At 74.0% G+C, this 56,199-nt stretch carries 39 protein-coding genes and 1 pseudogene; 20 read left to right on the top strand and 20 right to left on the bottom strand.

Features of this window, described 5'->3' with window-relative positions; all coding sequences use genetic code 11:
- Positions 1-48: 48 nt before the first annotated feature.
- Positions 49-1,830, bottom strand: coding sequence for a proteasome ATPase (gene arc / locus ACSNN9_RS10060; protein ID WP_436672764.1), 1,782 nt, complete (start codon positions 1,828-1,830; stop codon positions 49-51).
- Positions 1,831-2,007: 177 nt separating this feature from the next.
- Between arc and ACSNN9_RS10055 the strand changes: the two genes are divergently transcribed.
- On the top strand, positions 2,008-2,304 hold the full coding sequence (locus ACSNN9_RS10055; RefSeq protein ID WP_091106683.1) for a ferredoxin: 297 nt from the start codon (positions 2,008-2,010) through the stop codon (positions 2,302-2,304).
- Positions 2,305-2,410: 106 nt separating this feature from the next.
- On the opposite strand, the gene ACSNN9_RS10050 is transcribed toward ACSNN9_RS10055, so the two are convergent.
- The 3 genes from ACSNN9_RS10050 to ACSNN9_RS10040 form a co-directional block, all read right to left on the bottom strand.
- Entirely contained in the window at positions 2,411-2,983 is a 573-nt protein-coding gene (locus tag ACSNN9_RS10050) for a hypothetical protein (protein ID WP_357873627.1), read from the bottom strand.
- Between the two features lie 81 nt (positions 2,984-3,064).
- The gene (locus ACSNN9_RS10045) at positions 3,065-4,030 is read right to left on the bottom strand and encodes a tRNA (adenine-N1)-methyltransferase (RefSeq protein WP_436672771.1); all 966 of its coding nucleotides are present in this window, start codon (positions 4,028-4,030) and stop codon (positions 3,065-3,067) included.
- A 41-nt stretch (positions 4,031-4,071) separates the two neighbouring features.
- Positions 4,072-5,163, bottom strand: a complete 1,092-nt coding sequence (locus ACSNN9_RS10040) for a site-2 protease family protein (RefSeq protein WP_436672769.1) — start codon at positions 5,161-5,163, stop codon at positions 4,072-4,074.
- Positions 5,164-5,308: 145 nt separating this feature from the next.
- Here ACSNN9_RS10040 and ACSNN9_RS10035 point away from each other — a divergent pair, with 145 nt between their 5' ends.
- The 5 genes from ACSNN9_RS10035 to ACSNN9_RS10015 all read left to right on the top strand — a co-directional run bounded on the left by ACSNN9_RS10035 (position 5,309) and on the right by ACSNN9_RS10015 (position 12,053).
- A complete protein-coding gene (locus tag ACSNN9_RS10035; RefSeq protein ID WP_358084140.1) occupies positions 5,309-6,220 on the top strand; it encodes a RecB family exonuclease in 912 nt (303 codons plus the stop codon).
- Between the two features lie 267 nt (positions 6,221-6,487).
- Complete coding sequence (locus tag ACSNN9_RS10030) at positions 6,488-7,684, top strand: sensor histidine kinase (RefSeq protein ID WP_436672760.1); 1,197 nt, start codon at positions 6,488-6,490, stop codon at positions 7,682-7,684.
- Between the two features lie 25 nt (positions 7,685-7,709).
- Entirely contained in the window at positions 7,710-8,396 is a 687-nt protein-coding gene (locus tag ACSNN9_RS10025) for a response regulator (protein WP_436672757.1), read from the top strand.
- 340 nt (positions 8,397-8,736) lie between these two features.
- Entirely contained in the window at positions 8,737-9,504 is a 768-nt protein-coding gene (locus ACSNN9_RS10020; protein ID WP_436672755.1) for an ABC transporter ATP-binding protein, read from the top strand.
- On the top strand, positions 9,504-12,053 hold the full coding sequence (locus ACSNN9_RS10015) for an ABC transporter permease (protein WP_436672753.1): 2,550 nt from the start codon (positions 9,504-9,506) through the stop codon (positions 12,051-12,053). Before ACSNN9_RS10020 ends, ACSNN9_RS10015 begins: the two co-directional genes overlap by 1 nt.
- 48 nt (positions 12,054-12,101) lie before the next feature.
- On the opposite strand, the gene ACSNN9_RS10010 is transcribed toward ACSNN9_RS10015, so the two are convergent.
- Together ACSNN9_RS10010 and ACSNN9_RS10005 are read right to left on the bottom strand one after the other, a co-directional pair.
- A complete protein-coding gene (locus tag ACSNN9_RS10010) occupies positions 12,102-12,752 on the bottom strand; it encodes an HAD family hydrolase (RefSeq protein ID WP_436672751.1) in 651 nt (216 codons plus the stop codon).
- 285 nt (positions 12,753-13,037) lie between these two features.
- A pseudogene (locus ACSNN9_RS10005) lies at positions 13,038-13,805 on the bottom strand (neutral zinc metallopeptidase); the annotation flags it as partial.
- A 216-nt stretch (positions 13,806-14,021) separates the two neighbouring features.
- Between ACSNN9_RS10005 and ACSNN9_RS10000 the strand changes: the two are divergent.
- Both ACSNN9_RS10000 and ACSNN9_RS09995 read left to right on the top strand, forming a co-directional pair.
- Positions 14,022-14,414 carry a YciI family protein gene (locus tag ACSNN9_RS10000; RefSeq protein WP_436672768.1) on the top strand — a complete coding sequence of 131 codons (393 nt, stop codon included), beginning with the start codon at positions 14,022-14,024 and terminating at the stop codon, positions 14,412-14,414.
- A gap of 9 nt (positions 14,415-14,423) precedes the next feature.
- Entirely contained in the window at positions 14,424-15,665 is a 1,242-nt protein-coding gene (locus tag ACSNN9_RS09995) for an RNA polymerase sigma factor (RefSeq protein ID WP_436672748.1), read from the top strand.
- A gap of 168 nt (positions 15,666-15,833) precedes the next feature.
- Here ACSNN9_RS09995 and ACSNN9_RS09990 read toward each other — a convergent pair whose 3' ends face one another.
- Positions 15,834-16,934 (bottom strand): calcium:proton antiporter, encoded by a 1,101-nt coding sequence (locus tag ACSNN9_RS09990; protein WP_436672746.1) that lies wholly within the window; start codon positions 16,932-16,934, stop codon positions 15,834-15,836.
- A gap of 531 nt (positions 16,935-17,465) precedes the next feature.
- Here ACSNN9_RS09990 and ACSNN9_RS09985 point away from each other — a divergent pair.
- The 6 genes from ACSNN9_RS09985 (at position 17,466) to ACSNN9_RS09960 (ending at position 22,784) form a co-directional block, all read left to right on the top strand.
- Positions 17,466-17,588 carry a hypothetical protein gene (locus ACSNN9_RS09985; protein WP_436672745.1) on the top strand — a complete coding sequence of 41 codons (123 nt, stop codon included), beginning with the start codon at positions 17,466-17,468 and terminating at the stop codon, positions 17,586-17,588.
- 132 nt (positions 17,589-17,720) lie between these two features.
- Positions 17,721-18,158, top strand: a complete 438-nt coding sequence (locus ACSNN9_RS09980; protein WP_436672743.1) for a phage holin family protein — start codon at positions 17,721-17,723, stop codon at positions 18,156-18,158.
- Positions 18,155-18,679: a DUF3618 domain-containing protein gene (locus ACSNN9_RS09975; RefSeq protein ID WP_436672741.1), complete on the top strand. Its 525-nt coding sequence runs from the start codon at positions 18,155-18,157 to the stop codon at positions 18,677-18,679. The genes ACSNN9_RS09980 and ACSNN9_RS09975 overlap by 4 nt, the downstream gene beginning before the upstream one ends.
- Positions 18,680-18,771: 92 nt before the next feature.
- The gene (locus ACSNN9_RS09970) at positions 18,772-19,809 is read left to right on the top strand and encodes a fatty acid desaturase family protein (protein ID WP_436672739.1); all 1,038 of its coding nucleotides are present in this window, start codon (positions 18,772-18,774) and stop codon (positions 19,807-19,809) included.
- A gap of 147 nt (positions 19,810-19,956) precedes the next feature.
- A complete protein-coding gene (locus tag ACSNN9_RS09965) occupies positions 19,957-21,417 on the top strand; it encodes an SDR family NAD(P)-dependent oxidoreductase (RefSeq protein ID WP_436672738.1) in 1,461 nt (486 codons plus the stop codon).
- A 101-nt stretch (positions 21,418-21,518) separates the two neighbouring features.
- Positions 21,519-22,784 carry a glycoside hydrolase domain-containing protein gene (locus tag ACSNN9_RS09960; protein WP_436672736.1) on the top strand — a complete coding sequence of 422 codons (1,266 nt, stop codon included), beginning with the start codon at positions 21,519-21,521 and terminating at the stop codon, positions 22,782-22,784.
- Between the two features lie 92 nt (positions 22,785-22,876).
- Here ACSNN9_RS09960 and ACSNN9_RS09955 read toward each other — a convergent pair whose 3' ends face one another.
- From ACSNN9_RS09955 to ACSNN9_RS09945, 3 genes are all read right to left on the bottom strand, one after another.
- Positions 22,877-23,458 carry a hypothetical protein gene (locus ACSNN9_RS09955; protein WP_436672734.1) on the bottom strand — a complete coding sequence of 194 codons (582 nt, stop codon included), beginning with the start codon at positions 23,456-23,458 and terminating at the stop codon, positions 22,877-22,879.
- A 17-nt stretch (positions 23,459-23,475) separates the two neighbouring features.
- Positions 23,476-24,852, bottom strand: coding sequence for an FAD-dependent oxidoreductase (locus tag ACSNN9_RS09950; RefSeq protein ID WP_436672732.1), 1,377 nt, complete (start codon positions 24,850-24,852; stop codon positions 23,476-23,478).
- A 144-nt stretch (positions 24,853-24,996) separates the two neighbouring features.
- Positions 24,997-26,322: a flavin monoamine oxidase family protein gene (locus ACSNN9_RS09945; RefSeq protein ID WP_436672731.1), complete on the bottom strand. Its 1,326-nt coding sequence runs from the start codon at positions 26,320-26,322 to the stop codon at positions 24,997-24,999.
- Positions 26,323-26,640: 318 nt separating this feature from the next.
- Here ACSNN9_RS09945 and ACSNN9_RS09940 point away from each other — a divergent pair, with 318 nt between their 5' ends.
- Entirely contained in the window at positions 26,641-27,171 is a 531-nt protein-coding gene (locus ACSNN9_RS09940; RefSeq protein WP_436672730.1) for an SRPBCC family protein, read from the top strand.
- A 57-nt stretch (positions 27,172-27,228) separates the two neighbouring features.
- Here ACSNN9_RS09940 and ACSNN9_RS09935 read toward each other — a convergent pair whose 3' ends face one another.
- Positions 27,229-28,059, bottom strand: coding sequence for a TIGR02452 family protein (locus tag ACSNN9_RS09935; RefSeq protein WP_436672729.1), 831 nt, complete (start codon positions 28,057-28,059; stop codon positions 27,229-27,231).
- Positions 28,060-28,217: 158 nt separating this feature from the next.
- Positions 28,218-29,441, bottom strand: coding sequence for a multidrug effflux MFS transporter (locus ACSNN9_RS09930; protein ID WP_436672727.1), 1,224 nt, complete (start codon positions 29,439-29,441; stop codon positions 28,218-28,220).
- A gap of 314 nt (positions 29,442-29,755) precedes the next feature.
- On the opposite strand from ACSNN9_RS09930, the gene ACSNN9_RS09925 reads away from it, so the two are divergent.
- The 5 genes from ACSNN9_RS09925 to ACSNN9_RS09905 all read left to right on the top strand — a co-directional run bounded on the left by ACSNN9_RS09925 (position 29,756) and on the right by ACSNN9_RS09905 (position 39,529).
- Complete coding sequence (locus ACSNN9_RS09925; RefSeq protein WP_436672726.1) at positions 29,756-30,136, top strand: MmcQ/YjbR family DNA-binding protein; 381 nt, start codon at positions 29,756-29,758, stop codon at positions 30,134-30,136.
- Between the two features lie 402 nt (positions 30,137-30,538).
- Positions 30,539-36,001, top strand: coding sequence for a carboxyl transferase domain-containing protein (locus ACSNN9_RS09920; RefSeq protein WP_436672724.1), 5,463 nt, complete (start codon positions 30,539-30,541; stop codon positions 35,999-36,001).
- A 305-nt stretch (positions 36,002-36,306) separates the two neighbouring features.
- Positions 36,307-37,272 (top strand): carbohydrate ABC transporter permease, encoded by a 966-nt coding sequence (locus tag ACSNN9_RS09915; RefSeq protein ID WP_436672723.1) that lies wholly within the window; start codon positions 36,307-36,309, stop codon positions 37,270-37,272.
- A complete protein-coding gene (locus ACSNN9_RS09910) occupies positions 37,269-38,099 on the top strand; it encodes a carbohydrate ABC transporter permease (protein ID WP_436672721.1) in 831 nt (276 codons plus the stop codon). The genes ACSNN9_RS09915 and ACSNN9_RS09910 overlap by 4 nt, the downstream gene beginning before the upstream one ends.
- A gap of 20 nt (positions 38,100-38,119) precedes the next feature.
- Positions 38,120-39,529, top strand: coding sequence for an ABC transporter substrate-binding protein (locus ACSNN9_RS09905; RefSeq protein WP_436672719.1), 1,410 nt, complete (start codon positions 38,120-38,122; stop codon positions 39,527-39,529).
- A 51-nt stretch (positions 39,530-39,580) separates the two neighbouring features.
- Here the strand turns inward: ACSNN9_RS09905 and ACSNN9_RS09900 are convergent, their stop codons facing one another.
- The 8 genes from ACSNN9_RS09900 to ACSNN9_RS09865 all read right to left on the bottom strand — a co-directional run.
- Positions 39,581-42,556 (bottom strand): glycine--tRNA ligase, encoded by a 2,976-nt coding sequence (locus ACSNN9_RS09900; RefSeq protein WP_436672766.1) that lies wholly within the window; start codon positions 42,554-42,556, stop codon positions 39,581-39,583.
- 78 nt (positions 42,557-42,634) lie between these two features.
- Positions 42,635-44,599 carry an amino acid adenylation domain-containing protein gene (locus ACSNN9_RS09895; protein WP_436672718.1) on the bottom strand — a complete coding sequence of 655 codons (1,965 nt, stop codon included), beginning with the start codon at positions 44,597-44,599 and terminating at the stop codon, positions 42,635-42,637.
- Between the two features lie 106 nt (positions 44,600-44,705).
- A complete protein-coding gene (locus tag ACSNN9_RS09890) occupies positions 44,706-45,494 on the bottom strand; it encodes a thioesterase II family protein (protein ID WP_436672716.1) in 789 nt (262 codons plus the stop codon).
- Positions 45,491-45,739 carry an acyl carrier protein gene (locus ACSNN9_RS09885; RefSeq protein WP_436672714.1) on the bottom strand — a complete coding sequence of 83 codons (249 nt, stop codon included), beginning with the start codon at positions 45,737-45,739 and terminating at the stop codon, positions 45,491-45,493. Before ACSNN9_RS09885 ends, ACSNN9_RS09890 begins: the two co-directional genes overlap by 4 nt.
- 71 nt (positions 45,740-45,810) lie before the next feature.
- A complete protein-coding gene (locus ACSNN9_RS09880; protein WP_436672712.1) occupies positions 45,811-47,106 on the bottom strand; it encodes an MFS transporter in 1,296 nt (431 codons plus the stop codon).
- Entirely contained in the window at positions 47,093-48,352 is a 1,260-nt protein-coding gene (locus ACSNN9_RS09875; protein WP_436672711.1) for an ATP-grasp domain-containing protein, read from the bottom strand. Before ACSNN9_RS09875 ends, ACSNN9_RS09880 begins: the two co-directional genes overlap by 14 nt.
- A gap of 9 nt (positions 48,353-48,361) precedes the next feature.
- On the bottom strand, positions 48,362-55,588 hold the full coding sequence (locus ACSNN9_RS09870; RefSeq protein WP_436672710.1) for an amino acid adenylation domain-containing protein: 7,227 nt from the start codon (positions 55,586-55,588) through the stop codon (positions 48,362-48,364).
- Positions 55,585-56,199: condensation domain-containing protein (locus ACSNN9_RS09865; RefSeq protein WP_436672709.1), on the bottom strand; the 615-nt coding region annotated here is incomplete at its 5' end. The genes ACSNN9_RS09865 and ACSNN9_RS09870, both read right to left, overlap by 4 nt.

Below are 56,199 nucleotides of genomic sequence, written 5' to 3'. Positions count from 1 at the left end.
GCACGGGGCCCGTGACGCGTCGCGTCACGGGCCCCGTGCGGGTGCCCGTCAGAGGTACTGGCCGGTGTTGCTGGCGGTCTCGATGGACCGCCCGGCCTCGGTGCCCTTGCCGCCGGAGACGAGCGTGCGGATGTAGACGATCCGCTCGCCCTTCTTGCCGGAGATGCGGGCCCAGTCGTCGGGGTTGGTGGTGTTGGGCAGGTCCTCGTTCTCCCGGAACTCGTCGACGCAGGCGTCGAGGAGGTGCTGCAGGCGCAGGCCCTTGCGTCCGGAGGTGAGGAACTCCTTGATGGCCATCTTCTTGCCCCGGTCGACGATGTTCTGGATCATCGCGCCGGAGTTGAAGTCCTTGAAGTAGAGGACTTCCTTGTCGCCGTTGGCGTAGGTGACCTCGAGGAAGCGGTTCTCCTCGGTCTCCGAGTACATCCGCAGCACGACCGCGTCGATCATCGCCGCGACGGTGGCCTGGGGGTCGCCGCCGTGCTCGGCCAGGTCGTCCGGGTGCAGTGGCAGCCCGGAGAGGATGTACTTGGAGAAGATGTCCTTCGCCGCCTCAGCGTCCGGCCGCTCGATCTTGATCTTCACGTCGAGTCGGCCGGGGCGCAGGATCGCCGGGTCGATCATGTCTTCCCGGTTTGAGGCGCCGATGACGATGACGTTCTCCAGCCCCTCGACACCGTCGATCTCGCTGAGCAGCTGCGGGACGATGGTGTTCTCCACGTCCGAGGAGACGCCGGAGCCGCGGGTCCGGAAGATCGAGTCCATCTCGTCGAAGAACACGATGACCGGGGTGCCCTCGCCGGCTTTCTCGCGGGCCCGCTGGAAGATCAGCCGGATGTGCCGCTCGGTCTCGCCGACGTACTTGTTGAGCAGCTCCGGGCCCTTGATGTTGAGGAAGAAGCTGGTGTGCTTCTCCTTGCCCTCCCGCTCGGCGATCTTCTTCGCCAGCGAGTTGGCCACCGCCTTGGCGATCAGCGTCTTGCCGCAGCCGGGCGGACCGTAGAGCAGGATGCCCTTCGGCGGGCGGAGCTGGTGCTCGCGGAACAGGTCGGCGTGCAGGAAGGGCAGTTCCACCGCGTCGCGGATCTGCTCGATCTGCGAGTGGAGGCCACCGATGTCGGTGTAGTCGACGTCGGGCACCTCCTCCAGGACCAGTTCCTCGACCTCGCTCTTCGGGATCCGCTCGTACGCGTACGCCGAGCGGGGCTCGATCATGAGCGAGTCGCCGGCCCTGATCGGCGAGCCGATCAGGGTGTCGGCGAGGTGCACGATGCGCTCCTCGTCGGAGTGCGAGACCACCAGGGCCCGGTCGCCCGGGCTGCCGTCGGGACCCGCGAGGATCTCCTTGAGCATCGCCACCTCACCGACCCGCTCGAAACCGAACGCGTCGACGATGTTGAGCGCGTCGTTGAGCAGGACCTCCTGGCCGCGCCGCAGCTCGGCGACGTCCAGCGAGGGTGAGACGGCGACGCGGAGCTTGCGTCCGCCGGTGAAGACGTCCACCGTGCCGTCGTCGTGTCGCGCGAGGAAGACGCCGTAACCACTCGGCGGTTGCGCGAGGCGGTCGATCTCCTCCTTGAGCGTCACGATCTGCGCGCGAGCCTCCTTGAGGGTGCTCACGAGCCGGTCGTTGTTCTCGGTCAGCCGCGCCAACTGTGCCTGGGTGGCCGCCAGCCGCTCTTCGAGCTGCCGGACGTGTCGGGGGCTTTCGGTCAACTTGCGCCGCACCAGAGCGAGTTCCTCTTGAAGGAACGCGACCTGCGTGGAGAGATCGTGGGCCTCCTTCTCCCACCGTGCGGCGCGCGAGTCCGCGTCGTCGCTGCGTGCCACGTCCCACCTCCCCGGGGGGCTTGAACGTTCTGCCCTAACACTAGCCGCTATGAGGCCGATTCGGTCCCACGCAACGCGCTCGTCACCGAACCTTGATCGCGAAGGGTGGCCCGGGGGGCCGGTCCGGGCGTTCGGGTACCGTCGGGGCGTGGGACGGGAGAACATGGGGGGTGCGCCGTGGCGGAGGTCGTGACGGACCAGTTGCAGGTCTGGGTTGACCAGGATCTCTGCACGGGCGACGGGCTCTGCGTGCAGTACGCGCCCGAGGTCTTCGAGTTCGACGTCGACGGGCTCGCGTACGTCAAGGGCCCCGACGGCGAGCTGCGGCTGGCGCCGGGCAGCCGGGTCGACGTGCCGGAGCACCTGCGCCTCGAGGTGATCGACTCGGCGAAGGAGTGCCCGGGCGAGTGCATCCACGTGGTGCGCGGCAGCGACGGCGTCGAGGTGGCCGGCCCGGAGGCCGAGGAGGACTGACGGCCCGGTCCTCCCGCGCCGTCGGGCGCGGGAGGACGAACGACCGTGCGAGCCCGGGCGTACGGCCTGGCCGGCCCGGCGCACCGCCCGGTGCAGGGCGTACGGCTCAGAGCATCGGGCGGCCGACCACCGAGGCGACCAGGCGGGCGAACTCCTCCAGGCGGGCGATCTGACCGGCGCCGCCGTCGTCGAGGGTCTTGCCGAAGCGCAGCGCGTCGTGTCGGGGCGCGCCCACCGCCTCGTCGCTGGGCGGCGCCTCGTCCAGCGAGGTGAGCAGCAGGTAGACGTCGATGCTGTCGACCCGGATCCCCCCGTCGTCGTCGCGGGTCAGCCGGCGCCGGCAGCCGACCTCGGTCACCGTCGAGACCGGCACCACCCGCAACGACGAGGTCATCGACCCCGGGGGCCCCTCCCCCGGCGGCACGTCCTCGCCGTGCCAGAGGACGAGGCGGCTGCCGTCGCAGACCACGACCTCCTGCCACACCCCGTTGACCTCGTTGACGAAGCGCTCCAGGGTGAAGCCGAGCACCGACGCGCCGCGCAGCACCCCGCCGAGCGCCTCGAGCGCGACGTCGGGGTCCCGCAGGTACGCCCGGGCCGCCGACTCGAGGTCCTGGTAGGGCGACCAGTCCGGGAACACCGCCGGCAGGTCACCCCCGCCGAAACCGGGCCGGCTCATGCCACCTCCCCGTGCCCGGCCCGCCGGCACGCGCCGGCGGGCGGGATCCGTCCGTTCACTCCTCGTCGCTCCGCCGCGCCGTCACGGCCGTTCCGTGTCCTCGGCCGCCGCCTGCTGCGCCGAGGCGGCAGCCGCCTGCCGGGCGGCCTCGGCCTCGCGCAGCACCTGGCGGCGTTCGGCGTACGCCTCGGCGCCCTTGCTGGGCTTGCGGCGCCGCGGTGGCGCGGTGACGCCGGGGGCGAGCTTACGCGCGGAGACCAGGAACGCCGTGTGCGCGATCATGCGGTGGTCCGGTCGCACGGCCAGGCCCTCGGCGTGCCAGTCGCGCACCAGCGACTCCCAGGCGCGCGGCTCGGTCCAGCCGCCGCGCTCGCGCAGCGCCTCGACCAGCTCGGACAGCTGGGGGGTGGTGGCGACGTAGCCGATGAAGACGCCGCCGGGCACCAGGGCCCGCTCGACCATGTCGAGGGTCTCCCACGGGGTGAGCATGTCGAGGATGATCCGGTCGAAGCCGGTCTCGGTGCAGCCGGCGACGTCGCCGACGTGCAGGTGCCAGGCCGGGTGCGGCCCGTTGAAGAACGCCTCGACGTTGCGCCGGGCGATCTGGGCGAAGTCGTCGCGCACCTCGAACGAGTGCAGCTCGCCCTCGGTGCCGACCGCGCGCAGCAGCGAACAGGACAGCGCGCCGGAGCCGGCGCCGGCCTCCAGGACCTTGGCGCCGGGGAAGATGTCGCCCATGGCGACGATCTGGGCGGAGTCCTTCGGGTAGATCACCTGGGCGCCGCGCGGCATGGAGAGCACGTAGTCCGACAGCAGCGGCCGCAGGGCCAGGAACGCGGTGCCGCCGCCGGTGGTGGTGACCACGCTGCCGTCCGGCAGGCCGATCAGCGCGTCGTGCTCCAGGATGCCGCGGTGGGTGTGGAACGCCTTGCCCGGCTCCAGGGTGACCGTGTGCATCCGCCCCTTGGGGTCGGTCAGCTGCACCCGGTCGCCGGGCCGGAACGGGCCGCGGTGCACGGGGGGCAGCGCCGGGGTGTCGGCGGGCACCGGGGTGCCCGGGTCGGCCGTGGCGGTGGGGGGAGTTGCGGTCACGTGTTCATCTTCCGTTGAGGTTCGAGGAGCTGAGCCAGATCCGCGATGTGCAGAATGCCCACGACATCTTCGCCTGAGGTCACCACGTACTGCGCGCCCGGGTGGGTCTGCACGGTCTCCATCACGCGTTCCCCGTCGAGCCCGACCGGCATCGCGGGCAGGTTGGCCAGGGAGCGGGCGACCGCGTCGACGGCCAGCCACGGGCGGCGTGCCACGGGCACGGCCTCCGCCGCCGCCGGGTCGACCAGGGCGACCGGCCGGCCGGCGGTGTCGGTGACCACGAGGGCCGCGCCCGGGGTGCTCCCGTCGGCGCGGCGGCGGTGCGCCTCGGCCAGCGGCGTACCGGTGGGCACGGCGAGCACGGGCCGGGCCAGCCGGGACAGGTCGATCAGCGGGAAGCGGCGGCTGATCCGCGCCATCCGGATCGACTGCCCGGCGCCGCGCCACAGGGTGAACGCGACGAGCAGCATCAGCGGCAGCGCCAGCGGCGCCAGGTCGCGGGTGAGGGTGAGCAGGGCGACCAGCGCGGCGGTGCCGACGGCGACGGCGCGTCCCACCCAGCCGGCGACCTCGGTGCCGCGGTGCCGGTCGCCGGTCGCCGCCCAGACCGCCGCCCGCAGCGCCCGGCCGCCGTCGAGCGGCAGCCCGGGCAGGCTGTTGAACAGCGCGACGATGACGTTGCTCACGGCCAGCTGGAAGGCGAGCTGGTTGGCCAGGGTGCGGTCGGGCAGGGCGAGGGTGGCGGCGACGGCGAGCACGCCGAGCACGGCGGAGACGGCGGGGCCGGCGAGCGACACCAGCAGGTCGACGCGGGGCGTCGGGGCGTCCCGGTCCATCTCGGTGTAGCCGCCGAGCAGCTCCAGGGTGATCCCGCGCACACCGATGCCGTAGCGGCGGGCGGTCAGGGCGTGCCCGAGCTCGTGCAGGAGCACCGAGCCGAGCAGGGAGACCACGAAACCGAAGCCGATCAGGTAGCCGGCGAGCTGGGACAGGTCGAGCTGGCGGCGGGCGAACTCGGCGTACAGCACCGTGACCAGGAGGGTGAGCAGCAGCATCGAGCCGTTGAGGTGCAGCGGCACCCCGAACACCCGACCCACGGTCAGGCCGGTCCGCGCGTCGGGCCGGCGGCGCGGTCGCCTCGTCTGCTCCATCGGATCGATGCTACGCGGCGGGAGATCATGCGCCGGTGCGGCGACGGCGGTGGTGTCACACCGGTGCCCTAACCTTCCGGGCATGACGGCGGAACCGGTGACCACGCAGCACTCCTCGACCCCGGCCGAGGTCCCGGCGACGGTGCGGGCCTCGCTGTCGCCGTCGCGGGCGGCGGATTTCAAGACCTGCCCGCTGCTCTACCGCTTCCGCAGCATCGACCGGCTGCCCGAGCGGCCGACCGTCGAGCAGGCCCGGGGCACGCTGGTGCACGCGGTGCTGGAGCGGTTGTTCGACCTGCCGGCCGCCGGGCGCACCCCGACGGCGGCGGGCGACCTGGTGGCCCCGCAGTGGGACCGACTGGTCACCGAGCAGCCGGAGCTGGCGGCGCTGTTCGCCGACGGCGACTCCCCGGCGGCGGCCGAGTTCCTCCGCTCCGCCGCCGGGCTGCTGGAGGGCTACTTCGCGGTGGAGGACCCGCGCCGGCTGGAGCCGGCCGAGCGGGAGAGCCTGATCTCGGCGGTGGTCGACGAGGAGCTGCTGATCCGGGGCTACGTCGACCGGCTCGACGTGGCGCCCGACGGGGCGCTGCGGGTGGTCGACTACAAGACCGGCGGCGCGCCGCGGGAGGCGTTCGAGGCCCGGGCGTTGTTCCAGCTCAAGTTCTACGCGCTGGTGCTCTGGCGCACCCGGGGCGTGGTGCCCCGGGTGCTGCGGCTGCTCTACCTCAAGGACTCGGAGGTCTGCGACTACGCCCCGGACGCCGACGAGCTGCTGCGCTTCGAGCGCACGGTGGTGGCGTTGTGGCGGGCGATCGAGCAGGCGACCGCCCAGCAGGACTTCCGCCCCCGGCCGAGCCGGCTCTGCGACTGGTGCAGCCACCAGGCGCTCTGCCCGACCTTCGGGGGCACCCCGCCGCCGTTCCCGACGCAGGCGGCGCCGGATCCGCTGCGCGACGCCCGGTCCCGTCCGACGCCCCCCGGCGCCGACGAGTGACCCGGTGGCTCCACCTGGCCGGCCGCCGCACGGCCGGGCAGGGCTTCGGCCCCGGCCTCGGCCCGCCCGGCCCCGGCTAGGGCTCCGGCTCCGGCCCGCCCAGGCTCCGGCTCCGGCCCACCCCCGGGTCCGGCTTCGTCCTCCCGGCCCCGACTCCGGCCAGGGCTTCAGCCCTCGGTGCGGATGAGCGGCTCTCCTCCTGAGGGATGAGGGCGGGCTCACCGCCGGCGACGATCAATCGGGCGCGACGGCGGATAGCGTCGCGGTATGACTTCGGGCCCCCGGGCGTGGCTGCGCCGCCACCCCCTCGCCGCGGACGCGCTCCTCGCCGGCGGGCTCGTCGTGGCGGAGGTGGTGCTCACCGCGCTGACTCCCCGCGAGTACTGGCCGGGGCGCCTGCTGGCGGCGCTGGGCTGGAGCGTGGTCTGCGCCGTGCCCGTGGCATGGCGGCGGGTGGCGCCGTGGGTCGCGGTCGCGATGGCGGTGGCGACGCTCGCGGTGCCCCTCCTGCTCGGTCCCGCGCCGACCACGCAGGGCATGACCTTCATGGTGCTCACCTACACGGCGGCCGCCGCCGGGCCGTGGCGGACGGCGGCCGTGGCGGCGCTGGTGCTGTGGGTGCCGGTCGGCGCCACCAGCGCCCTCGCGCCGCCGCCCGACGAGATGCTGGCGAACGTCAGTCCCGCCTACCTGGTGCTGAACAACCTGCTGGTCGGGGCGGTGTCGTACTCGGTGGGACGCGCCGTGCACGCCCGTCGGGCCTCCACCGAGGCGCTGCGGGAACGGGCCCGGGCGGCCGAGGAGAACCAGCGTTCGCTGGCCGAGCGGGCGGTCGCCGACGAGCGCCGGCGCATCGCCCGCGAGCTGCACGACGTGGTCGCGCACCACGTCAGCGTGATGGGGGTGCTGGCCACGGGGGCCCGTCGCGTACTGCCGAAGGACCCGGGGGCGGCCGACGGGGCGATCGCCACCATCGAGGAGACCAGCCGGGCGACGCTGCGGGAGATGCGCCGGCTGCTCGACGTGCTGCGTACCGACGCCGAGCCGGCCGCCGACCTGGCCCCGCAGCCGGGACTCGCCGGCATCGAGGCGCTGGTGGAGCAGGTGCGCGACGCCGGCCTGCCGGTGACCCTGCGAATCGAGGGCACCCCGGGGGCGCTGGAGGAGGGGGTGGCGCTGACCCTCTACCGGATCACCCAGGAGGCGCTGACCAACACGCTCAAGCACGCCGGCGGGGCCACCGCCCAGGTGCTGCTGAGCTTCGACGGGGGCACGGTCGACGTGGAGATCGCCGACACCGGGCGCGGCCCCCGGCCCGACGGCGACCGGATCGGGCACGGCCTGGTCGGGATGCGGGAGCGGGTCGCCCTCTACGGTGGTGTCCTGCGCACCGGGGCCCGCCCGGGCGGGGGGTTCCGGGTGTCGGCGAGGATCCCGCTGGACCGCCGGGGCGCGGCGGCGTGAGCGGAGATCGGGACGGGAGAATCAGGTGACCGACGCGACGGTGCCGGCACGGCCGGTGCGCATCCTGCTCGCCGACGACCAGCCGCTGCTGCGTACCGGCTTCCGGATGGTGCTGGGCACGGAGGACGACCTGGACATCGTGGCCGAGGCCGCCGACGGCCTAGAGGCCGTGGAGCTGTCCCGCCGGCTGCTGCCCGACGTGGTGCTGATGGACATCCGGATGCCGCGGATGGACGGGGTCGCCGCGACCCGCGCGATCGTCGACGCCCGGCTGCCGGTACGGGTGCTGATCCTGACCACCTTCGACCTGGACGAGTACGTGGTGGGGGCGCTGCGGGCCGGGGCGAGCGGTTTCCTGGCCAAGGACGTGCCGGCCGACGACCTGGTCGCCGCGATCCGCACCGTCGCCGCCGGGGACGCGGTGGTGGCGCCGCGGATCCTGCGGCGCCTGCTGGACCGGTTCGCCGACGCGCTGCCCGACCCCGCGGCCGCGCCGCCCCGGGCGCTGAGCGCGCTGACCGAGCGGGAGCGGGAGGTGCTCGTGCACGTGGCCCGAGGGCTGTCCAACGCCGAGATCGCCCGGGCGTTGTCGGTCAGCGAGACCACCATCAAGACCCACGTCGGGCACGTGCTGACCAAGCTGGGGCTGCGCGACCGGGTGCAGGCCGTGGTGCTGGCGTACGAGTCGGGTCTGGTCCGCCCGCGGGCGTAGTGCCTCGTCGCCGACGGCGCGGGCGGCGTACCGCCGGATGCGCCGCGGCACGACGGCGCGGTTGTCGCCGTCACCTACCGTGACCGCAGACGGCGCGGCGTGGTTGACCCTGACGCGGCGTCACTGTGCAGGATCGGTCCCGGCCGGTGGGGAAGCCCTCGGCCGGCCGCCGACTCAGGGGCAACCCTGAGTCGGCCCTGGGGGGCACCCGCAGCGCGAAATCCGCCATGGCTCCGACCGGAGTCGGACGGATCGGGGCCGGCGGGCACAGATGATGGGACTGCCGCGCCGGACCAGCGGGGGCGGCGCGGACCGAAGACAGACGGAAGAGGTAGATGACGTGACCGCGACGGTAGGCCAGCAGGCGCAGGCCGCGGCCCGGGCGAGCGACGTGTGGAAGGTGTACGGCAGCGGCGAGGCGCAGGTCGTCGCGCTGCGGGGGGTCAGCGCGGAGTTCGAGCGGGGCCGGTTCACGGCGATCATGGGGCCCTCGGGCTCGGGCAAGTCGACGTTGATGCACTGCCTCGCGGGCCTGGACTCGGTGACCCGTGGCACGGTGTCGATCGGTGACACGAAGGTCACCGGCCTGGGCGACGCGGGCCTGACGAAGCTGCGCCGGGACAAGGTCGGCTTCATCTTCCAGCAGTTCAACCTGCTGCCGACGCTGACGGCCAAGGAGAACATCCTGCTGCCGCTGTCGATCGCCGGGCGCAAGCCGGATCCGGCCTGGTACGACACGGTGATCGCCACGGTCGGGCTGCGGGACCGGCTGGACCACCGGCCGGCGCAGCTTTCGGGCGGCCAGCAGCAGCGGGTGGCCTGCGCCCGCGCGCTCGTCGCCCGCCCCGAGGTGATCTTCGCCGACGAGCCGACCGGCAACCTGGACTCGCGGGCGGGCGCGGAGGTGCTGAACTTCCTGCGCAACTCGGTACGCGAGCACGGGCAGACCATCGTGATGGTCACCCACGACCCGACCGCCGCCGCGTACGCCGACCGGGTGGTCTTCCTCGCCGACGGGCAGATCGTCTCGGAGCTGATCGAGCCGACCGCCGACACGGTGCTGGACACCATGAAGAAGCTGGACACCCCCGCCGAGGTGGCGCGCTGATGTTCCGCGCGACCCTCAAGAGCCTGCTGGCCCGCAAGGTCCGGCTGATCCTCTCCGGCCTGGCCGTGGTGCTGGGCGTCATGTTCGTCTCCGGCGCGTTCGTGCTCACCGACACCCTCGGCCGCTCGTTCGACGCGATCTTCGCCGACGCGTACGAGGGCGTGGACGTCAACGTCGCCGGCAAGCCCAAGATCGACGTCGGCGAGACGGAGGGCATGCAGGTGGCCCCGCCGGTGCCGGCGGCCACCCTGGACAAGGTCCGGGCGGTGCCCGGCGTGGCCGAGGCGACCGGCGTGGTCGGCGTCGACGGGGCGCGGCTGATCGGGAGCAACGGCAAGGTGGTCGCCTCGTTCGGCCCGCCCCAGCTGGGCGAGAACTGGACCGGCGAGAACGACCTGGTGCGGCTGCGCGAGGGGCGGGCCCCGCAGGCCGACGACGAGATCGTCGTCAACAAGGCGCTCGCGGTGGCCGGCAAGGTGAAGGTGGGCGACCGGGTCGGCGTGCTGACCCTCCAGCCCAAGCAGGAGTTCACCATCGTCGGCGTGTTCGGCTACAGCGGCGGCCGCGACTCCATCGGTGGCGCCAACGAGATCATGTTCACCACGCCGGTCGCGCAGAAGCTGATGCTCGGCGCGCCGGACACCTTCAGCAACATCTCGATCACCGCCGCCGACGGGGTGTCGGACGCGGCGTTGCGCGACGCCGTGGCGGCGGCGGTGGGCGGCGACTTCGAGGTCAAGACCGGTGCGCAGCTGTCCGAGGACGCGGCGGCCGGCATGAAGGAGGCACTGTCCTTCTTCAACCGGATCCTGCTCGGCTTCGCGGCGGTGGCCCTGCTGGTGGGCACCTTCCTGATCCTCAACACCTTCTCGATCATCGTGGCGCAGCGCACCCGGGAACTGGCGCTGATGCGCGCGGTCGGGGCCAGCGGCCGGCAGATCATCGGGTCGGTGGTGCTGGAGGCCGTCGCGGTGGGGCTGGTCGCCTCGGTGCTCGGCCTCGGCGCGGGCATCGGCATCGGCGCGCTGCTGGCGTACCTGTTCAGCACGTTCGCCGGCGGGCTGAGCCTGGCGGGGGTCGGCGTGCCGTTGTCCGCCGTGATCGGCGCGTTCGCCGTCGGCCTCGTGATCACCGTGGTGGCGGCGCTGTTGCCGGCGCTGCGGGCGTCGCGGATCCCGCCGATCGCGGCGATGCAGGACGTGGCCACCCCCGACCGTCCGCTGACCAAGGTCACCGTGGCCGGCGCGGTCGTCACCGCGGTGGGCGGCACGCTGCTGGCCCTGGGGCTCACCGGCAACGCCGGGGGCAACACCCTGGCCACCATCCTCGGCGGGGTGCTGTTCGCCTTCATCGGCGTGGCCCTGCTGACGCCGCTGATCAGCCGGCCGGTGGTGAGCCTGCTCGGCGTGGTCTTCGCCTGGTCGGTGCCGGGCAAGCTGGGCCGGCTCAACTCCGGGCGCAACCCGCGCCGCACCGCCATCACCGCCGCCGCGCTGATGGTCGGCATCGCCCTGGTGACCGGGGTGACGGTGATCCTGGACTCGGCGAAGAGCAGCATCGGCGGGCTCGCCCAGGACAGCCTGAAGGCGGAGCTGGTGATCGCCGGGGCGCAGAGCGGCCCCCGGCCGCCGAGCTTCGACCCGGCGGTGCTGGCGAAGGTCGCCGCGATCCCCGGGGTGCGCCTGGCCGACGGCGAGTACGGCGACATGGCGATGGTCGGCGGCGAGCGCACCTGGGTGGCGGCGAGCAGCGACGTCGCCGCGCTACGGCAGATCTTCGGGGCCGAGCGCACCGCCGGCGACATCGACCGGCTGGCGCCGGACCAGATGCTGGTCAGCTCGGACACCGCGACGGCCCGCGGCCTCTCCGTGGGGTCGAAGGTGCCGGTGCAGACGTCCCGGGGCGAGGCGCGGACCTACACCGTGAGCGGCATCTACGCCAGCTCCCAGCTGACCAACCCGGTGGTGCTGCCGGCGGAGGCGGCGGCTGGCTTCACCATCCCGCAGCCGATCCAGGGCTTCGTCCAGCTGGCGCCGGGCACCCGGGTGGCCGACGTGCAGCCGCGGATCGAGGCGCTGCTGGCCGACTCCCCCGAGGTGTCGGTGGCCGACCGGGAGGCGTTCATCGAGCAGCAGACCGGTCAGCTGGACGGGCTGCTCACGATGATCCAGATTCTGCTGGCGCTGGCCATCGTGATCGCGGTGCTCGGCATCGTCAACACCCTGGCGCTGTCGGTGCTGGAGCGCACCCGGGAGCTGGGGCTGTTGCGGGCCATCGGCCTGCGCCGGTCGCAGACCATGCGGATGATCACCGTGGAGGCGGTGGTGATCTCGGTGTTCGGCGCGCTGCTCGGCGTCGTCGTCGGCGCCGGCCTCGGCGCGGCCGTGGTCGAGACGCTGCGCGACGAGGGGATCACCGACCTGGTGCTGCCCTGGGCCCAGATGGGGATCTTCCTCGGCCTCGCCGCGATCGTCGGGGTGGTCGCCGCGGCGCTGCCGGCGGTCCGGGCCGCCCGGATCAACGTGCTCGGCGCCATCGCCCACGACTGATCCCACGCACGACGAGGGGCCCCGCCGACCGGCGGGGCCCCTCGCCCGTCAGGCTCCGGGCGGCGCGCCGAGCAGGGCGGCCAGCAGCTCCAGGTCCGCGCCGGTCAGGCTCTCCACCTGGTGTACGCCGTCCAGCGGCCCGATCGGCACCTCCGCCGGTACGGCCAGCACCGCCGCGCCGGCGGCGAGCGCGCTCGCCACCCCCGTCGGCGAGTCCTCGATCGCCACGCAGCGGGCGATCGGCACGCCGAGCAGCCGGGCGGCGGTCAGGTACGGCTCCGGATGCGGCTTCGCCGCGTCGACCTCGTCGCCGCAGACGACCGCGTCGAAGCTGTCCCGCCCCAGGGTGTCCAGCGCCACCTCCACGAGGGGCCGGCCGCTGGAGGTCACCAGCGCCGTCGGAATGCCCGCCGCCCGGACGGCCCGCAGCAGGTCCAGGGCGCCGGGACGCCAGCGCAGCCCGGTGCGGAACAGCTCCAGGATGCGGGCGTTGATCCACGCCGCGCTGACCTCGGGGTCGCGCCCCGGCTGGCCCAGGTCGTCGTGCAGGATGCGCATCGAGGCGGCCATGCTGGTGCCGACCATCGCCCTGCGGGCGGGGTCGGAGAGGGTACCGCCGTACTCCGCCGCCAGTTCGCGCAGCGCGACGTCCCACAGCTTCTCGCTGTCGACCAGGGTGCCGTCCATGTCGAAGAGCACGGCGGCAGGGTGATGGCTGTTCAGCGGGGCCTCCCTCGGGGTGCGTACCCGGGGATCCTCTCAGCCGGCACGCCGCCGGCGCGCCCAGGTGCCGCGGGGGTGACCTGGCCGACGGGTTGCGCGCGGGCGCGAGACCCGGGGACGGCCGGCCCGCCGTCACGGCGGCCCCTCGCCCGGCGGTCGCCGCGGCTGGTCTTCTCCTTCGACGACCCGGACCTCGGCGACAACGGCGGCGGCGCCTCGGTGTGGGTGCGGCAGTGGTGGAGCGAGTCCCGAGCGGCCCGCTCAGGTGAGGCCGCAGGCGTCCAGGGACCGTTCGTAGCCGCGGAAGAACGACTCGGTGCGCTGCTCGGCGGTGCCGTGCGAGCCCTCGGCGAACCAGGGCTGGTCGGGGTCGTCGCCGACAGCCAGCAGCCCCTCGCGGAACTCGTCCAGGTCGCCGTCGTCGAGCCGTAGCGCCTTCGCGCGCACCGAGTCGCCGAGGTACGCCCCGGCCATGCAGTCGGCCTGCAATTCCTGCTGGATGGTGTAGGAGTGGCGGATGCCGAGGCGGGCCTGGATGCCGTGCGCGTACTCGTGGCCGAGCAGGTAGAACACGAACGCGTCGCCGACCTGGCGGAACGCGCCCACCGACCAGTTCACGTCGTAGGCGATGAAGTCGCCGGCCGAGCAGTAGACGGCGTTGTTGCGCGGCAGCGGCTGCCTGCCGCAGGTCACCTCGCCGGCCCGTTGGTAGGGGATGACGCGGCGGATCGGGCGGAACCGCTCCCCGGAGGCCCGGAACTGGGCGGCCCAGTACCGCTCGGCGATGGCCTTCGCGTCGGTGACGTCCTGCTGGAACTCCTCGACGCTGGTGGTGCCGTCGGCGCGGGTCTGCGCGGCGCCCGGCGAGGCCGGGGTGTCGGGCCGCTGCGGGGCGGGCTCCTGGCCCTCGGGTTCGGACACCCCGCCGACCACGCACCCGGCCGCCGCGACGAGGGCCACCACGAGGCCGGCCAGCGAGCTTCGCGGTCGGCGTCCCACGCGCGTCGTCACAGTGCCCTCCCCGGCGTCGGCGTTGCGGCGTCCAGTACCCCGGCGGTGGGTCCGTCATGCCCGGGCACAGCCGACCACGGCGCCGGGGCCGCGGCGGAGCACCCGGTCCGGGCGGCACGGCCATACGATCGGGACGCGGCGGGCGGGCGCGTGTGTCCGGAAGGGCTCACCGGCTCCGACGTCTCCGGTGAGCGGCGCCGCGAGGGCGCCGCGGGAGGAGAGACCGTGAAGTACATGATTCTGCTGTACGGCTCCCAGCGGGACTACGACGCCATGGCCGGCGGCGCTACCGACGGGCCGGTCATGTCCGCCGAGGACGTGGCGGCGATGCACGCCCACATGGAGAAGCTGCACCAGGCCCTGGCCGAGTCCGGCGAGCTGGTCGACGCCCAGGGGCTCACCGCCCCGGTGCACGCCCGACGGGTCCGGTTCAGCGGCGGTCTGCCCGTGGTCACCGACGGGCCGTACCCGGAGACGCAGGAGGTCCTGGCCGGCTACACGGTCATCGACTGCGACAGCTTCGACCGGGCGGTGGAGATCGCGGCCAACTTCGTCGATCCCGACCGTCCCGGCGAGTACGTGGATGTCCGGCCGATCGCCGAGGGCATCGACGACCTCGACGGCTGAGGCGCGACGGTGACCGGTGGGCGCGTCGAGGGGCTGCTGCGCGAGCTGGCGCCGCAGGTCCTCGGCGCGCTGACCCGCCGCTACGGTCACTTCGACCTGGCCGAGGACGCGACGCAGGAGGCGCTGATCGCGGCGGCCACCGGCTGGCCGCGCGACGGCGTACCCGGCAGTCCGCGGGGTTGGTTGATCACCGTCGCCGCCCGGCGGCTGACCGATCTCCTGCGCGCCGAGCAGGCCCGGCGGCGCCGGGAGGACGCCGTGGCACGGTGGGTGCTGCCCGCCGACCGGCTGGCCCCGGCGGCGGACCGGTCGGCGGGTGGAACCGACGACACCCTGGTCCTGCTCTTCCTCTGCTGCCATCCCGCGCTGTCGCCGGCCTCGCAGGTCGCGCTCACCCTGCGGGCGGTGGGTGGGCTGGGCACCGCCGAGGTGGCGCGGGCCTTCCTGGTGCCGGAGGCGACGATGACCCGGCGGATCACCCGGGGCAAGCAGCGCGTGCGCGACAGCGGCCTGCCGTTCCGGATGCCCGATGGCGGCGAGCGCGCCGAACGGCTCGCCGCCGTGCTGCACGTGCTCTACCTGATCTTCAACGAGGGGTACGCCAGCACGACCGGGCCGGCGCTGCTGCGCCCCGACCTGTCGGCGGAGGCGATCCGACTGACCCGCCTCGTGCACCGGCTGCTGCCGGAGGACCCGGAGGTCACCGGGCTGCTGGCGCTGATGCTGCTCACCGACGCCCGCGCGCCGGCGCGGACCGGCCCGCACGGCGAACTGGTGCCGATGGCCGAGCAGGACCGGAGCCGGTGGAAGCGGGAGCAGATCGACGAGGGCGTCGCCCTGGTCACCGCCGCGCTCCCCCGCGGCCGGGTCGGCCCGTACCAGCTCCAGGCCGCGATCGCCGCCGTGCACGACGAGGCGGCCGGCGCCGCCGACACCGACTGGGCGCAGATCACCGCGCTGTACGACGTGCTGATGCGGCTGTCCGACAGCCCGGTGGTGGCGTTGAACCACGCGGTGGCGGTGGCCATGAGCCGGGGCCCGGCTGCCGGGCTGGCCCTGGTCGACGGGCTCGCCGCGCGGGGGCGGCTCGGCGACGACCCGCGCCTGCCCGCCGTCCGGGCGCACCTGCTGGAACTGCTCGGCGACCGTACGGCCGCCCGGGACGCCTACCGGTCGGCGGCCGGACGGTCGACGAACCTGGCGCGGCAGCGCTACCTGCACGCCCGCGCCGCCCGCCTGGACGACGCCTGAGCGCCGCGCGTGGCCGCGTGCGGGCCGATGACGCCCGGAAGGCGACGGGCCGCGAGCCCGGGCAGATGACCGTCCGAGCACCGCGCAGTACCCGATCCGGTGATGCCCGGGTTGCCCCGCGCGGATGCCTGCCGGGCGGTGTCGTGCGTGGAGGCGACCGGCGGGTGGTCAGGGGCTGGCGGCGAGGAAGACGAAGGCGGCGAGGAGCACCAGGTGCACACCGCCCTGGAGCACGGTGGCCCGCCCCGGCACCACGGTCAGCACGCTGGTGACGACGGTGAGGGCGAGCAGGGTCACCTGGGTGCCGCCGAGGCCGAGCAGCAACGGGCCCTCCAACCAGATCGAGGCGAGCGCGATCGCCGGGATGGTCAGCCCGATGCTGGCCATGGCCGAGCCCAGGGCGAGGTTCAGGCTGATCTGCACCCGGTCGCGGCGGGCGGCCCGGGCGGCGGCGATCGTCTCGGGCAGCAGCACCAGCAGCGCGATGACCACCCCCACGAACGACGGGGGCAGGTTCGCCCCGGCGACGGCGGACTCGATCGCCGGGGACACCGACTTGGCGTCGCCGACCACGGCGACCAGCGCCACCAGCAGCAGGCCGAGGCTGAGCAGGGCGGCCCGGTCCGACGGCGGTTCGGCGTGCCCCGCCGTGTCGAGCACCCGCCCCTGGTTGTTGACGGGCAGGAAGTAGTCGCGGTGGCGGCCGGTCTGCACCATGACGAACAGGCCGTAGAGGGCGAGCGAGACCACGGCGGCGAAGGCGAGCTGTGCCGGGCTGAACTGCGGGCCGGGCCGGCTGGTGGTGAAGGTCGGCACCACGAGGCTCAGCGCGGCGAGGGTGGTCACGGTGGCCAGCGCCCCGCCGGTGCCCTCGGAGTTGAAGACCGCCACCCGGCGGCGCAGCGCCCCGATCAGCAGCGACAGCCCGAGGATGCCGTTGCAGGTGATCATGACGGCGGCGAAGACGGTGTCGCGCGCGAGCGACTGCGTCTTCTCGCCGCCGCTGACCATGAGCGTGACGATCAGGGCGACCTCGATGACGGTGACGGCCACGGCGAGCACGAGCGAGCCGTACGGCTCCCCCACCCGGTGGGCGACCACCTCGGCGTGGTGGACGGCGGCCAGCACCGCGCCGGCCAGCAACAGGGCCACCACCACGACGACGGCGCCGGACAGGTCGCGTCCCCAGGTCAGGATCAGCACCAGGGTCGCCAGCAGCGGGACGAAGACGGTCCAGTCGGTCAGACGTGGGCGGAACAGCGCGGCCATGCCGCAACCTTGTCAGAGGAAACGATCACCCGATCCACGACCGGCGGGACCGGACACCGGCTGGGCCCCTCGACGGCGGTCCGTCGTCGTGCGGCAGCCGTTGCGCGGGTCGCGCCGGGGTCGGGCCGCCTCGTCGCGGCCCGGCGGCGCAGGGTCAGCGCCGCGGCAGCGGCCCACCGGCGGCCTTCCCACCATCACCACCAGGAGCGGACCATGGCAGTCTCCCGGCAGACGATCATCTCGGCGCCACGTCGACGCGGTCGGGATCATGTCCGCGGCGCGTGCTTCCGGCGACATCGTGTCGCATGACCCGACCGTGTCGAATGCGCCGAATCGCCCCTCACCGCCGCTGTGCTGTCTCCACGATGAGAAGAAGGTCCGACTCGGAACTGAGAGGGGTAGTGCGGCATGAGGCGTCGACGTAGCAGGAGGGTGCCGCTGCTGCAGGCGGCAGCGATGTCCCTGGCAGCGGTGGTGGCGGCGGCGGCCGTCGTACGAGCCCGCCGTCGCCGCGCCGGAGGTGACGCGGCCGTGGGTGATCTTCCCGCCCTGCGGGACAGCGCGTTCGCCGACGCGGGCACGGGCGGGGTACCGGTCCCCGGCGGCGCGGCCGGCCGGGACAAGCAGACGGCACCGGCAGCCGCGGCGCGGTGAGGACGGGGAGCGCCGCCCGCAACCGGGCAGGAACGCCCCTGCCCGGCGTGACCAGGCGGCGCCCACCCGACGGCATCCGACGAGCGTGCCCCGGCGCGAGGTGCCGACTCTGCCCTTCGGAGGTGAGGACGGATGAGTGACCCGCCCAGCGACGCCCGGGCGGCCCACGGGCCACGGGAGGAGGTCACGGTCGCCGAACTCGTGCAGCGTGCGACGGACCAGATCACCCGCCTGGTGCGGGAGGAGCTGGCACTGGCCCGGGCGGAACTGACCGCCAAGGGCAGACGCGCCGGCTCCGGCGCCGCGATGGTCGGTGGCGCGGGCGGGACGGCGCTGTTGGGGACGGGGGCGCTCGTCGCCGCGCTCGTCCTGGTCCTCGCCGAGTTCATGCCGGCGTGGGTGGCCGCGCTGGTCGTCGCGGTGGTCCTCTTCGCGGTGGCCGGGCTGCTCGCGCTGTTCGGGAAGAAGCAGGTGAAGCGGACGATGCCCGTCACGCCGGAGTCGACGCTGCACAGCGTGCGCGCGGACGTGGAGTCGGTGCGGCAGGCCGCCAAGGAGGGACGAGGGTGACGACCCCGAACGAGAGCAGCGACCCGGACCGCACCCGTGCGGACATCGAGGCGACCCGGGCGGAACTCGGTGCCACGGTGCAGGCCCTGGCGGCCAGGACCAACGTGCGGGCCCGGGGCCGGAACAGGGCCCTCGACATCGGAGGTCGCGCCCGACAACGCCTCACCGGCTCGGCTCAGGCGGTGCGGGAGAGGACGGCACAGGCGGTCCGGACGACCCGACCAGGAAACGGCGGTACGAAGCTCGACGCGATGGCCCGCGCCGCGCGGCGGCGCCGGGCCGCCCTGCGCGACGGCGCGGCAGAGGGGCTGGCGGCCCTGCGCGGCAGCGTCGGCACCGGATCGGCGGCCGGGAGCGGGCCCGCCGCCGCCCGTGCGCTGCGCGACCGGCTGGTCGGGATTCGGTCGGCCGCCCGCCACCGCCCCGTGCTGGCCGTCGTCGCCGCCGCCGTCGTGGGCCTCGTCGTGACGATGCGGCAGCAGAGGCGCAGCCGGCGTGTCGCTGCCCGCCGTCGATGCTGACGCACGCTCGCCGTTCACCTCGCTCGTCTTGAAGGACCACCTGTTCGACGTCGTCGACAGGCCGAGAACGCCACGTGCACGGAGCCGCGACCATGAGCGATGCGACCCTCGACACCCGACGTCACGACGGCAGCCAGTACGCGGAACTGTCGCGCCTGATCCGGCGCGCGGGCCTGCTCGATCGGCGGCGCGGCTACTACGCGCTGCGCATCGGCGCCCTCGGCGGGTGCTACGTCGGCGCCTGGGTGCTGTTCGGGTGGCTCGGTGAATCGTGGTGGCAGCTGGGCGTCGCGGCTGTCCTCGCGGTGGTCTTCGCGCAGGCCGGGTTCATCGGTCACGACGCCGGCCACCGCCAGATCTTCCGCACCCGTCGCGCCAACGACCTGGTCGGCCTGGTCCACGGCAACCTACTGATCGGCCTCAGCTACAGCTGGTGGGTGGACAAGCACAACCGCCACCACGCGCACCCGAACACCGAAGGTCACGACCCGGACATCGTCGTCCGGCCGCTGTCGTTCACCTCGGGGCAGGCGCGGGATCAGCGCGGACCGGGCGCACTGGTGGTGCGGTACCAGGCGTACCTCTTCTTCCCGCTGCTGCTGCTGGAAGGCCTGCACCTGCACGCGAACAGCGTCAAGGCCGTCGTCGGCTCGCGCCGGCTCCGGCGACGCCCCGCGGAGGCCGCGCTGCTGGCCCTGCACGCCGTCGGATACCTGGGCGCCGTGATCCTCGTCCTGAGCCCGGTGCAGGCCGTCGCGTTCATCCTCGTCAACCAGGGCCTGCTCGGCCTCTACCTCGGCAGCGCCTTCGCCCCCAACCACAAGGGCATGCCGATCCTCGCCGCCGACGACCGGCTCGACTACCTCCGACGCCAGGTCCTCACCTCCCGCAACGTGCGCGGCGGCTGGTTCCTCGACGCCCTGCTCGGTGGCCTGAACTATCAGATCGAACATCACCTCTTTCCGAGCATGCCGCGGCCCAACCTCCGGCGCGCCCGGCCGCTGGTCCGCCGGTTCTGCGCCGAGCACGACATCCCCTACCACGAGACCACCCTCGCCCGCTCGTGGGCGCAGGTGCTGCGGCACCTGCACGCGGTCGGTCGGCCCCGCCGGCCGACGACGCCGGCCTGAGCCCTGCGAGGTGGGCCGCCGGCGGTCCTCGGGCCCGTCGGCGGGCGGCGGGATGCGCCGGAGCCCGTGCGGTGCGTACAGTTCCGGGTCGGACTTGGCATGGGCCGGGAAGACCTGGCGCGGGAAACGGGACGAGACAGCGACGGCATGGCAGCGGACAAAACTACGGAAACCGGCCACGAGGGCATCGACCGGAGCCAGCTGGAGGCCTGTCTCAGCGTCTTCGAGGCGTTGGAGAACCTGCCCCCCGACCACCCGGACGTGGTGCGGGTGCAGCGGGCCACCGCGCGGCTCTACAAGGTGATCAAGCAGCGCCGGCGCGAGGAACGACGGGACGCCATCGCGGCGGCGGACCGGGCGGTCACGGCGGCCACCGCCACGGGCGCCCCCGGCCGGATCGACGACGAGACCCAGGGAATCCCGCTCGCCTCCCCCACCGAGGGCACCACGGCCGGCTTCCTGCACAACCCGCGCGGCTGCTACGTCTGCAAGCAGCGCTACCGCGAGGTGGACGCCTTCTACCACCAGCTCTGCCCGCCCTGCGCCGCGCTCAACCGGGAGCGCCGGGACGCCCGCACCGACCTGACCGGGCGGCGGGCGCTGCTCACCGGCGGCCGGGCGAAGATCGGCATGTACATCGCGCTGCGGCTGCTGCGCGACGGCGCGCACACCACGGTGACCACACGGTTCCCGCACGACGCGGTCCGCCGGTTCGCGGCGATGCCGGACAGCGGGGACTGGCTGCACCGCCTGCGGATCGTCGGTATCGACCTGCGCGATCCCGCCCAGGTGATCGCGCTCGCCGACTCGGTCAGCGACCAGGGACCGCTGGACATCCTGATCAACAACGCGGCGCAGACCGTCCGTCGCACGCCCGGGGCGTACGCGCAGCTCGTCGCCGCCGAGGCGGCGGCCCTGCCGGACGGCCCCCTGCCGGAGATCGTCACGTTCGCCAACCCGGCCGGCCGGGGCGACGCGGCCGGCAGCCTGACCGCCTCGCCGGAGTCGACCGCGCTCACCCCGCACGCGCTCACCGCGCTCGCGCTGACCAGCGGCTCCGCCTCGCCGGAACGGATCGCGGCGGCGACCGCCATCGACGCCGGCGGACTGGTGCCGGACCTCGACCCGGTCAACAGCTGGGTGCAGCGCGTGCACGAGGTGGATCCGGTGGAGCTGCTGGAAGTGCAACTGTGCAACGTGACGGCGCCGTTCGTGCTGGTCAGCCGGTTGCGCCCGGCGATGGCCGCGGCGAAGGCCCGCCGCAAGTACGTGGTGAACGTGTCGGCGATGGAGGGCCAGTTCGGTCGCGGCTACAAGGGGCCGGGGCACCCGCACACCAACATGGCCAAGGCCGCGCTGAACATGCTGACCCGCACCAGCGCCCAGGAGATGCTGACCGACGGCATCCTGATGACCAGCGTCGACACCGGCTGGATCACCGACGAGCGGCCGCACCCGACGAAGATGCGGCTGGCGGATGCCGGCTTCCACGCCCCGCTGGACCTGGTCGACGGCGCGGCCCGGGTGTACGACCCGATCGTCCGCGGTGAACAGGGCGAGGACCTGTACGGCTGCTTCCTGAAGGACTACGCGCCCTGCGCCTGGTGACCGTACGCCACCGACCGCAACTATTGCCAACCATCGATCCGCCGTGTAAAAGTTCTTCACTGATTTCATCCTCGTGTAAAGAATCCTTCGAGGGGGACCGGATGAGAAGAACCACCGCATGGCTGATGAGCCTCGCCACCGCCGCGGGGCTCACCACCGCGCTCGGGTCGGCGGCCGTCGCAGGGTCGGCGCCGGCCCCACAGCCGCAGTCCGTGGCGGTGTCGGCCGTCGGTCCGCAGCCCGGCACCTTCGTCGGCAAGGGGTTCGACACCTGCGCCGCCCCGTCGCAGTCGGCGATGAACGCGTGGCGCGCCAGCTCGCCCTACCGTGCGGTGGGCATCTACATCAGCGGCGCCAGCCGGTCGTGTGCGCAGCCCAACCTGACCGCGACCTGGGTCACCAACCAGACCGCCAACGGTTGGCGGCTGATCCCCATCGAGCTCGGCTACCAGGCGCCCTGCGGCACCCGCGCGCCGAAGATGTCGGGTGATCCCGGCACCGCGCGGTCGCAGGGCCGCACCGCCGCCGACAGCGCCGCCAACGCCGCGCGGGCGCTGGGCATCGGAGCCGGCAGCACCATCTACAACGACATCGAGCACTACCCGACGACCACGGCGTGCCGCGCCGCGGTGCTGTCGTTCCTGTCGGGATGGGTCGAACAGCTGCACACCCGGGGCTACCTGGCCGGCATGTACTCGAGCGGATCCTCCGGCATCAGGGACGTCTGCCTGGAGTACCACAACCCGAGCTACACCAGGCTGGACCAGATCTGGATCGCCTGGTGGAACGGCGTGGCCGACACCGACGCCGGCAGCTACTGCTCCGACGCGTACTACGCGAACCACCAGCGCCTGCACCAGTACGCCGGGGACGTGACGGAGACCTGGGGCGGCGTGACGATGAAGATCGACCGCAACTACCTGGACGTGAGCACAACCCAGCAGCCGCCCCCGCAGCAGTGGAGCACCACCGTCGACAACACCACGTCCGGCCGGTTCACGGCGAGCACCAACTGGAGCACGTCGGCGTACTCCAGCAGCCGGTACGGCACGGACTACCGTTTCGCGAGCCCGACGTCGGCCAGCGACGTCGCCTGGTACCGGGCGGACGTCCCGGAGACGGGGAGCTACGAGATCTCGGTCTGGTACCCCGCCGACCCCGGCTACAACAGCCAGACGCCCTACCTCGTCGCCACCGCCTCGGGCAACCAGACGGTGTCGGTCGACCAGCGCGTCAACGGCGGGCGGTGGGTGTCGATCGGCGTGTTCACCCTCGCGGCCGGCGACGGCAACAAGGTCGGGGTGAGTCGCTGGACCAGCGGCAGCGGCTACGTGGTCGCCGACGCGGTACGGATCACCCGGGCGTGACCGGACGCACGGGCTGACCTCGTACCGGATCTCCGGCCCGGTCGACGGCGCCTGGCAGGTGCTCGGCGAGGTCACCGGAAACACGACCCAGGTCACCACGCACACCTTCGCGCCGGTCCGCGCGAGCGCGGTCCGCCTCGACGTCCTCGCCAGCCGGGACAGGCAGGCCCGGCTGTACGAGGTCGACGTGACCTGCCGCGACGCCTCCTGCGGCTGACGCCGGCACCGCCGAACCGGCGTCGGCGGCGCCGCATGCGGAGGCCGTCCACCCGCCCCAGCGCGTCACCGGGAAGCGCCGCCGGCAGCCACGCGGCCTCAGCGGCGTCGAGCAACACGTAGCTGATCCCGTACCCGAGCATCACGACGTACAACAGCCAGACCTGGTCCGCGGACCGCACGGCCAGCAGCAGCAGGAGCGAGGCGGCCACCACCAGATTCGTCCAGACCAGCAGCGGCCGGCGGGGCAACCGGTCGACGAGTGCGCCCAGCAACGGCCCGAAGAGGGTCGGGAAGAAGACGCAGAAGCCCGCCATGGCGGCCAGGCTGGCGGAATCCGTCAGGGCCATCACCCAGATCCCGGCGACCAGGGACATCGCCGTGCCGCCGAATCCGGAAACCAGGGAGACCACGACGAACAGAGCGATGGTGCGCCGCTGCCCGACGGGGACCGGCACCGTTTCCCGCCCTCCCGTCAGCGGGCCCGCCGGTTGGCGCGCAGGGCGCCCAGGACGACGCCGGGTGTGGCCAGCGAACTCGGGTGCGCACGCAGGGAAACGACCTCGTTGAAGCGCCGGGCGGTCGGCACGTCCGTGACGGTCGCCGCGACGATCTGCCTGCTGACCCAGCTGGAGAACCGGTAGCCGCGCGGGTAGGGCCCGTCGACGTGCGGCAGCGCCAGGTCGGCGGAGGTCGACATCGACCAGGCCACGTCGACCACGACCTTCTGCAGGGCGAAGAACCGGCGCGCGGGCACGCCCGGATCCGGGCTCGACCGCAGGTACGCCGACAGGCACGCGGCGTGCAGGGCCGCCGCCGTCATCCCCTGCCCGTACACCGGATTGAACGAGGCGACCGCGTCGCCGACGCTGACGAGTCCGGCCGGGAGCCGCTTCAACCCGTGGAAGTCCCGCCGCCGGCTGTCGGCATGATGGTAGGTCTGGACGTCGCCGAGCAGCTCGTTCCCGGCGACCTCGCCGAACTCCGGCGGGAACTGGTCGCGCAGCCGGCGTACGAAGTCGTCCGCGGTGCGCCCTGGACGGTTCTCGCCGTAACCGGCCATCATGGCCATCCACCGGCCGCCCTCGACGGCGAAGAACGCGGCGCCGGCCACGTCCGACGACATCCTCGGCGTGTGCAGCGCCAGGACGACGGTGGCCTCCGGGTCCGCCGCACGGCGTCGGAACAGGGCGGTCGCGTAGTTGAGGTTGACGGTCATCCGCCGCAGGGCCGGCCGCTCCCAGCCGGCCTGCTCCAACCACTCGGAAAGCCTGCTCGAGCGTCCCATGGCGTCCACCACGAGATCGCCCGACTCGACGCCGGGCACCCCACCGGCGTCGCAGCGGACCCCGGTGGTCACGGCACCGTCGCACACGAGACCCGTGGCGCGGGCGGTGACCGTCTTGACGTTGGGCAGTCGCAGCACCTGCTGGCGGATCAGCCCCTCCAGAAGGGGTCGGGTGCCGGCCAGGCTGTCGGCGTCGTCGGGTACGACGACCTTCAGCCGGCCGTCGAGGTAGTTCCGCCTGGCGGCGGGCGGCGCCTCGATCGCCCCCTGGGCCACGGCCTGTTCGCGGAATCCCGGAAACAGCCGCTCGAGCTGGAGGAAGCCGCCGGGCAGCAGCGCGTGCAGCTGCGTGCCCTGTGGCACGCCCGGCCGGCCGCCGGTCACCTGTAGATCGTCCCGGTCGACGACGACGACGCTCTCCGCGTAGTCGGACAAGACGCGGGCCGCCATCAACCCGGCGACACTGCCGCCGACCACGACGGCCCTGCCGATGACCGGGGACGCCCGGTCGGGTGGCCGCACCGCGTTCAGCGCGGCGAGCACCCGCGCCGGGGACATGGACATCATGCTCTCCAAGGGGGACGAGGTGGCGCCTTCCCGCATGCCTGCCGGAGACCGGTGCGTCGGCGGGCGGGCCGGTCGGCACGACGCCCGACGATCGTCGCACAACCGCGACCTGCGGACGGGTCCGCGAAGCGGCGCGGCGGGTCAGTTGCCCGGCCGCGCCAGGATCTCCGCCGCCGCCCGCTCGCCGGCCTCGATCGCCCCGTCCAGGTAACCCGCCCACCGGGTGGCGGTCTCCGTGCCGGCCCAGTGCACCCGCCCCACCGGTCGACGCAGCTCCGGGCCGTAGCCACACCACGAACCGGGGGTCGGCGCCCCGCAGAAGCACCCCCGCGTCCACTCGTCCGCCGACCAGTCGTACTCGACGAACTCCTCGGGCCGTCCCGCCGCCGGTCCGGCGACGGCGGCCAGGGCGTCGAGCAGGCTGGCGTGCCGGGCCTGCGGCGACATCCGTCGCAGGGCGTTCGCCTCCGGGCCGTAGCTGAACGCGGTCAGCACCCCGCGCGGGGAGGTCGGGGTGCCGTTGTCCACCGTCTCGGTGACCGGCCCGGCGAGGCAGAAGGCGACACCGGAACGGCCGTCCGCGCGCCAGAACGGCTCCGGGTAGATCGCGTGGACCTTGATCGCCGAGCCCATCGGCATCCGCTGGGTGAGCGCGTCGCGCAGGGGCGGCAGGGGTGGGTCGTACCGGATGCGCCCGGCCAGCGTCGGCGGCACGGCGACCACCACCGCGTCCGCCTCGACGCGGTCGGTGTCGGTGTGCACGACCACGCCGGCGCGGTCCTGCCCGATCGCCCGCACGGGCGCCCGGAGCCGCACCGCGTCCGGGCCGAGCGCGGCGGCCAGCGCCTCGGCCAGCACCGGCGGTCCGCCGACGATCCGGTCCTGCTGCGCGCCACCGGCCATGGCGAGCAGCGCCCGGCTGCCGCCACCGGAGCGCAGGTAGAACGCCAGCTGGAGCAGGGAGACCTCGTCCGGCCCGGCGGCCAGCAGGCCGCCCGCGAGCAGCCGCCCGAGGTAGCGCGCGGTGGCCGGGTCCGGGGCGGCCGCGCGCAGCCAGCCGGCCAGCGTCGTACGGTCCCACTCGGCGGCCTCGGCCCCCGCCCAGGGCGCGGCGGGGTCCACCCGCTCGGCGTACGCGTCGAGCAGGTCGAGGACTCTCGCGGCGGCCTCGGGCGGCCCGGCGTGCCGGCCGTCGGGGAACAGCACCGACGACGCGCCGTACGCGGCGGAGGGAAAGGTGGCGATCCCGTACCGCGTGAGCAGCCCGTTGACCCGGTCCTGGGCCGGGCCGACCCACTGGGCCCCCAGATCGAGCTGGGTGCCGTCGGCCAGCCACCGGGTGAGCACCCGCCCACCCACCCGGTCGCGCGCCTCCAGCACCCGCGTCCGCACGCCGGCGCGGGCGAGCGTGAGCGCGGCGGCCAGCCCGGAGAAGCCGGCGCCGATCACGACGACCTCGGTTCCCATGCGCCGGCATACCCGTTTGCGCCGCCGCCATGACCCCCGACGCCGGGTCACCCGCCGGTCGTAACGCCGACAGCGGGGGCGAGCGTGGCCTGGCGGCCGGACGGGGCCCACACCGGCCCTCACCTGCCGAACCGCCCCGCACCGCGGACCGTCATGCCAATCGCGGCGGCGCCACCAATCGACACACGTCAGCGCGTCGGGGCTGCGCGGTCGGCCTCCGAGGGCCATCCTTGTGCGGTGCGGCTGTCGCCCGTCCTCCGACGGCGGGTGCGGTCGGAAAGATCGAAGGACCGTGAAGGACACGAGAAGGAGGGTGCCGTGCGCTACGTCGACGGCCCGGCGGTCGAGTGCGACCTCCATCTGGCAGCCGATCCCGCCCAGGTGTGGGAGCTGGTCACGGACATCGAGCTGCCCGTGCGGTTCAGCTCGGAGCTGCGCCGGGTGCGGTGGCTGGACGGCAGCGAGGGGCCGAAGCTCGGCGCCCGGTTCGAGGGGCACAACCAGCATCCCGCGCTGGGCGAGTGGCGCACCATCTCGCACATCGTGCGCTTCGACGAGCCGCGGGTCTTCGGTTGGGTGGTGCTCGACCCCGACAACCGCTTCGGCGGCGGCCCCGCCGACCCGACCCGGCCGGGTGCCACCTGGCAGTACCGCCTGACCGCCGAGGACGGCGGCTGCCGGCTGTCGCACTCCGTGCGGATCGGCCCCAGCCGCACCGGGCTCAGCCTGGTCATCGACCGGGCGCCGGAGCACGAGGAGGAGGTCATCGCACGCCGGCTGGCCGCGCTGCGGGACGCCATGACCGACACGTTGCGGGGCATCCGGAGCCTCGCCGAGCAGCCGCGCTGAGCACGGCCGGGCGCTGCGCGGTCACCACCGGGCTCGCGCGTCGTCGCGCCGTACCGCTCAGCCGCGACCGGCTGCCGGGTCGGGCGCGGTGGTCCTGAAACGTGCCACGAACGCGCCGTACACGGGGGTGCCCGACAGGTTGTCGCGGATGGCGAACACCACCCGGTCGAACCGGTCGACCTCGCGCAGCGCGTCGGCGAAGGCACCCGCCACCGTGGCGGGATCGTTGCGGAACACGCCACATCCCCACGCGCCCAACACGATCGTCCGATGCCCGTGCGCGGCGGCCACCTCGAGCACCCGCCGCGCACGGCGGCGCAGCACCGCCGGCACATCGGCGGCGTGCGCCGGCTGGTTGCGGACGATCGCGCCGAGGTTCGGCGCCGCGGCGGTCAGGAACGACGTCGTGTACGGCTGGTCGAGCAGGGTGCCCTTGTCGTCACGGAACACCGGCACCCGCGGCGAGTAGACGACCCGATCGCTGTATCGCAGGTCGTGCTGGCCGCGGTGGAACGCGTAGAAGTCGGGCGCGGCGAGCAGGCACGGGTACAGCGCGGACGACCGCGCGATGCTCTCCTCCTGCGCCTTCGCCCCGCCGAGGAACCCGCCGCCCGGATTCTTGGCCGACGCGAACACCAGACACGCCGCACCCGGCCCGAGCCGGTGGGCCGCCTGCAACGTCGACTCGTACGTCACCTCGACGTCGCCGGCCCCGGCCTCCGCCGCCCCGACCGGGAGCGCCTCGTCGGGCAGGTGGTGACGGGTGCCGGCGACGGCGGCCCGCACCTGCGCACCGATGACGACCTCGTCGCCGGCGCCGGTGCGGTACCGGCCGGACTCGGCGATCGCCACCGTCTGCCGGGCGACCTCACGGAGGCGGCTGCTCACCGGTTCACCCGGCGCATCCGCTGCTTGGGGGCATGCACAGCCAGCAGGCTAGGGGGCCACCGCCTCGCCGACAACTGCTTTCCCCGCCCCTTGCGAGACGGTCACCACGGTCGCCGGCGTGGCCCTGTAAATGGCGCGGAGCAGGATGTGCCGGCAGGTCAGTGCGCCGCCACGACCACCGCGTCCGGCTCGAGGCCGGCGAGCCGGGCCGGGCGCACGACGACGAGCAGGACCGCCGTCGCCGCCAGCATGCCCCCCGCGACGACGACGGCCATGGCGACCGCGCCGGTGCCCAGCACGCCCACCAGGGGCGCGGCCAGCGCACCGACGCCGAACTGCACGGCGCCGAGCAGGGCGGAGGCCGTACCGGCCGCCTCCCCGTGGCGGGACAGGGCCAGGGCCGGCGCGTTCGGCATCGCCAGGCCCGCCGCCGCGAGCACCACCCACAGCGACGCCAGCAGGCTCGGCAGCCCGCCGAGGCCGGTCACGGCGAAGGCGAGCAGCGCCAGTCCGGCCACGCTCCCCGCGCCCAGGGCGACGACGAGGATCCGCTGCGGCGAGTGGCGGCGCAGCAGCCGTACGTTGAACTGGGTCGCCGCGATCAGCCCGACCGCGCCCGCCCCGAAGGCGAACCCGAACTCCTGCTCGTCCAGGCCGTACTGCTCCTGCAGGACGAACGACGACCCGGCCACGTACGCGAACAGCGCCGCCATGGCCAGCCCGGCGACCAGGACCAGGCCCACGAACGTGCGGTCGCGCAGCAGCGAGCCGTACAGCGCCACCGTCGCGACCACGCCGCCGCGCCGGCGCCGGTCGGGCGGCAGCGTCTCGGGGAGGCCGAGCGCGGCGACGACGACGAGCAGGACGCCGAACGCGGCCAGCGCCACGAACACGCCGCGCCAGTCCGTCCAGCGCAGCACCCCGCTCCCGAGGGTCGGCGCGAGGATCGGCGCCGCCCCCATGACCAGCAGCAGCCGGGAGAGCAGCTTGGCGAAGGCCGCGCCGTCGAACAGGTCACGGACCACGGCCATCGCGACCACGGAGGCCGCGGCGACGCCGAGGCCCTGCACCACCCGCAACGCGCCGAGCACCGCGATGTTCGGCGCGACGACGCAGAGCAGCGACGCCACGACGTGCAGCGCGACCCCGGCGATCAGTGGGGCGCGCCGGCCGACGGCGTCGGAGAGCGGGCCGATCAGCAACTGCCCGAGGGCGAGGCCCGCCAACGTGCCGGTGAGGGTCAGCTGGACCGCCGCCGACGTGGTCTGGAAGTCGGCGACGAGCGCGGGAAGCGCGGGCAGGTACATGTCGATGGTCAACGGGCCCACCGCGGTCAGCGAGCCGAGGACGAGGACCAGCCGCAGGCGCTGCCGGGGGCTCATCAGGTCACCCCGCGTCAGCGGGGCTGCCGGGTTCTCGGGTGCGTCGACGGCGGCCGTCATCGGCTCGCCGCCGACCGGTCGGTGCGCAGCCGGGCTGGGAAGGGTGCAGGAGTCACACCTGGCTCCAAATCCGGATCCGGTGATCTCATTCCCGCTCGGCGGTGAGGTAACCGAGCTCACAGCCCCGCGGGGACGGTCGAGGGGCGAGCGACGAGGCGCGCCGAGGCAGGGCAACGGGCTCGGCGGTCGCGGTCGTGTCCCACGCGGCGGCTAGTCTGCGCGGGTGCGGGAGACGATGTTCTGGAGCAACCTCGATGGCTGACGCCGACGACGTCCGGCACCTGGCAAGGGCACTGCCGCACGTGGTCGAGATCGACAGCGACGGCTTCGACTTCCGGGTCGCCGACAAGGGGTTCGTCTGGTCCTACCCGGAGCGCCGGCCCGGCAGGCCGCGCCTCATCCGGACCGACGTCGCGGTGCTGTACGTCGGCGACGAGGCGGAGAAGCAGGCGTTGCTCCTCGGCGAGCCCGAGGTCTTCTTCACCACGCCCGCCTACGACGGGCTGCCCCTGGTCATGCTGCGGCTGGCGCAGGTGACCGTGGACCGCCTGAGGGAACTCGTCACCGACGCGTGGCGCATGCGGGTCCCGGAACCGCTCGCCGGCGACCTCGACGACGGCACCGGTTTCTCCTGAGCTCCCGCACGTCGCGCGCCGTGGTGGACCCGCGCGCCGCGGCGGCGACGCCGCGCGACGTCGCTCGCACGGGCACGATCCGCGCGGGCACGGCACGACGCGCGCGGGCACGCCCGAGGGCCACGCCCTGGCCGGCCCGCGGCGGCGCCGGTCGAGACGGACCCGCCAGTAACATCTGAGCACGATGGAAGAGCCCTCCCACGAAGTGGAAGACCGCAACACATGCCGGGAAACGATCAAGGCCCCGGTCGGCGTTTTGGCTGCTCAGGGCGGTGATGCCCGGCGCTCGCCACAGGGACTCGACCCCCTGACCTTTTGATCCACAGGCAGAAGGGTGGACACTGCCGAAGGTGCCGCCGCATCGCGGCGCGCGCATCATCGGTCTAAAGGAGGGCTCGGTCGGTGTTCAGTCGTGTCGCCATCGTCAACCGTGGTGAGGCCGCCATGCGGCTCATCCACGCCGTACGGGACATCGCCGCGGAGACCGGGACACGGATCGAGACCGTCGCCCTGCACACCGACGTCGACCGTACGGCCACCTTCGTCCGCGAGGCGGACCTGTCCTACGACCTCGGTCCCGCGTCCGCGCGCCCGTACCTCGACCTGAAGGTGCTGGAGCGCGCGCTGGTGGAGACCGGGGCCGACGCCGCGTGGGTCGGCTGGGGCTTCGTCGCCGAGGACCCGGCGTTCGCGGAGCTGTGCGAGAAGGTCGGGGTCACCTTCGTCGGACCGAGCGCGGACGCCATGCGCAAGCTCGGCGACAAGATCGGCGCGAAGCTGCTCGCCGAGGAGGTCGGCGTGCCGGTCGCGCCGTGGAGCCGCGGCGCGGTCGAGACCCTGGACGCCGCCCTGGCGGCGGCGGCCGGGATCGGCTACCCGCTGATGCTGAAGGCGACCGCCGGCGGCGGCGGGCGCGGCATCCGCGTGATCACGAGCGAGGCCGAGCTCGCCGACGCCTACGAGCGCACCAGCCAGGAGGCGGCGCGGGCGTTCGGCAGCGGCGTCGTGTTCCTGGAGCGCCTGGTCACCGGCGCCCGGCACGTCGAGGTCCAGGTGATCGCCGACGGCCAGGGCACCGCGTGGGCGCTCGGGGTCCGCGACTGCTCGGTGCAGCGGCGCAACCAGAAGGTCATCGAGGAGTCGGCGTCGCCGGTGCTCGGTCCGGAGCAGACGGCCGAACTCAAGGCGTCGGCCGAACGGCTGGCTGTCGCGGTCGGTTACCGCGGCGCGGCGACCGTGGAGTTCCTCTACCACCCCGGCGACAGGCTGTTCGCGTTCCTCGAGGTCAACACCCGCCTGCAGGTCGAGCACCCGATCACCGAGTCCACCACGGGATTCGACCTGGTCAAGGCGCAGCTGCACGTGGCCGCGGGCGGGCGGCTCGAGGGCGAGCCGCCGGCGGAGCGCGGCCACGCCATCGAGGCCCGGCTGAACGCCGAGGACCCCGACCGCGACTTCGCGCCCTCCCCCGGCCGCATCGCGCGGCTGGACCTGCCCGCCGGGCCGGGCATCCGCGTGGACACCGGCGTCAGCGAGGGCGACACCATCCCCGCCGACTTCGACTCGATGATCGCGAAGATCATCGCGTACGGCCGCGACCGCGACGAGGCGCTCGGCAGGCTGCGCCGGGCGATGGCGCAGACCACGGTGATCATCGAGGGCGGCGCGACGAACAAGAGCTTCGTGCTCGACCTGCTAGACCAGCCGGAGGTGATCGACGCCAGCGCGGACACCGGCTGGATCGACCGCGTCCGGGGCGAGGGCAGGCTCGTGACGCACCGACACTCCGCCGTCGCGCTGGCGGCCGCCGCCATCGAGGCGTACGAGGAGGAGGAACGCGTCGAGCGGCAGCGGCTGCTGTCGACGGCGTTCGGCGGGCGCCCGCAGGTGCAGCACGAGAGCGGCCGGCCGCTCGACCTCAAGCTGCGGGGCGTCGGCTACCGCGTGCGCGTCGCGCGGGTCGGCGCGCACCGGTTCCGCGTCGGCATCGAGGCGGGTACGACCGTCCGCACCGCCGACGTCGAACTCGACCGCTTCGACCGGCACACCGGGCAGATCCTCGTCAACGGCACCCGGTACCGCCTGCTCATCGGCACGCACGGCCCGATCCACCTGGTCGAGGTCGACGGCGTGACGCACCGGGTCAGCCGCGACGAGGGCGGCGTCCTCCGTTCGCCCTCGCCCGCGCTGGTCGTCGCCACGCCGCTGAAGGTCGGCGCCGAGGTCGAGGCGGGCGCGCCGGTGCTGGTGCTGGAGAGCATGAAGATGGAGACGGTGCTACGGGCGCCGTTCAGGGCGCGGCTGAAGGAATGCGTCGTGGCCGTGGGCACCCAGGTGGAGACGGGTGCGCCGCTGCTGCGGCTGGAGCCGCTCGCCGACGACGCCGAGGCCGGCGAGACCTCGGCCGGCGAGGCCGTCGAGCTGGACCTGCCCGCCGCGCCCGCGACCATCCCCGCGCGGGAGCGCGCCACGCGCGGCCAGGAGGACCTGCGCAGCCTGCTGCTCGGCTTCGACGTCGACCCGCACGACGAGCGCCGGCTGCTCGACGACTACCTCGCCGCGCGCCGGGCGGCCACCGAGGACGGCCACCGGCCGCTGGCGGAGGAACTCGGCCTCATCGGCGTGTTCGCCGACCTCACCGAGCTGAGCCGCAACCGGCCGACGGGCGAGGACGGCGGCGGTGCCGGCCACGTGCCCAGCGCCCGCGAGTACTTCCACACCTACCTGCAGTCCCTCGACGTCGACCGGGCCGGGCTGCCGGAGGCGTTCCAGGCCAAGCTCGCCAAGGCGCTCGGGCACTACGGCGTCACCGAGCTGGAGCGCTCCCCCGCGCTCGAAGCCGCCGTGTTCCGGATCTTCCTCGCCCAGCAGCGCGCGTCCGCCGACGCCACGGTCGTCGCGACGTTGCTGCGCGCCTGGCTGCGGGAGCCGCCGCCGGACGAGTCGCTGCGCGAGCCGGCCGGCCTCGCGCTGGAGCGGCTGGTGGCCGCGACGCAGGTCCGCTTCCCCGTGGTCTGCGACCTCGCGCGCGGCGTGGTGTTCGCCTGGTTCGCCCAGCCGCTGCTGCGCCGCAACCGCGCCCGCGTCTACGCCGACGTCCGCCGCCACCTGCGCCACCTGGACGCGCACCCGGACGCGCCGGACCGCGCCGAGCGCATCGCCGAGATGGTGCGCTCCACCGAGCCGCTGGTGCGCCTGCTCGGCCAGCGGATCGTCCGCGACCACCTGGACAACGCGGTCATGCTGGAGGTGCTGACCCGGCGGTACTACGGCAACAAGGGCCTCACCGACGTCCGCACCAGCGAGGTCGAGGGCTGCACGTTCGTCGTCGCCGAGCGGACGGACTCGTGCGTGGTCTCCTCCGCGGTGAGCTTCGACGCGCTGGGCAGCGCGCTGCGCGGCCTCACCGAGCTGGCGAGCGGCCACGACGCCATCGACGTCGACATCTACCTGGCCTGGGAGAACCAGCCGGCGGACTTCGACGCGATGGCGGCGGCACTGCACGAGGTCGTCAGCGCGCACCCGCTGCCGAACCAGGTCCGCAGGCTGACCACCACCGTCGCGGGTCGCAGCGGCGCGGTGATGCACCACCACTTCACGTTCCGTCCCTCGACCATCGGGATGATCGAGGAACGGCTGATCCGCGGCCTGCACCCGTACATCGCGCAGCGGATGCAGATGGAGCGGCTGAGCAAGTTCGACCTCACCCGGCTGCCGTCGTCGGACGAGGAGGTCTACCTCTTCCAGTGCGTGGCGCGGGAGAACCCGTCGGACGACCGCCTCGTCGCGTTCGCACAGGTGCGCGACCTGGCCGAGCTGCGCGAGCACGACGGCCGGCTGGTCGCGCTGCCGACGGCCGAGGACGTCCTCGCCACCTGCCTCGACTCGATCCGCCGCGCGCAGTCGCGACGGCCGTCGAAGAAGCGCTTCAGCACCAACCGGATCGTGGTCTACGTCTGGCCGCCGAGCGACCTCACCCGCGCGGAGCTGAAGATGATCGCCCGGCGCGTGCTGCCGACGACCGCGGGCGCCGGGCTGGAGGAGATCCTGTTCATCGCGCGCCAGCGCGACCGGCGGACCGGCGAACTGAGCAAGATCGCCGTACGCATCGCCTTCGACGCCACCGGCGGCACCGAGCTGACCGTCGGCGAGCCGTCGGACGAGCCGGTCGAGCCACTCGACGACTACCGGCAGAAGGTGCTGCGCGCGAGCAGCCGCAACGCGGTGTACCCGTACGAGCTGACCGGCCTGCTCGGCAACTTCGTCGAGTACGACCTCGACGACGACCACGCGCTGGTGCCGGTCGACCGGCCGAAGGGGCGCAACAGCGCGGCGATCGTCGCGGGCGTGGTGACCACGCCGACCCGGCGGCACCCGCAGGGCGTCACCAGGGTCGTGCTGCTCGGCGACCCGACGAAGGCGCTCGGCGCGCTGTCGGAGCCGGAGTGCCGCCGCGTGATCGCCGCGCTCGACCTGGCCGAGCGGATGCAGGTGCCCCTGGAGTGGTACGCGCTCTCCGCGGGCGCCCGGATCTCGATGGAGTCGGGCACGGAGAACATGGACTGGGTGGCCGCGGCGCTCAAGCGGATCGTCGAGTTCACCCAGGACGGCGGCGAGATCAACATCGTGGTCGCGGGCATCACCGTCGGTGCGCAGCCGTACTGGAACGCCGAGGCGACGATGCTGATGCACACCAAGGGCGTCCTGGTGATGACGCCGGACTCGGCGATGGTGCTCACCGGCAAGCAGTCGCTCGACTTCTCCGGCGGGGTGTCGGCCGAGGACAACTTCGGCATCGGCGGCTACGACCGGGTGATGGGCCCCAACGGGCAGGCGCAGTACTGGGCGCCGAACCTGACCGCCGCGCGGGACGTGCTGATGGCGCACTACGAGCACACGTACGTCGCACCCGGCGAGGAGGGACCGCGGCGGGCCAGGACGACCGACCCCGTCGACCGCGACATCTCCGACTTCCCGCACGTCGTGGTGGGCAGCGACTTCACCACCGTCGGCGAGATCTTCTCCGCCGAGGCCAACCCGGACCGCAAGAAGCCGTTCGACATCCGGACCGTGATGCGGGCGCTCTCCGACCAGGACCACCCGGTGCTGGAGCGCTGGGCGGGCATGGCCGACGCGGAGACCGTGGCGGTGCAGGACGTGCATCTCGGCGGCATGCCGGTGTGCCTGATCGGCATCGAGTCACGGGCGGTGCCGCGGCGCGGGTTCCCGCCCACCGACGGCCCGGACACCTACACCGCGGGCACGCTGTTCCCGCGGTCGTCGAAGAAGGCCGCGCGGGCGATCAACGCGGCCAGCGGCAACCGGCCGCTGGTGGTGCTGGCGAACCTGTCGGGCTTCGACGGCTCGCCGGAGTCGATGCGGAAGCTGCAGCTGGAGTACGGCGCCGAGATCGGCCGCGCGATCGTGAACTTCCGCGGGCCCATCGTGTTCTGCGTGATCTCGCGGTACCACGGTGGCGCGTTCGTGGTCTTCTCGAAGGCGCTGAACCCGAACATGACCGTGCTCGCGCTGGAAGGCTCGTTCGCCTCGGTGCTCGGCGGCGCCCCCGCCGCCGCGGTGGTGTTCTCCGGCGACGTCAACGCCCGTACCGCGGCCGACCCTCGCGTGCGGGAGCTGGAGGCCCGCGTCGCGGCCGCCTCCGGCACGGACCGGGCGGCGTTGACCGCGGAGCTCGACGAGCTGCGCTCGTCGGTGCGCGTGGAGAAGCTCGGCGAGGTGGCCGCGGAGTTCGACCGGGTGCACAACATCCAGCGCGCGGTCGAGGTCGGCTCCGTCGACGCCGTCGTCCGCGCGGCGGAACTGCGCCCGCGCATCATCGAGGCCATCGAGGCCCGCCTGCGCTGACGGTGGCGCGCCACGGCGAGGACCTCGCCGTGGCGCCGCACGCCGGCCTGCTCGAACGCCGGGCGCCCGCACCGGTACGGACGCGGGACGCGTCCGTACCGGTGCGGGCGCCTTTCGCGTCGCGTCTCACCGGCGGCGCACGGCGGTACCGGGGGGTGCGCCGAGCGGCACCTGGCCTCGACGTCCCCCCGGCGATCCGCCTGGGATGCGACCGACCGGCGCCAGATGAACACGGCATGTACGGTGCCTTACACGCCCGTGACCAAATGATGTCTATCCTTCGATGGCGTTGGTAGGGTGCTGCGGTGCCTCCCCCTTCCACCGTCGGCGCGCCACCGGGCGACCGCTCCCTGACCCCCGTGTCCGCGCCCTCCACCGCCCGACAGGTCCGGCGCGCACGCTTCGGCGAAACCGGTCTCGCCTGGCTGATGCTGCTGCCCTCGGTGGCGGTCTTCGCCCTGTTCGTGTTCTGGCCGCTCGGGCGGACGCTGTACCTGTCGGTGCACGGCAACGACATCTTCGGCGCCGCGTCCGAGTACGTCGGCGCGGCGCACTACCGGGACATGCTGTCCGCGGAGTTCGGCGGGGTGCTGGCCACGACGGCGCTGTTCACGCTCTTCTCCGTGGTGCCGGCCGTGCTGGGCGCGCTCTTCGTGGTGCTGCTGCTGGAGGCGCGCATCCGTGGCGTACGGGCGCTGCGCACCGCGTTCGCGCTGCCGTTCGCGTTCTCGGTGGCGACCGCGTCGGTCATCTTCGCCGTCATCTACAACCCCGCGATCGGGGTGGCGAACGGCCTGCTCGGCTCGCTGGGGATCGACCGGGTCAACTGGCTCACCGACCCGTCGATCGCGCTGCCCGCCGTCTGCGCCGCGACGGTGTGGATGAACTTCGGCTACAACATCCTCGTGCTCTCCGCCGGGGTCTCGGCGATCTCGCCCGAGGTGGTCGAGGCGGCGCGGCTGGACGGCGCGACCGGCTGGCGGCTGGCGTCGCGGATCACCGTGCCGCTGCTCTCCCCGCAGCTGTTCTTCCTCGTCGTGGTCTCCACGATCCACGCGTTGCAGAGCTTCGGGCAGATCCACATCCTGACCAAGGGCGGGCCGGACCAGGCCACGACGACGCTGGTCTACTCGATCTACGAGAAGGCGTTCGCCTTCGGCGCCTCCGACTTCGGCGCGGCCAGCGCGCAGGCCGTCGTGCTGCTGGTCATCATGCTCGGCTGCACGGCCGTCCAATTCGGCGTCCTCGAACGGCGGGTCCACTACCGATGAAAAAGCTCAACCTCGGGCGGGCCGCCGTCTACCTCGTGCTCGGCCTGGCCGCGATCCCCGTGCTGTTCCCGGTCTACTACGGCTTCGTCGGCGCCGTGATGGGCCCCGGCGACCTGGCGACCTACCCGCCCGCGCTGGTGCCGAGCGCGCTGCACTGGCAGAACGTCACCGACGTGTTCCGATCGGTGCCACTGGGCCGCTTCTACGCGAACTCCGCCGTGCAGGCCGGGGTCATCACGGTGGCGCAGGTCGTGACCAGCATCTTCGCCGCGTACGCCTTCGCGTTCCTTCGCCTGCCCGCGAAGGCGGCGACGTTCAGCCTCTTCCTCGCCACCCTCATGGTGCCGTGGGAAGCGATCATCATCCCCAACTACCTGGCCATCTCCGACTGGGGCCTGACGCGGGGCGGGCTGACGTACCTCGGCCTGGTGCTGCCCTTCCTCGCCTCGGCGTTCGGCACGTTCCTGCTGCGCCAGGCGTTCCTGCAGTTCCCCAGCGAGTTGCGCGACGCCGCGGTGATCGACGGGTGCGGCCACTGGCGGCTGCTGTGGCGGGTCATCGTGCCGCTGTCCAAACCCTCCATCGCGGCGGTCGGGGTCTACGTCTTCCTCTCGGCCTGGAACCAGTACTTCTGGCCGCTGATCCTGATCCGCGACACCGAGTTCCAGACGCTGCAGATCGGCATCTCCCAGCTCAACGACGCCGAGGCGGCGCAGCCGGGTCTCGTCCTCGCCGGCGTCGCGCTGTCCCTGCTGCCCACGCTGGCCGTCGTGATCTTCGGCCAGCGCTACATCGTCCGCGGGCTGACCGCCGGGGCGCTGCGTTGAACCATCGAGAAGGAGAACCAATGAGAAGACCTCGGCTCCGCCGGACCGCGGCGGCGTTCGTCGCCGTCGTGGCCGCCGCCGCGCTCACGGCCTGCGGCGACTCCGGGTCCGGCACCGACGGCGGCAGCGGCGCGCTCGACGCGCCCGGCGCCGAGGTGCTGGAGAAGGCCACGGACAAGACCACGATCGAGTTCTGGCACGCGATGAAGGGGGCCAACGCCACCGCCGTCGACCAGCTCGTGGCCGACTTCAACGCCCAGAGCGGGGGCAAGGTCGAGGTCAAGGCGGTCTTCCAGGGCAGCTACGACGAGACGATCGCGAAGTACAAGGCGTCGGTGCAGCAGAAGAGCACGCCGGCCCTGGTGCAGATCTACGACATCGGCAGCCGCTTCATGGTCGACTCCAAGCAGGTCGTGCCGATGCACAAGTTCATCGAGAAGGACGGCTTCAACGCCGGCGACATCGAGCCGAACATCGCCAGCTACTACTCGGTCGACGGCAAGCTGTGGTCGATGCCGTTCAACTCCTCGACGCCCCTGCTCTACCTCAACAAGGAGGCGTTCGAGCGGGCCGGCCTCGACCCGACGAAGCCGCCGAAGGACCTCACCGAGATCGGCGAGCTGGCGAAGAAGCTCACGGTCAAGGACGCCAGCGGCAAGACGGTCCAGTACGGCTTCAACGCCGCCATCTACGGCTGGCTGGTGGAGCAGCTGCTCGCCACCGACGGCAAGGAGTACTGCGACAACGGCAACGGCCGCAAGGGCCTCGCCACCAAGGTGCAGTTCGACCAGGAGACGGCCGTGCGCGTCGCGCAGTGGTGGACGGACCTGGTGAAGGGCGGCTACGCGACGAACACCGGCCGCAAGACCGACGACGCCCAGGCGGCCTTCAAGTCGGGCACGGTCGCCATGCACCTGGAGTCCACCAGCGTGCTGCGCGGCTACGTCGACGCCGCGAAGGGCAAGTTCACCGTGCTCACCGCCCCGTACCCGAAGGTGAGCGCCTCCTCCAAGGGCGGACCGATCATCGGTGGCGCCTCTCTGTGGATCAACGGCGTCGGCCACAGCGACAAGGAGAAGCGGGCCGCCTGGGAGTTCGTGAAGTTCGCCTCCGGCCCGGTCCAGCAGGCCAAGTGGCACACCAGCACCGGGTACGTGCCGATCAACGCCAAGGCGCTCGACGAGCAGATCGACAAGGACTGGATGGCGAAGTTCCCCCAGTTCCGCACCGCCGTCGACCAGCTGCACGCGCTGCCGCCCTCGGTCGCGTCGGCCGGGTGCCTGCTGGGCGTCATGCCGCAGGCCCGCAAGGCGTCCGAGGACGGCCTCGAGGCGGCGATCGTCGGTAGCAAGCCGGCCGACCAGGCCATGAAGGACGCCGCGGCGAGCGTGCAGAGCGCCATCGACAGTTACAACAAGTCGGTCGGCTGAGCACCGCGTCACCCCCGCGCCCTTCCTCGTGATCCGGTAGCCGCGGCGCCGCTACGCGCCGCGCAGGTGCTCCCAGTGCAGAGCCGGCGTCCCGAGATCCGCGACGGCGGCGAGCAGCCCCAGCCGGGCCGCGCGCACCTCGGGCTCGTGGGCCATCACGAACACGTCCTCGAAGAACGCCGTCACCGCCGCGTTCAGCTCGCGGGTGTCGCGGGCGAACGCGGCCAGGTCGGTCACGTCCCCGAGCGACCCGGCGACGGCCTGCAACGCCCCGTGCAGGCGCAGCTCCGCCGGCTCGCGCAGCACCTCGGCGGCGTACGTCGGGGCGGTGCCGGCCGGCACGATGCGGCGGATCCGCTGCATCGTCTCCACCAGCCGCCGGAAGTCCTCGTCGTCCTCGAGCTGCTGCAGCCGGCGCAACAGCGCGTCGACCAGGGCCGGCCGGTCGCTGTGCAGCATGACGGCGCGGGCCCGGTCCACCGGGACGCCCTCCTCCGACAGCGCCTGCTCCAGGCGCCGGCCGAGGAACTCGCCGATCCCGTCGAGCACCGCGTCCGGCACGTCGACCGGCTGCTCTGCCGCGGCGATGCGCAACCCGTCCACGAGCGACAGCGGGAACAGCACCGCAGCGGCCCGGTGCACCGCCTGCAGGCCCAGCGCCGCCCGGCGCAGCGCGTACTGGTCGCTGCTCCCGGTCGGCAGGCCCACCGTCGCGGCGAGGCCGCACAGGTAGTCGAGGCGGTCGGCCAGGGAGAGGATCGCGCCAGCCGGCGTGCCCGGCAGGGCGTCACCCGCGCTGCGCGGAAGCTCCACCTCCAGCAGCGCCTGCGCGACCGGCTCCGGCTTCCCCGCGCCGAGCGCGTACTCGCGGGCCATGACACCGGCCAGGCTGGTCAGCTCGGTCACCATCTGCGAGCCCAGATCGAACTTCACCAGCTCACGGGCCTGGTCGAGGACCGCCCGGTCGGCGGCGTCGAGGTCGACCGCGTCGGCCAGCCGGGCCGCGATGGCACTGATCCGCTCGGCCCGGTCGTGCATCGAGCCGAGCTTGTCGGCGAAGGTCAGCGTCGTCAGCCGGGTCCGCATCTGCTCCGGCGCCACCTCGGAGTCGGCGACGAAGAAGAACGACGCGTCTTCGAACCGGGCGCGCAGCACGCCCTCGTTGCCGGCCCGCACGACGTCCTCGTCGATCGCGCCGTTGGCGATGGTGACGAAGTACGGCTGCAGCCCGCCGTCCTGGTCGCGTACGGGCAGGTAGCGCTGGTGCTTGCGCATGACCGTGGTCAGGATCGCGTGCGGCACACGCAGGTAGTCCACCTCGAACGAGCCCAGCACCGGGGTCGGCGCCTCGACCAGGTAGGCGATCTGGTCGAGCAGGGCGGCCTCACCGTCGACGTCGACGTGACCGCCGACCGAGGCGGCGAGCTTGACCGCGCCCTCGACGATCGTCTCCCTGCGGGCCTGCGTGCTCAGCACGATCCCGGCCGCGGCCAACGTGTCGGTGAACTCCTCGGCGGAGGCGACGTCGAACTGCGGTTGGGCGCTGCCGCGCAGCACCCGGGTCGTGCGGCCGGCGGCCAGCGCGCCGACCGCGAAGGGCACGACCTCGTCGCCCCAGAGGGCGGCGATCCAGCGGATCGGCCGGGTGAACGACAGCTGCGGGTCGGACCAGCGCATGTTCTTCGCCGAGCGCAGCGTCCCGACGGCGGTGGCGAGCGCGCCGGAGAGCGCGGTCAGCACGTCCCGGCCCTGCTCCTTGCGGACGACCGCCAGGTAGGTGACGCCGTCCACGTCGACGCGCTCCAGGGCGTCGACGTCGGTCTTCTGCGACCGCGCGAAGCCGAGGGCGGCGGGGGTGGGCGCCCCGTCGGCGCCGAACGCGGCGGTGAGCCGCGGGCCGCGCACGATCCGCTCGTGGTCCGCCTCGCGGGCGGCCACGTCGTCGACCACGGCGACCAGCCGGCGGGGCGTGGCGTCGACGGCGACGACGCCGTGCTCCAGGCGGGTCGTGGCCAGGGCCTCGGTGACCAGCGTCCGGAGCTGGGCGACGGCCGAGCGGGCCTCGCTCGGCGGCATCTCCTCGACGCCGACCTCCAGGACCAGGCGGCGGGTGCCGGAGCCGGCGGCCGGGGTGAGCGCCGGCGCGGCGGCGGGCGCGGCGGCGGACGCCACGCCCAGCGGGTGCTCCAGCTCGGCCCGGCGCTCGACCCACAGTTCGGCCACGGCGGCGGACATCTTGCGCATGCGGGCGAACTCGGCGGTCCGCTCGGCGGTCGAGATCGCGCCCCGGGCGTCGAGCACGTTGAAGGCGTGGGAGCACTTGAGCACGAAGGTGTGCGCGGGGATCGGCAGCCGCAGGTCGATCATCCGCTGGGCCTCGGCGGCGAAGAGGTCGAGCATCCGGCGGGTCGACTCGACGTCGGCGTCGTCGAGGGCGTAGCGGGACATCTCGTACTCGGCCTGCCCGAACACCTCGCCGTAGGTGACCCCGGGGGCGTAGCGGATCTCCTTGAAGTGGCGGACGCCCTGGAGCGCCATGAGGATGCGCTCGATGCCGTAGGTGATCTCGACGGAGACCGGCTTGAGGTTCACCCCGCCGGCCTGCTGGAAGTAGGTGAACTGGGTGATCTCCAGCCCGTCCAGCCAGACCTCCCAGCCCAGGCCCCAGGCGCCGAGGGCGGGCGAGGCCCAGTTGTCCTCGACGAAGCGGACGTCGTGCTCGTGCACGTCGATGCCGAGCGCCGCCAGGCTGCCGAGGTAGAGCTCCTGGGCGTTGCCCGGCTCCGGCTTGATGATCACCTGGTACTGGGTGTGGCACTGGATGCGGTTCGGGTTCTCGCCGTAGCGCGCGTCGTCGGGACGCACGGACGGCTCGACGTAGGCGACCCGCCAGGGCTCGGGACCGAGGACACGCAGGAACGTGGCAGGGTTGAGCGTTCCGGCGCCCACCTCGGTGTTCATCGGCTGTACGGTCAGGCACCCCTGCCCGATCCAGTACTCGTCGAGGCGGGCAAGCGCGTCCTGCATCGTCAGCACGGGTTACAACTCCATCTCTGCCGCTGGGGGCACCCGGCCGCGACCGTGCGCGGCCCGGGTCTGGGCAGTCTATCGTCCGGGTGATCCGGGACTGACGGGATATTCCCCCCTGGCCAGGCGCCGGCGGTCCGTCTTGCCGTGCGCGGTCAGCGGCATCGCCGCCACCTGCACGAAGCGCGCGGGGATCATGTGCTCGGGCAGCGTGGCCCGCAGCGCCGCGCGCAGTTGGCGGGCGGTGAGTTCCTCGTCGGCCGTGAGGTACGCCGTCAGCGACCGGGCTCCCCCGGCGCCGGTCTCGACCAGCACGGCCACCGACAGCACCCCGGGCAGCCGGCCGAGGTGCTGCTCGACCTCCCCCGGCTCGACCCGGAAGCCGCGGATCTTCACCTGGTCGTCGATCCGGCCGAGGAAGTCCAGGTTCCCGTCGGGCAGCCAGCGCGCCCGGTCCCCCGTCCGGTAGAGACGGTCGCCGGCGCCGAAGCGGTCCGGCACGAAGGCGCGCGCGGTCTGCTCCGGTCGGCGCAGGTAGCCCAGGCTCACCCCGTCCCCGCCGACGAGCAGTTCCCCGGGTACGCCCACCGGCTGCAGGTGACCGTCGAGGTCCACGACGTAGGCGGTGGAGTTGGGGACGGGCGACCCGATGGGCACCCGGGCCGGGTGGGCGCGGTCGACGGGGTACACCGTGGAGAAGGTGGTGTTCTCGGTCGGGCCGTAGCCGTTGACCAGCCGCAGCCCGGGGCAGGCGGCGAGGACCAGGTCGGCGTGGCGGGCCGACAGGGCGTCGCCGCCCACGACCAGCTCGACCAGCGGGCGGAAGACGGTGGCGTCCTGCTCGGCGAGTTGATGGAACAGGGCGGTGCTGATGAAGGCAGTGGTGACCTCCCGGTCCCGCAGCGCGGCGCCGAGCGCGACCGGGTCGAGGACCACGTGGTTCGGCACCAGCACCAGGGCGCCGCCGTTGAGCAGGGCGCCCCAGGTCTCGAAGGTCGTGGCGTCGAACCCGGCCGCGCTGGCCTGCAGCATCCGGGTCGCGGGGGTGAGGGCGACGTAGCGCACGTCGCGCACCAGCCGCACCACGCCCCGGTGGGTGATCAGCGCCCCCTTGGGCACGCCCGTCGTGCCCGAGGTGTACATCACGTAGGCGACGTCCGTGGCCGCGCCCGGCGCGGGCTGCGCGGCGGTCCCCGCTGCCCCGGTCACGTCGATCAGCGTCAGCCCGTCGGGCAGGTCCGTCGCCGGCTCTCCCGCCGTGAGCAGCACCCGCGCGCCGCTGTCCCGGATCAGCAGGTCCCGGCGGGCCGGCGGGTAGGACGGGTCGATCGGCACGTACGCCGCCCCGGCCATCAGCACCCCGAGGATCGCGGCGATCGGCCCGGACGACTTGCCCGCCGACACCGCCACGAGGTCTCCCGGCCCGACGCCCGCCGCCACGAGCCGACCGGCCACCCGGCGGGCGTGGTGGTCCAGCTCCGCGTAGGTCAGGGTGCCCTCCGGGGCCACCACCGCGGGCGAGTCGGGCCGGAGCCGGGCCTGCTCGGCGAAGAGGCCGTGCACGGTGGCGTCGCAGGGATAGGCCCGGGCGGTGTCGTTGAACCGCCCGCGGATCAGCTCCCGTTCGTCCTCGCCGAGCACGTCCAGCTCGCGCAGGCGCAGGTCGGGCCGCTCCAGCACGGCCCGCGCGGCCCGCAGCACGTGCCCGCACGCCCGGGTCGCGAACTCCTCCGTGCCCTCGTCGGCCGTCACCCGGACCACGGTGTCCCCACCCCGCCCGGTCACGGTCAGGTGCAGCCCGCAGCCGGGGGCGTTCGCGGTCAGCTCGCCACCCCGGGCCCCCGCCCAGGCGGACAGGGCCGCCAGGGTGTCGTCGCCGGTGACCGTCAGCGCGGCCGGCTCCCCCGCCACGATCAGGTCGCGGGCGCCTCCGACGTACTTGCGCGCGACGAAGGCGAAGCCGGCGAGCACGGCGGCGGCTCCGACGGCGGCCGGCCGGTTCAGCACGGCGTCGGCCGAGCGTGCGGTGGCAGCGGGGCTCACGGGGTCCTCTCTCGGTGCCGGTGGAGGTGCCCGCCGGGGCCGGTGGTGGTCCCGGCGGCGGGTGGGCCGGCCGAAGGCGCAGGCGGCGCCGGCCTGCCCGGTTGGGCTACGCCGTCGCCCGCAGCTCGGCGGCGAGGATGTCGGCGAAGCCGTCGTCGCGCCAGGGGAAGAAGTGCCCGCCGGGGAACACGGAGACCCGCACCGGCGGCACCACGAGGCTCTGCCAGGCTCGTAGCCCCGCCAGAGCGGCGCCGAAGTCCGCGTTGCCCCCGAACACCGAGACCGGCACGTCCAGCAGCGGCCCGGGGGTGTGCTCGTAGCGGTCGAACAGGGCGACGTCGGCCCGGTAGGCGCGGACCAGCATCGCGACCAGCTCCTGGTCCAGCCGGGCGGCGAACGGGGTGCCGTCCATGGCGAAGACGTGGTCGATCAGCTCGACGTCGTCCAACTCGGCCAGGCGCGTGTGCCGCACGAGCACGTGCGGGGCCACGGAGCCCGAGACGACGAGCCGGCGCGGGCGCGGGCCGTCGCGCCGGACCAGCTCGCGGGTCAGCTCGTAGCCGACCAGCGCGCCGAGGCTGTGGCCGAACAGGTGGAACGGGCGCCCCGCCGACCACGCCCCGATCTCGTCGGCGAGGTCCGTGACGAGCGCGGCCAGGTCGTCGTAGGGCGGCTGGGCGACGCGGCTGAGCCGCCCGGGCAGCTCGACGGCTTCGACGGCGATGTCGTGATTGGCCAGTGTCCGCACCCAGGGCTGGTAGGCCAGGCCGTTGCCGCCCGCGTACGGCAGGCAGACCAGCCGCTCGCCCAGCGCCGGGCCGTGGGCGCCGCCGAGCCGGCCGATACCCACCGACCGGCGCTCGCCCGCGCGCCGTGCCGTCGCGGGGGTGCTCACCCCGCCGACCCGGCGAGGTGCCGCCGCACGTGCTCGGCGTAGCCGCGCACGGTCGGATTGCTGAACACGTCCAGCAGGGACAGGCCGGGGACGTCGAGGCGCTCCCGCACGCGGTGGAACACCATCGCCAACTTCATCGAGTCGCCTCCCACGTCGAAGAACGGGTCGTCGTGGGTGAAGTCGTCGGTGCCGAGCGTCTCCCGCCAGGCCTGCGCGACGACGGCTTCGATGTCGGACAGCTGCATTGGTCACCTTTCACCGCGCACCTCTGCGCGCTCGTCGAGATTCCGGTGATTGTCCTGGACGCGGTCGCCGGCTAGGCGGACGCCCTGACGAGCGCGGCGGAGTCCGCCGGCTCGGCGGTCGGGCCGGAGCGCATCCGGCGTACCGCGGGGACCGACAGGGCGCACCCGACGCTGAGCGCCATGACGGCGGCCGCGGCGTACGCGGCGGCGTCGACGTCGGCGACGGCCACGGCCGGGCCCATCGCGGCCATGCCCAGCGGCACGAAGACGAACGAGGCCAGCTGGTCGTAGGAGGTGACCCGCGACAGCGCGTGCTCGGGCACGTTGCGCTGGACGGTGGAGTCCCACAGGACGCCGAAGACCTCCACCCCGATCGCCCCGACGAAGGCGGCGACCGTGACGATCCCGCACAGCAGCCAGCCGGACAGTCCCGAACCCGACGCGGCGAAGCCCAGGCCCGCGATGAACGGCACCTCGGCCAGCATCAGCAGCATCCCGACCAGCAGCGGCCGGTCCGTTCGCAGCCGGGCCGAGACCAGCCCGCCGACCAGGTAGCCCACGTTGTGCCCGCCGATGATGATCGACCAGCTCAGCGCGCCACCGAGGTGGTCCTGGGCGACGAGCGGCCCGAGCACGGCCAGCGCCCCCATGTAGGCGGCGTTGTAGCAGCAGGCCTGCGTCACCGCCACCCACAGCCAGCGCCGGCCGGCGAACTCCCGCCAGCCCGCGCGCAGTTCGCCGAGGAAGCTCGCCGCGCCACGCAGCCGGCCGCTGATACCCCGGATGCGGCTCATCAGCAACGCGCTCAGCAGGAAGGTGGCCGCGTTCGCCGCGAGGGCCCACCCGGCGCCGATCGTGGCGACCACGACACCGCCCACCATGATGCCGGTCAGCGAGCTGACGTTGTACGACATCCGCAGCACCGCGTTGGCCGGCTGGAGCTGCTCGGCGGGGACGACCTGTGGGATCAGGCCGTACATCGCCGGCAGCACGAACGCGGCGGCGGCGCCGTTGACCGCCGCCGTGGCCAGCAGCACGCCGAAGGTGGCCTGCCCGGCGATCAGCGACGTCGCCGCCACGGCCAGGCTGGCGAACGCCACCAGGTCCGCCCCGATGATCACCCGGCGGCGTTCCAGCCGGTCGGCCACCACCCCGGCGACCAGCGACATGAGAACCTGGGTGAGCTGGCGGGCGGCGAGCAGCAGGCCGAGCTGCGTCGCGCTGCCGGTCAGTTCCAGGACGGCGAAGGCGGTGGCGACCGGCGACAACGCGTTGCCGGCGACCGCCATCGCCCGGGCGCCGAGCAGCCAGCGGAAGTTGGCCGTCCGGAACAGGCCCGGCGGAGCGGCGGCGTCAGGCCCCGGCATCGGCCACCACGATCCGCTCCGCCAGCACCTGCATTTCCTCGATCAGTTCGAGGATCCGCCGCTCGGTGTCGGCCGCCAGGACGAGCATCAGGCACCAGGCCGACGGGTGACCGAAACTGATCCGTTCCCCGACCGTGCGGCCGTAGTGGACGTCGACGATGTGCGGGTGGGCCAGCAGCTCGTCGCGTCCCGGCATCCCGACGATGCGCCCGGCCCGGCTCGGCGTGAGGTTGAGCCACGCCACGTACGCGTGCTCGGGGTCCCGCCAGGGCAGGCCGTCGCGGTCGCCGCCGAGCAGTTCGTGCGCCCAGGCCCGCCGCACGTCCACGCCGAAGCGCGCGCCGACCATCTCGGGGATGTTCGCTCCGCCGACCCGGGTGGCGACCTCGGAGAAGTACAGCTCGTCGGTCTCCGGGTCGTGGAAGAGCTCCAGGTGCGTGGCGCCGTCGCGGATGCCGAGCACGGTGTTGACCCGGTCGTGCAGCTCCCGGACCCGGGCGTAGAAGGCGGCGTGCTCGTCCTCGGGCAGCAGGACGGCGCCGTTGAGCCGCTCGCCCTCCTCCAGGGTCAGTCGCGGGCAGAAGTACCGGCTGACCGCGAAGACCCAGTCCCGGCCGTCGCGCCAGACGGCGTCGACGTGGTACTCGTCGCCGCGCAGGCACCGCTCGGCGATGAGCTGGCGGGCCTTGCCGGCCGTGCTGCTCCGCGCCGCCACGGCGGCGGCGAGCTGCTCGGCGGTGTGCACGCGGCTGGTCGCGATCGTGGCGACGCCGTTGCTGGGCTTGAGGATCAGCGGCAACCCGACCCGCTCGACCACCTCGGCGAGTTGCGCCTCGGTGGCCTGGTCGCGGATGGTGGCGAACTCGGCGGTGGCCACCCCGGCCGCGCGGGCGCGCGTCTTCATCCGCCGCTTGTCGCGCGAGTTCGCCGCGGCCGCGCAGCCGTCGGGGTCGAGCCCCAGTCGCATGCCCAGGTAGCCGGCGCCGTACTTGGCGAGCTCGCTGGTGGTCGCGACCCGGTCGATCTTGACGCCGCCCAGCTCCAGGTCGGCCACGAGGGCCTCCAACTCCTCGATGGAGTCCAGCGAGCCGACCTGGTGGCGGTCCTCGACGGCGGCGGCGATGTCGTCGGGGACGCGGACCCAGCTCACATCCGCCTCGTCGAGCAGCAGCACGATCCGGGCGCCGGCCCCGGCGAGCGCGCGCAGGGCCGTCTCGTCCCACTTGCAGAACAGCACACGCAGCATGACTTCTCCTCAGACGGACGCGGCCGGTACGCCGGCGTGGGGGATGGGATCGCCGAGAGCCACGAGCACGGCCCGGTCGCCCCGGTAGGCCCGCCGGCCGTGCGCCATGCGCCGGTTGTCGACCACGATCGCGTCGCCGACGCGCCAGTCGAGGGCGTACTCGATCTCCCGGCTGCGCTCGACGAGCCGCCGGACCGTCTCGTCGGCGATCGGCTCGCCGTCGCCGTAGGTGCAGCCGCGCGGCAGCGGCCCGGCGAGCGTGGCGCGCAGGTTCGCGCGTACGTCGTCCGGCAGGCAGAACTCGTGCCAGTGCAGGATCTGCGCGATCCAGTACGCGACCCCGTCCTCGGTCCGCAGGGCCGGCCGGGTCGCCCGGGTGCAGAGCACGCCGTCGGTCCACGACACCTCCTCGCCGCGTTCGGCGCAGCGGCGCTCGACCTCGGCCGGGTCGTCGGTGCGGAAGACGGTCTGCCACGGCAGCCCGAGCCCGGGGTAGAAGCGGCGCACGTAGGTCACCCCGGCCGCCTCGAAGCGGGCCCGCTCCTGCGGGGTGAACGCCGACAGGACCCGGGCGCCGTCGACGAACGTGGTCTGCCCACCCGCCTGCGGCACCCGGGCGCAGGCGAAGGAGATGAGCCCGGGCCACGTCCGGTTGAAGCTGTCCTCGTTGTGCCAGAACAGCTCCAGCTCGCTCGGGTACTCCACCGGCGTGACCACCCGGCCCTCGACCAGTTGCCGGGGGTGTTCGGTCGTCGCGTACGCCTCGGCGAACACCGCCCCGGTGGCCGCGGCGAGGGCCGGGGCCGAGGAGACGTCGAAACCGCGCAGCAGGACCGCGCCGTGCCGGCGCAGCCCCTCCCGCCAGGTCTGCTCGTGGGCCCGCAGCCAGTCGGCGGCGGCGCTGCCGGGCTCGTCCGCCCGCACGAGCAGGACGCTCGTGCCGTCGGCGGCCCCGTCGGTGCCGACGGCGGCCGGCGCGGGGCTCAGGTCGACCATGCCGATGCCGACGTCGTCGAAATCCGGCCAGGCGTCCAGCGGCGCCTCGGTGTCTTCCGGGTCCATCTCCTCGTATTCCTTCGAACGGTCGCCTCCCGCGGCGAGGCCGCGGATGTCGGCGACGACCTCATCCAGCAGCGCGGCCGCGGTCGGCCCGTCGCAGCCGTCGGACCGGTGGTGCAGCTCGACGACGGTGGAGTCGGCACCCTGCCAGACCCACAGCGACAGCGGGTCGTGCCGCGACAGGTGCGCGGCGTCGAGCACCTCGACGACCACGCCCGGGGCGGGCTCGACCCGGCGCGCCGGCAGGTCCTGCTGCACCACCTTGACGTCGAAGGGCCGTTCGGCCGGGCGGCCACGCCGGCGCAGCTCGGCGAGCAGCGCGTCGTAGGGCGCGCGACCGTGCTCGACGGCGCCGAGCAGGGCGTCGCCCACCCGGGTGACCGCGCCGGCCACGCCGTCGACGCCGGTCAGGTCCACCGCCACCGGCACCTGGTTGGCGAAGTAGCCGACGTGCGTCTCCGTGCCGGGGGCGTCCCGGTTCGCCACGTCGAGACCCAGCACGAGCCGGTCGGTCCCGGTCCGCCGGGTCAGGGCCCGCGCGAACGCGGCGACGCCGACCGCGAACGGTGTCGTGCCCGCACGGCGGGCGGCCTCGTGGGCGGCGCCGCCCAGCTCGCGTACGCAGCGGCCGTCGGTCGGAGCCTGCGGGCCGGGCAGCGGCAGGGGCAGGGCGTCCGTGCCGGCCAGGGCGTCGGCGACGTACGCCACGTCGGCCCGGGTCGCCTGGTCGCTCTCCCGCGGGGCGAGCCGGGCGACGACGGCGTCGAGGCCGTCGGGCGCGGGCAGCGGCCCGCGCAGGGCGGCGGCGAAGTCCGCCAGCAGCACCCGTCCCGACCAGCCGTCGAACGCGATGTGGTGCACCACCAGCGCCACCAGCACGCCGTGGCCGGGCACGTCGACGAGCGCCGCGCGCACCGGCGGGCGGTCGGCGAGCTCCCAGGGCTGCGCCAGCAGCTCGGACAGGGCCGCCCGGGCCGCCGCCTCGCCGCCCGCGGGGTCGCTCGCGCCGCGCGTCACCACGTCCACCGGCCCCGCGTACGGCACGCGGGTGACCGTGCCGTCCACCAGGCGGTAGACCGAGTGCAGCATCGGGTGGCGGTCGACGACGCGCCGCACCGCGGTCCGTACCGTCCCGGCGTCACCGCCGCGCACGGCGAGCAGGACGGGCATGTTCAGCTCGGCGGAGCCGGTGAGCCGCTGCACCGTCCACAGCCGACGCTGCCCGCGCAGGACCGTGCCGGGGGGCACGTCGGCGGGCCCCGGCCCGGCGGCGCCGACCGCCGGGCGTGCGGCGGCCAGCCAGGCGGCCAGCTCCGCCACCGTACGGTGGGTGAACACGTCCCGCACGCCCACCTCGACGCCCGTGGCCTCCCGCAGCCGGCCGGCCGCCTGCACGGCGCGCAACGAGTGGCCGCCGCTGAGGAAGAAGTCGTCGCGCAGGTCGATCTCGTCGACGCCGAGCACCTGCTGGAACACCTCGGCGACCAGCCGCTCGGCGGGGGTGCCCGGCCGTTCCCGGACGGCCCCGCGCACGGCCGCCAGCGGCACCCGGGCCAGCGCCGCCCGGTCGAGCTTGCCGTTGGTGTTCACCGGCAGGGCCGGCAGGACGGCGTACCGGGTCGGGATCATGTACTGCGGCAGGCGCCGCGCGCACCAGCGGTTGAGGGCGACCAGGTCCGGGCCGCCGTCGCCGTCGGCGACCACGTACGCCGCCAGCTCGACGTCGTCGCCGTCCCCGCCGCCGGGGACCACCCCGGCGGCGGCTTCCCGGATGCCCTCGGCCGAGGCGAGGACGCTCTCGATCTCGCCCAGCTCGACCCGGTAACCGCGCAGCTTGGTGTAGCTGCCGGTCCGGCCGGTGTAGACGAGCCCGACGTCGGCGCGGTCACGGACGAGATCGCCGGTGCGGTACATCCGGGCCCCCGGCTCGTCGCCGAACGGGTCGGGCACGAACCGCTCGGCAGTCAGGCGCGGCTGGCCGGCGTACCCGTCGGCCACGGCCGGACCGGCGAGGAAGAGTTCACCGACCGCGCCTGGCACCGCCGGGCGGCCCTCCTCGTCGAGCACGTGCGTGCGGTAGCGGGGCAACGCCCCGCCGATCGGCGCGTCGCCGCCACGGTAGGGCTCCCCGAAGTCGTGGCAGGTCGCCCAGAACGTGGCCTCGGTCGGCCCGTAGTAGTTCCAGACGTGCACGCCGGCCCGGTCGAAGCGGTCCACGTCGGCCGGAGTCATGCTGTCACCGCCGGTGATGGCGCGGAAGCCGGCCGGCGGCCGCCAGCCCTCGCGCAGCAGCAGCCGCCACCGCTGCGGGGTGGTCTGCATGACGCTGGCCCGGTGCCGGGCGAGGAACCGGGCCAGCGCCGCGGCGTCGGTCTCGTGCTCCTCGCCGGCCAGGGCGAGGGTGGCGCCGCGCAGGAGCGCGCAGAAGATGTCGGCGACGGCGATGTCCCAGCCGAACGGGCTGATGCCGCACAGCACGTCCCCGACGGCCAGGCCGACCGGGGCGGCGACCCCGTGCGCGCCGGCCACGGCGGCACGGTGCGAGACCACGACCCCCTTGGGCCGCCCCGACGAGCCGGACGTGAAGCTCACGTACGCCGGGGCGGTGGGCGGCGGGTCGGCCCACGCCACGCCGCCGGGCGACACGAGCGACGCGGAGGACATCCGGGCGACGGTGAGCGCCGCGGCGGTGGCGTCGGTGCCGTGGTCGGTGACGAGCAGCGTCAGCCCGGCGTCGTCGACCATGTCCTGCAACCTCGACGGCGGCGAGCCCGCGTCGAGGTGGGCGAACGCCGCCCCGGCCCGCAGCACGCCCAGCGACGCGACGACGGCCGCGGCGCTGCGCCCGTGCAGGACGCCGACCCGGTCCCCCGCCTGGACGCCCGCCGACGCGAGCGCGCCGGCCGCCGACTCCGCCGCCGCCCACAGCTCGGCGTAGCTCAGCGTCGTGACGCCGTCGGTGAGCGCGACCTGGTCGGGGTAGCGGTCCGCCATCTGCCGCAGGCCGGCGACCACGCTGTCCGGCAGCGCCGGGTAGGGGCGGGCCGGGGCGCAGGCGGGGTGCCGGCCGGCCGGCTCGGCGGCCGGTCCGCCGCCGGTCAGCTCGACCGCGGCGGCGACGACGGCGTCGGCGAGTCGCCGTACGCCCGCCTCCTCGTAGCGGTCCGACTGGTAGCGCAGGACGAGGACGGTGCGGCCGTCCCGCTCGGCGGCGACGACCGTCAGCGGGACGGAGTCCAGCGGGCGTGGCAGGTGCACGGAGCGCCAGCGGGCGTCGCCGGCCCGTACCTCGACGCCGTCGCAGGTCTCGAACAGGGCGAGCTCGGGCCACGGGGTGCCCTGCGCGCTGTTGAACACGAAGATCGTCTCGAAGGAGGGGGCGACGGTGGTGACCGGGTGCTCCGGTGCCGCACGCAGCCGCTCGGCGACCTGCCGGACGGTGTCGACGTGGTCGGCGTGCCGCTCGACCTCGACCGGCACGTGCCGCATCGCCATGCCGACCGTCCCGCTGAACCGGCGGTCGGGTCGCCCGCTCTCCGGTACGCCGACGGTCACCCGGTCCCGGCCGGAGATCCGGTGCAGCGCGACGGCGTACGCCGTCAGGAGGACCGCGAACGGGGTGACCCGCTCGGCGGCGGCCGTGGCGCGCACGGCGCGCGTGGTCGCGGCCGGCAGCTCGACGCGGACCTCGCGGGACGCGGCGGTGGGCCGCTCGACGGCCCGGCGGAAGGGCAGCGGGACCTCGTGCCGCTCGGCCGGACCGGCGGCGGGGACCGGCCGGCGGTGCAGCAGCTCGTAGAAGGACGTGGACTCCGCCGCCGCGCCGGTGAGCAACTCGCCGGCGACGACGCCCAGCGCCTGGAAGTCCAGCACGAGGTGCGGGGCGACGAGCAGCACCACGACCCGGTCCGGCCCGCGCCGCACGAGGTGGGCCCGCAGCAGCGGCGGCCCGTCCAGGTCGACGGGTTCGAGGCAGCGGGCGGTGAGCCAGTCCCGCAGCTCCGCCCGGGACCACGCCGTGCCGTCGACCACCGGCACGGTCACCTCCCCCGCCCCGGCCGGGTACGCCGCGACCCGGTCGCCGTCGACGCGGAAGCTCATCCGGAAGGCGTCGTGCCGGGCGACGGTGGCCCGGATCCGGCGGGTCAGCTCGTCGGCGGTGACGCCGTGCGCCTCGCAGGCGATCCAGACGTTGGTGGCGCCCGGGTGCAGCGTCTCGGCCAGCCACATCGCGGCGGGCGTGCCGGTCAGTTCGACGGACGGCGGAAGCGGGCCGGGGCCGCCGGGGTGGGCCGGCGGCGCGTCGTCGCGCCGGGCGGCCACCACGGTCTCGGCGAGCTCGCTGAGGCTGCGGGTGCGCCAGAGCGCGGCGGGGACGAGGCGGCCGCCGGTCGCGTCGTCGAGTTCGGCGAAGATCCGGGTGAGGAAGAGGGAGTCCAGGCCGAGGGCGGTCACCGCCGGGTCGGCCCCGGACGGCACCGGGAAGCCCGCGTCCGCGAGCCGTCGGCGCAGGTACGCGGCGACGCCTTCGGCGTCCGTGGCGTCGCACCGGCCGTCGCCGCGCTCGTCGAGGACGTCGACGAGGTGGCACTCGCCGGCAAGGTAGCGCTCGCGGGCCAGCGCCCGCTGGATCTTGCCGCTGGAGGTGCGGGGCAGGGTGCCCGTCCGGGCGAGCGCCACCACCGCCGGCCGCACGTCGCACTCGGCGAGGACCGCGTCGCGCATCGCGCGCAGCAGTTGCGGCGCCGCCCCGTCCGGCACGGCGCACTCCAGGAGCACCGCCGGCCCGTCGCCGAGTTCGAAGGCGGCGGCCATCCCCGGGGCGAGGTGGTCGGCCGCCCGGCGTGCCGCGGCCTCCACGTCCTGCGGGTAGACGTTGCGGCCCCGGACGATGATCAGGTCCTTGAGCCGGCCGGTCGGGACGAGGCCGCCGTCGCGGGTGAGGAACCCGAGGTCACCGGTGCGCAGGTAGGTGGCGTCGCCGAGCCGGGCGGCGAACCGGCTCGCGGTGGCCTCGGGCGACTGCCAGTAGCCGGCGGTGACGGCGGGGCCACGGACCCAGACCTCGCCGACCCCGCCGGCCGCCACCTCGGCGTGCGTGTGCGGGTCGACGATGCGCACCTCGGCGCCGGGGACCGGCGGGCCGCAGTCGACCGCGGGAGCGGACCCGGCCGGGTCGACGGGTGCGGCCGTGGTCACCCCGGTGCCCGCCCGGGCGCAGCTCACCATCAGCGTCGCCTCGGCCAGGCCGTAGCAGGGCCGCAGCGCCGAGCGGTCGAAGCCGAAGCGGGCGGCGGCGGCGGCGAACCGGTCCATCGTGGGCGCGTGGACGGGCTCGGCGCCGACGAACGCCGTCGACCAGCGCGACAGGTCGAGGTCCCCGTGGTACCTCTCCAGCGCCCGGGCGGCCAGTTCGAACGCGGCGTTGGGCCCGCCGCTGATGGTGGCGCCGGCGCCCGACACGGCGCGCATCCAGGCCAGCGGGTCGCGGGAGAACGTCACCGGGTCCATCAGGTCCATCGGGAAGCCGACGTGCAGCGGGACGAGGATGCCGCCGATCAGACCCATGTCGTGGTACGGCGGCAGCCAGCTGACCCCGCGGGCCCGCCGGTCCAGGCCGAACACCTCGCTCATCTGCGCGAGGTTGGCCAGCAGCGCGCCGTGGGTGACGACGACTCCCTTGGGGTCGCTGGTGGAGCCGGAGGTGTACTGGAGGAAGGCGACGCCCGCGGGGCCGGGACCGCCCGCCGGCTCGGCAGGGGACGCCCCGGTGTGCTCGTCGGGGTCCGTCCACTCCAGCCCGGCGTGGGCGAGCAGCCGGCGGGGGCGGGCCCCGCCCACCGCGAACCGGGTCCGCGCGTCGGCGATGACGGCCCGCAGCCGGTGCGCCCGCTGGCTGTTGGTCGGCGCCGGCGCCGGCACGGCGACCGCGCCGGCGAGGACGCAACCGAGGAACCACTCGACGTAGCGCCGGCCGGGCGCGGCGACGATGAGCACCCGCTCCCCGGCGGCGCCCCGGTCGCGCAGCACGGTGGCCGCCCGGCAGGCGGCGTCGACCAGGTCCGGGTACGACACGGGTGCGACGTCGGTGCCGGTGTTGTCCACGAGGCCGAACGCCGTGCCGGCGTCGTCGCGCCGCGCGGCGAGCAGCTCGACCAGGTCGCGGTGCGCGGTCACCGGACGGACACCTCGGCCGCCGCGTCACGCCCCGACGCCACCGGGCGGTCGAGGTCGTGCGACATCTCCGTGAGCGCCGCGGTGAAACCGTCCCAGAGCAGGCGGACCTCGTCGTCGGTCAGCCAGTCCTCGGCGTACTCGACGCCGGCCACGAGGGCGTCGTCCTCGTGCCAGAGCGTGATGGTCAGCGGGAACTTGGCGTGCGGCTTGTCGACCTCCCACCGCTCGACGGTCACGCCGGGCAGCTGCGGCAGCGTGCCGAGGGACTCGTCGAGTTGCAGGAGCACCCGGACGATCTGCTGCGGCGCGCCGGCCGGCCGGTCCAGAGCGCGGACGACCTGCTCGTAGGGCAGGTCCTGGTGGGCGTACGCGCCCAGCGTCGTCTCCCGCACCCGCGCCAGCAACTCCCGGAACGTCGGATCACCCGACACGTCCGTCCGCAGCACCAACGTGTTCACGAAGAAACCGATCAGGTTCTCGACCTCGGCCCGCGACCGCCCGGAGGCCGCCGTGCCGATGGCGATGTCGTCCTGGCCCGTCACCCGATGCAACGCCGCCGTGAACCCCGCCACCAACACCATGAACAACGTCGCACCCTCACGACCCGCCAA

The organism is Micromonospora sp. URMC 107 (assembly GCF_051386315.1).
Classification (GTDB): Bacteria; Actinomycetota; Actinomycetes; order Mycobacteriales; family Micromonosporaceae; genus Micromonospora.
This window is presented reverse-complemented; position numbering and strand designations above follow the sequence as displayed.

Excerpts from the sequence above, each read along its gene's own strand:
- ACSNN9_RS10050 (WP_357873627.1), bottom strand. The coding sequence starts at position 2,983 with ATGAGCCGGCCCGGTTTCGGCGGGGGTGACCTGCCGGCGGTGTTCCCG.
- ACSNN9_RS10035 (WP_358084140.1), top strand. The coding sequence starts at position 5,309 with ATGACGGCGGAACCGGTGACCACGCAGCACTCCTCGACCCCGGCCGAG.
- ACSNN9_RS10030 (WP_436672760.1), top strand. The coding sequence starts at position 6,488 with ATGACTTCGGGCCCCCGGGCGTGGCTGCGCCGCCACCCCCTCGCCGCG.
- ACSNN9_RS10015 (WP_436672753.1), top strand. The coding sequence starts at position 9,504 with ATGTTCCGCGCGACCCTCAAGAGCCTGCTGGCCCGCAAGGTCCGGCTG.
- ACSNN9_RS10000 (WP_436672768.1), top strand. The coding sequence starts at position 14,022 with ATGATTCTGCTGTACGGCTCCCAGCGGGACTACGACGCCATGGCCGGC.
- ACSNN9_RS09990 (WP_436672746.1), bottom strand. The coding sequence starts at position 16,934 with ATGGCCGCGCTGTTCCGCCCACGTCTGACCGACTGGACCGTCTTCGTC.
- ACSNN9_RS09980 (WP_436672743.1), top strand. The coding sequence starts at position 17,721 with ATGAGTGACCCGCCCAGCGACGCCCGGGCGGCCCACGGGCCACGGGAG.
- ACSNN9_RS09970 (WP_436672739.1), top strand. The coding sequence starts at position 18,772 with ATGAGCGATGCGACCCTCGACACCCGACGTCACGACGGCAGCCAGTAC.
- ACSNN9_RS09965 (WP_436672738.1), top strand. The coding sequence starts at position 19,957 with ATGGCAGCGGACAAAACTACGGAAACCGGCCACGAGGGCATCGACCGG.
- ACSNN9_RS09960 (WP_436672736.1), top strand. The coding sequence starts at position 21,519 with ATGAGAAGAACCACCGCATGGCTGATGAGCCTCGCCACCGCCGCGGGG.
- ACSNN9_RS09950 (WP_436672732.1), bottom strand. The coding sequence starts at position 24,852 with ATGTCCATGTCCCCGGCGCGGGTGCTCGCCGCGCTGAACGCGGTGCGG.
- ACSNN9_RS09945 (WP_436672731.1), bottom strand. The coding sequence starts at position 26,322 with ATGGGAACCGAGGTCGTCGTGATCGGCGCCGGCTTCTCCGGGCTGGCC.
- ACSNN9_RS09930 (WP_436672727.1), bottom strand. The coding sequence starts at position 29,441 with ATGAGCCCCCGGCAGCGCCTGCGGCTGGTCCTCGTCCTCGGCTCGCTG.
- ACSNN9_RS09925 (WP_436672726.1), top strand. The coding sequence starts at position 29,756 with ATGGCTGACGCCGACGACGTCCGGCACCTGGCAAGGGCACTGCCGCAC.
- ACSNN9_RS09910 (WP_436672721.1), top strand. The coding sequence starts at position 37,269 with ATGAAAAAGCTCAACCTCGGGCGGGCCGCCGTCTACCTCGTGCTCGGC.
- ACSNN9_RS09905 (WP_436672719.1), top strand. The coding sequence starts at position 38,120 with ATGAGAAGACCTCGGCTCCGCCGGACCGCGGCGGCGTTCGTCGCCGTC.
- ACSNN9_RS09900 (WP_436672766.1), bottom strand. The coding sequence starts at position 42,556 with ATGCAGGACGCGCTTGCCCGCCTCGACGAGTACTGGATCGGGCAGGGG.
- ACSNN9_RS09885 (WP_436672714.1), bottom strand. The coding sequence starts at position 45,739 with ATGCAGCTGTCCGACATCGAAGCCGTCGTCGCGCAGGCCTGGCGGGAG.
- ACSNN9_RS09880 (WP_436672712.1), bottom strand. The coding sequence starts at position 47,106 with ATGCCGGGGCCTGACGCCGCCGCTCCGCCGGGCCTGTTCCGGACGGCC.
- ACSNN9_RS09875 (WP_436672711.1), bottom strand. The coding sequence starts at position 48,352 with ATGCTGCGTGTGCTGTTCTGCAAGTGGGACGAGACGGCCCTGCGCGCG.